The 56,693-nt window shown below is 60.5% G+C and carries 48 protein-coding genes (1 of these 48 running past the window's edge); 24 read left to right on the top strand and 24 right to left on the bottom strand.

What is annotated here, in order from left to right:
* From ACM6IN_RS08840 to ACM6IN_RS08830, 3 genes are all read right to left on the bottom strand, one after another.
* Window positions 1-3,011, bottom strand: partial view of a translocation/assembly module TamB domain-containing protein gene (locus ACM6IN_RS08840; protein ID WP_414915811.1) — the 5' portion only. It extends 664 nt beyond the left edge of the window; 3,011 of the gene's 3,675 nt are visible here — the first part of the coding sequence; the start codon lies at window positions 3,009-3,011; its stop codon lies off the left edge, out of view.
* The gene (locus ACM6IN_RS08835; RefSeq protein WP_414915810.1) at window positions 3,008-4,735 is read right to left on the bottom strand and encodes an autotransporter assembly complex protein TamA; all 1,728 of its coding nucleotides are present in this window, start codon (window positions 4,733-4,735) and stop codon (window positions 3,008-3,010) included. Before ACM6IN_RS08835 ends, ACM6IN_RS08840 begins: the two co-directional genes overlap by 4 nt.
* Before the next feature lie 66 nt (window positions 4,736-4,801).
* Window positions 4,802-5,452 (bottom strand): GNAT family N-acetyltransferase, encoded by a 651-nt coding sequence (locus ACM6IN_RS08830; protein ID WP_007912451.1) that lies wholly within the window; start codon window positions 5,450-5,452, stop codon window positions 4,802-4,804.
* Window positions 5,453-5,772: 320 nt separating this feature from the next.
* Between ACM6IN_RS08830 and xthA the strand changes: the two genes are divergently transcribed.
* Together xthA and ACM6IN_RS08820 are read left to right on the top strand one after the other, a co-directional pair.
* Window positions 5,773-6,585 carry an exodeoxyribonuclease III gene (xthA, locus tag ACM6IN_RS08825; RefSeq protein WP_007917227.1) on the top strand — a complete coding sequence of 271 codons (813 nt, stop codon included), beginning with the start codon at window positions 5,773-5,775 and terminating at the stop codon, window positions 6,583-6,585.
* A 188-nt stretch (window positions 6,586-6,773) separates the two neighbouring features.
* Window positions 6,774-8,108, top strand: a complete 1,335-nt coding sequence (locus tag ACM6IN_RS08820) for a substrate-binding domain-containing protein (protein WP_123376217.1) — start codon at window positions 6,774-6,776, stop codon at window positions 8,106-8,108.
* A 145-nt stretch (window positions 8,109-8,253) separates the two neighbouring features.
* On the opposite strand, the gene ACM6IN_RS08815 is transcribed toward ACM6IN_RS08820, so the two are convergent.
* Window positions 8,254-9,483 (bottom strand): acyl-CoA dehydrogenase, encoded by a 1,230-nt coding sequence (locus ACM6IN_RS08815; protein WP_007917231.1) that lies wholly within the window; start codon window positions 9,481-9,483, stop codon window positions 8,254-8,256.
* 157 nt (window positions 9,484-9,640) lie between these two features.
* On the opposite strand from ACM6IN_RS08815, the gene ACM6IN_RS08810 reads away from it, so the two are divergent.
* From ACM6IN_RS08810 to ACM6IN_RS08800, 3 genes are all read left to right on the top strand, one after another.
* On the top strand, window positions 9,641-10,576 hold the full coding sequence (locus ACM6IN_RS08810) for a LysR family transcriptional regulator (RefSeq protein WP_007917233.1): 936 nt from the start codon (window positions 9,641-9,643) through the stop codon (window positions 10,574-10,576).
* A gap of 152 nt (window positions 10,577-10,728) precedes the next feature.
* Complete coding sequence (locus tag ACM6IN_RS08805; RefSeq protein ID WP_007917234.1) at window positions 10,729-11,127, top strand: MerR family transcriptional regulator; 399 nt, start codon at window positions 10,729-10,731, stop codon at window positions 11,125-11,127.
* 144 nt (window positions 11,128-11,271) lie between these two features.
* Window positions 11,272-12,171 carry a hydroxymethylglutaryl-CoA lyase gene (locus ACM6IN_RS08800; protein ID WP_123376218.1) on the top strand — a complete coding sequence of 300 codons (900 nt, stop codon included), beginning with the start codon at window positions 11,272-11,274 and terminating at the stop codon, window positions 12,169-12,171.
* A 604-nt stretch (window positions 12,172-12,775) separates the two neighbouring features.
* Here the strand turns inward: ACM6IN_RS08800 and ACM6IN_RS08795 are convergent.
* On the bottom strand, window positions 12,776-14,473 hold the full coding sequence (locus ACM6IN_RS08795; protein WP_414915809.1) for an AMP-binding protein: 1,698 nt from the start codon (window positions 14,471-14,473) through the stop codon (window positions 12,776-12,778).
* Between the two features lie 294 nt (window positions 14,474-14,767).
* Between ACM6IN_RS08795 and ACM6IN_RS08790 the strand changes: the two genes are divergently transcribed.
* Genes ACM6IN_RS08790 through ACM6IN_RS08775 form a run of 4 tightly spaced genes read left to right on the top strand, consistent with a single transcriptional unit; the run spans window position 14,768 to window position 20,329 of the window.
* Complete coding sequence (locus tag ACM6IN_RS08790; RefSeq protein WP_007917237.1) at window positions 14,768-15,931, top strand: isovaleryl-CoA dehydrogenase; 1,164 nt, start codon at window positions 14,768-14,770, stop codon at window positions 15,929-15,931.
* Window positions 15,932-15,943: 12 nt separating this feature from the next.
* Complete coding sequence (locus tag ACM6IN_RS08785) at window positions 15,944-17,551, top strand: carboxyl transferase domain-containing protein (RefSeq protein ID WP_123376221.1); 1,608 nt, start codon at window positions 15,944-15,946, stop codon at window positions 17,549-17,551.
* A gap of 13 nt (window positions 17,552-17,564) precedes the next feature.
* Window positions 17,565-18,380, top strand: a complete 816-nt coding sequence (locus ACM6IN_RS08780) for a gamma-carboxygeranoyl-CoA hydratase (protein WP_414915808.1) — start codon at window positions 17,565-17,567, stop codon at window positions 18,378-18,380.
* Window positions 18,380-20,329 (top strand): acetyl/propionyl/methylcrotonyl-CoA carboxylase subunit alpha, encoded by a 1,950-nt coding sequence (locus ACM6IN_RS08775; protein ID WP_414915807.1) that lies wholly within the window; start codon window positions 18,380-18,382, stop codon window positions 20,327-20,329. Before ACM6IN_RS08780 ends, ACM6IN_RS08775 begins: the two co-directional genes overlap by 1 nt.
* A 40-nt stretch (window positions 20,330-20,369) precedes the next feature.
* Here ACM6IN_RS08775 and ACM6IN_RS08770 read toward each other — a convergent pair whose 3' ends face one another.
* Window positions 20,370-21,029, bottom strand: a complete 660-nt coding sequence (locus ACM6IN_RS08770; RefSeq protein WP_007917250.1) for a LexA family protein — start codon at window positions 21,027-21,029, stop codon at window positions 20,370-20,372.
* 130 nt (window positions 21,030-21,159) lie between these two features.
* On the opposite strand from ACM6IN_RS08770, the gene ACM6IN_RS08765 reads away from it, so the two are divergent.
* Window positions 21,160-21,498, top strand: coding sequence for a DUF6124 family protein (locus tag ACM6IN_RS08765; RefSeq protein WP_007917252.1), 339 nt, complete (start codon window positions 21,160-21,162; stop codon window positions 21,496-21,498).
* A gap of 220 nt (window positions 21,499-21,718) precedes the next feature.
* On the opposite strand, the gene ACM6IN_RS08760 is transcribed toward ACM6IN_RS08765, so the two are convergent.
* Entirely contained in the window at window positions 21,719-21,883 is a 165-nt protein-coding gene (locus tag ACM6IN_RS08760) for a hypothetical protein (RefSeq protein ID WP_157279732.1), read from the bottom strand.
* A gap of 96 nt (window positions 21,884-21,979) precedes the next feature.
* Here ACM6IN_RS08760 and ACM6IN_RS08755 point away from each other — a divergent pair, with 96 nt between their 5' ends.
* Both ACM6IN_RS08755 and ACM6IN_RS08750 read left to right on the top strand, forming a co-directional pair.
* Entirely contained in the window at window positions 21,980-23,131 is a 1,152-nt protein-coding gene (locus tag ACM6IN_RS08755; RefSeq protein ID WP_095113712.1) for a M14-type cytosolic carboxypeptidase, read from the top strand.
* Between the two features lie 148 nt (window positions 23,132-23,279).
* Window positions 23,280-24,473 (top strand): MFS transporter, encoded by a 1,194-nt coding sequence (locus ACM6IN_RS08750; RefSeq protein ID WP_414893846.1) that lies wholly within the window; start codon window positions 23,280-23,282, stop codon window positions 24,471-24,473.
* Here ACM6IN_RS08750 and ACM6IN_RS08745 read toward each other — a convergent pair.
* Both ACM6IN_RS08745 and ACM6IN_RS08740 read right to left on the bottom strand, forming a co-directional pair.
* Window positions 24,470-25,015, bottom strand: coding sequence for a cytochrome b (locus ACM6IN_RS08745; protein ID WP_123376225.1), 546 nt, complete (start codon window positions 25,013-25,015; stop codon window positions 24,470-24,472). The two genes, ACM6IN_RS08750 and ACM6IN_RS08745, sit on opposite strands and share 4 nt — an antisense overlap.
* Window positions 25,012-26,118, bottom strand: coding sequence for a catalase family peroxidase (locus ACM6IN_RS08740; RefSeq protein ID WP_414915806.1), 1,107 nt, complete (start codon window positions 26,116-26,118; stop codon window positions 25,012-25,014). Before ACM6IN_RS08740 ends, ACM6IN_RS08745 begins: the two co-directional genes overlap by 4 nt.
* Window positions 26,119-26,275: 157 nt before the next feature.
* Between ACM6IN_RS08740 and ACM6IN_RS08735 the strand changes: the two genes are divergently transcribed.
* Window positions 26,276-26,782, top strand: coding sequence for a sigma-70 family RNA polymerase sigma factor (locus ACM6IN_RS08735; RefSeq protein WP_007917263.1), 507 nt, complete (start codon window positions 26,276-26,278; stop codon window positions 26,780-26,782).
* Complete coding sequence (locus ACM6IN_RS08730; RefSeq protein ID WP_007917265.1) at window positions 26,779-27,534, top strand: anti-sigma factor family protein; 756 nt, start codon at window positions 26,779-26,781, stop codon at window positions 27,532-27,534. Before ACM6IN_RS08735 ends, ACM6IN_RS08730 begins: the two co-directional genes overlap by 4 nt.
* 123 nt (window positions 27,535-27,657) lie before the next feature.
* On the opposite strand, the gene ACM6IN_RS08725 is transcribed toward ACM6IN_RS08730, so the two are convergent.
* The 7 genes from ACM6IN_RS08725 to ACM6IN_RS08695 all read right to left on the bottom strand — a co-directional run bounded on the left by ACM6IN_RS08725 (window position 27,658) and on the right by ACM6IN_RS08695 (window position 34,083).
* Window positions 27,658-28,629 (bottom strand): spore coat U domain-containing protein, encoded by a 972-nt coding sequence (locus tag ACM6IN_RS08725; RefSeq protein ID WP_414915805.1) that lies wholly within the window; start codon window positions 28,627-28,629, stop codon window positions 27,658-27,660.
* A complete protein-coding gene (locus ACM6IN_RS08720) occupies window positions 28,626-30,983 on the bottom strand; it encodes a fimbria/pilus outer membrane usher protein (protein ID WP_414915804.1) in 2,358 nt (785 codons plus the stop codon). The genes ACM6IN_RS08725 and ACM6IN_RS08720 overlap by 4 nt, the downstream gene beginning before the upstream one ends.
* Before the next feature lie 79 nt (window positions 30,984-31,062).
* On the bottom strand, window positions 31,063-31,851 hold the full coding sequence (locus ACM6IN_RS08715) for a molecular chaperone (RefSeq protein ID WP_123376227.1): 789 nt from the start codon (window positions 31,849-31,851) through the stop codon (window positions 31,063-31,065).
* Window positions 31,852-31,884: 33 nt separating this feature from the next.
* Entirely contained in the window at window positions 31,885-32,385 is a 501-nt protein-coding gene (locus tag ACM6IN_RS08710) for a spore coat U domain-containing protein (protein WP_007917272.1), read from the bottom strand.
* A 4-nt stretch (window positions 32,386-32,389) separates the two neighbouring features.
* Window positions 32,390-32,926 (bottom strand): spore coat U domain-containing protein, encoded by a 537-nt coding sequence (locus ACM6IN_RS08705; RefSeq protein WP_007949687.1) that lies wholly within the window; start codon window positions 32,924-32,926, stop codon window positions 32,390-32,392.
* Between the two features lie 20 nt (window positions 32,927-32,946).
* A complete protein-coding gene (locus tag ACM6IN_RS08700; protein WP_007917274.1) occupies window positions 32,947-33,480 on the bottom strand; it encodes a spore coat U domain-containing protein in 534 nt (177 codons plus the stop codon).
* 99 nt (window positions 33,481-33,579) lie between these two features.
* The gene (locus ACM6IN_RS08695) at window positions 33,580-34,083 is read right to left on the bottom strand and encodes a spore coat U domain-containing protein (protein ID WP_414916084.1); all 504 of its coding nucleotides are present in this window, start codon (window positions 34,081-34,083) and stop codon (window positions 33,580-33,582) included.
* Window positions 34,084-34,388: 305 nt separating this feature from the next.
* Here ACM6IN_RS08695 and zapE point away from each other — a divergent pair, with 305 nt between their 5' ends.
* Both zapE and ACM6IN_RS08685 read left to right on the top strand, forming a co-directional pair.
* Window positions 34,389-35,519: a cell division protein ZapE gene (zapE, locus tag ACM6IN_RS08690; RefSeq protein WP_414915803.1), complete on the top strand. Its 1,131-nt coding sequence runs from the start codon at window positions 34,389-34,391 to the stop codon at window positions 35,517-35,519.
* A gap of 216 nt (window positions 35,520-35,735) precedes the next feature.
* Entirely contained in the window at window positions 35,736-37,049 is a 1,314-nt protein-coding gene (locus ACM6IN_RS08685; RefSeq protein ID WP_414915802.1) for a leucine-rich repeat-containing protein kinase family protein, read from the top strand.
* Between the two features lie 126 nt (window positions 37,050-37,175).
* On the opposite strand, the gene ACM6IN_RS08680 is transcribed toward ACM6IN_RS08685, so the two are convergent.
* Window positions 37,176-37,880 carry a YebC/PmpR family DNA-binding transcriptional regulator gene (locus ACM6IN_RS08680; protein WP_007917279.1) on the bottom strand — a complete coding sequence of 235 codons (705 nt, stop codon included), beginning with the start codon at window positions 37,878-37,880 and terminating at the stop codon, window positions 37,176-37,178.
* A 221-nt stretch (window positions 37,881-38,101) separates the two neighbouring features.
* On the opposite strand from ACM6IN_RS08680, the gene ACM6IN_RS08675 reads away from it, so the two are divergent.
* Entirely contained in the window at window positions 38,102-39,499 is a 1,398-nt protein-coding gene (locus ACM6IN_RS08675; RefSeq protein ID WP_414915801.1) for a type VI secretion system Vgr family protein, read from the top strand.
* Between the two features lie 25 nt (window positions 39,500-39,524).
* Here the strand turns inward: ACM6IN_RS08675 and ACM6IN_RS08670 are convergent, their stop codons facing one another.
* Both ACM6IN_RS08670 and ACM6IN_RS08665 read right to left on the bottom strand, forming a co-directional pair.
* Window positions 39,525-40,916 (bottom strand): FAD-dependent oxidoreductase, encoded by a 1,392-nt coding sequence (locus tag ACM6IN_RS08670; protein ID WP_414915800.1) that lies wholly within the window; start codon window positions 40,914-40,916, stop codon window positions 39,525-39,527.
* Between the two features lie 74 nt (window positions 40,917-40,990).
* On the bottom strand, window positions 40,991-42,316 hold the full coding sequence (locus tag ACM6IN_RS08665) for an MFS transporter (RefSeq protein ID WP_095118172.1): 1,326 nt from the start codon (window positions 42,314-42,316) through the stop codon (window positions 40,991-40,993).
* 281 nt (window positions 42,317-42,597) lie between these two features.
* Here ACM6IN_RS08665 and ACM6IN_RS08660 point away from each other — a divergent pair, with 281 nt between their 5' ends.
* Entirely contained in the window at window positions 42,598-43,470 is an 873-nt protein-coding gene (locus tag ACM6IN_RS08660) for a LysR family transcriptional regulator (protein WP_007917288.1), read from the top strand.
* 122 nt (window positions 43,471-43,592) lie between these two features.
* Here ACM6IN_RS08660 and ACM6IN_RS08655 read toward each other — a convergent pair whose 3' ends face one another.
* Window positions 43,593-44,453: a LysR substrate-binding domain-containing protein gene (locus ACM6IN_RS08655; RefSeq protein ID WP_414915799.1), complete on the bottom strand. Its 861-nt coding sequence runs from the start codon at window positions 44,451-44,453 to the stop codon at window positions 43,593-43,595.
* A gap of 112 nt (window positions 44,454-44,565) precedes the next feature.
* On the opposite strand from ACM6IN_RS08655, the gene ACM6IN_RS08650 reads away from it, so the two are divergent.
* From ACM6IN_RS08650 to ACM6IN_RS08640, 3 genes are all read left to right on the top strand, one after another.
* Entirely contained in the window at window positions 44,566-45,675 is a 1,110-nt protein-coding gene (locus tag ACM6IN_RS08650) for a 2-aminoethylphosphonate--pyruvate transaminase (protein WP_095113724.1), read from the top strand.
* A gap of 145 nt (window positions 45,676-45,820) precedes the next feature.
* Window positions 45,821-46,648, top strand: a complete 828-nt coding sequence (gene phnX, locus ACM6IN_RS08645; RefSeq protein ID WP_007917294.1) for a phosphonoacetaldehyde hydrolase — start codon at window positions 45,821-45,823, stop codon at window positions 46,646-46,648.
* A gap of 189 nt (window positions 46,649-46,837) precedes the next feature.
* On the top strand, window positions 46,838-47,386 hold the full coding sequence (locus ACM6IN_RS08640) for a cytochrome b (protein WP_007917296.1): 549 nt from the start codon (window positions 46,838-46,840) through the stop codon (window positions 47,384-47,386).
* 3 nt (window positions 47,387-47,389) lie between these two features.
* Here ACM6IN_RS08640 and ACM6IN_RS08635 read toward each other — a convergent pair whose 3' ends face one another.
* The gene (locus tag ACM6IN_RS08635; RefSeq protein WP_414915798.1) at window positions 47,390-48,316 is read right to left on the bottom strand and encodes a 1-aminocyclopropane-1-carboxylate deaminase/D-cysteine desulfhydrase; all 927 of its coding nucleotides are present in this window, start codon (window positions 48,314-48,316) and stop codon (window positions 47,390-47,392) included.
* A 225-nt stretch (window positions 48,317-48,541) separates the two neighbouring features.
* Entirely contained in the window at window positions 48,542-50,581 is a 2,040-nt protein-coding gene (locus ACM6IN_RS08630; RefSeq protein WP_123376237.1) for an NADPH-dependent 2,4-dienoyl-CoA reductase, read from the bottom strand.
* Between the two features lie 208 nt (window positions 50,582-50,789).
* Here ACM6IN_RS08630 and ACM6IN_RS08625 point away from each other — a divergent pair, with 208 nt between their 5' ends.
* Entirely contained in the window at window positions 50,790-51,920 is a 1,131-nt protein-coding gene (locus ACM6IN_RS08625) for a nitrilase-related carbon-nitrogen hydrolase (protein WP_414893854.1), read from the top strand.
* A 3-nt stretch (window positions 51,921-51,923) separates the two neighbouring features.
* Window positions 51,924-52,964, top strand: a complete 1,041-nt coding sequence (locus ACM6IN_RS08620; protein ID WP_414915797.1) for an AraC family transcriptional regulator — start codon at window positions 51,924-51,926, stop codon at window positions 52,962-52,964.
* A 419-nt stretch (window positions 52,965-53,383) separates the two neighbouring features.
* Here the strand turns inward: ACM6IN_RS08620 and ACM6IN_RS08615 are convergent, their stop codons facing one another.
* The gene (locus tag ACM6IN_RS08615) at window positions 53,384-54,244 is read right to left on the bottom strand and encodes a DUF2242 domain-containing protein (protein ID WP_414915796.1); all 861 of its coding nucleotides are present in this window, start codon (window positions 54,242-54,244) and stop codon (window positions 53,384-53,386) included.
* A gap of 92 nt (window positions 54,245-54,336) precedes the next feature.
* On the bottom strand, window positions 54,337-55,236 hold the full coding sequence (locus ACM6IN_RS08610; RefSeq protein ID WP_414915795.1) for a LysR family transcriptional regulator: 900 nt from the start codon (window positions 55,234-55,236) through the stop codon (window positions 54,337-54,339).
* Window positions 55,237-55,354: 118 nt separating this feature from the next.
* On the opposite strand from ACM6IN_RS08610, the gene ACM6IN_RS08605 reads away from it, so the two are divergent.
* Window positions 55,355-56,560 carry an MFS transporter gene (locus ACM6IN_RS08605; protein ID WP_414915794.1) on the top strand — a complete coding sequence of 402 codons (1,206 nt, stop codon included), beginning with the start codon at window positions 55,355-55,357 and terminating at the stop codon, window positions 56,558-56,560.
* Window positions 56,561-56,693: the final 133 nt, after the last annotated feature.

The raw sequence follows: 56,693 nt of genomic DNA, 5'->3' as shown, positions 1-56,693 counted from the left end.
ACCACGTCGATATCCATTTTCATCGCCATCGGTGGTTTGCCCTCTTCGGTCTGCGCACCGACGATGATCGTGTCATCGGAGACTTTCACCGTTGATGGCGGCAATTCGCGCACGGTGATTTCACCTTTGGGCACCTGCACTTTGCCGGCGATCTTCAGTTCGTCGCCAGCCATGGAAATCTTCAGGTCCGGCGCCACTTCCAGCTTGGCGTACGGCTCGACGGTGACCGGCAATTGCGTGCCCTTGAGCGCCAGATCGACCACCAGCGCCTGCCCCCAGGCCACATTGCCGTTCAGACTGCCCTGCCCGCTCTTGCCGCTTTTCCAGCCGCCGTCGAGGCGTACCGATTCGCCGGCAATCAGCGCGGTGAGTTGCAGGTTCTGCAGCTCCATCGGCAACTCGGCGCCGGACACTTCGCCGTCACTGAGCTGCACGGTGCCGTTAACCAGCGGCGCCAGCAATCCACCGGAAATCGTGCCGCTGCCATTCAGGCGCCCGGTGAGTTTCTCGACCATCGGCACAAACGGCCGCGCCACCGACAGATCCAGCCCGCTGAGGCGGAACGAGCCGCTCAGCGGTTTGTTTTTCGGCAGTGGATTGAGCTGCGCCTGCACCAGCAACTCGCCGAGTTTGCCGCCGACGAAATTGAGTTCGGTGTCGACGCGCTTGGGCGTGAGTTTGCTGGTGAGTTTCAGGGTCTGATACGGGAAATCCAGCCACTGGTCCTTTTCCCTCATGCGCAAGGTGCCGCCGCTGGCGTCAATGCTGACCACGCCATTCGGGCCGCTGGCCGGCAGATCCAGTTGCAGATCGGCGTTGAGCTTGCCCTTCCAGGCAAAGTCTTTCGGCAGCCATTGCGCGAGGCTTTCGATCGGGAACTGCTTGAGGTGGTAGCGCAGTTTCGGCTCCGGCATCAGGCGCTGATCTTCACCGCACAGGCTGGCGTCGCCGGACATCCAGCAATGAGCGCCGAAGTTGATCTTGCCGTCGGCCAGACGTTCTAGCTTGGCAGGGCTTTGCAGTTTCCAGTCCTGGCCACCGGCCTGAATGTCGCCGCTGGCTAAACGCCCGCGCCAGTTGCCCTTGTCCAGATTGCCATCCAGACCAAGGGCCAGTTTCAGTTTCGGCCCGATCAGGTCGAGGTTGAGTTTCTGGTTCTTGATGTCGCCTTGGGCGCTGGCGGTCAACACGCCCAGGTTGGTGTCACCTGCCTGAATCCCGCTGCCTTTCAGATCGATTTTCGCCCGTTGCGCGCTGTCGAGGGTGGCGTCGAGATTGAGGCTTTGCAGGCGATTGTCCTGGAACGCCAGTTGCGAACCTTGCAGGCCAAGTTTGCCCTGCGGCGCCTTCAGCGTGCCGGCCACATTGACCTGGCCGTTGACCTGCCCGCGCAGTTGCGGCCAGAGCTGAGCCAGGCGCGACAGCTTGATGTCGATCTGCCCGGTGAGCTTCTGTTGCAGACTGCCCTTGCCGCTGATGCTGTTATCGCCGAGGCGGATTTGCAGGGCGTTGAGATTCCACTGCTCGCCAGCGCCGTCGGCCTTGGCCTGGAGGATCGCCGGTTGACCGCGCAGCTTGCCTTTCAAGTCGAGATCGGCGGTGAGGCTCAGCCGTTCATTCTTCATTTCGCCTTGGCTTTTCAGTGGCCCGGCCAAAGTGCCCGGCAACTCGGCGACCCAGTACGCCGGGTTGAGTGCTGACAACTCCAGTGCGGTGTCCCAGGCGATGCCGTCGGCGAACTGCACATTCACATGGCCTTCAGCCTTGCCCTGCCCGGCTTGCATTTTCAGTTGCGGTAAAGCGATCTGTTTAAGACTGCCGCTGAACGGACTGCTCAGGGTAAACGCGCCCGCCGGGCCATCCAGTGCGGCGTCGAAGTTACCGAGGTATTGACCGTCGGTGTAGGAGACTTCGCCAGTGAAGGTACGCAAGGCGACTTGGGGCTCGTCGATTTCGTTATAGAGACGATGCCACGGGAAATCCTGCCAGTTGATATTGGCTTGCGCGCTGAGGCCTTTGCTCCAATCGACACTGCCAGTGAGTTTCAGGCTTTGCTTGTCGTTGGCCGTCAGATCAAGGCCGGCGATCTGCGCGCCGCTGGCGTCGACTTTACCTTTGAGCAACAACGCCACCGGACCTTTGTCGGCGGGCAGCGTGGCGTTGCCGTTGAGCTGGTAACCGTTTTTCAGGTCGCCTTCGCCGGTCAACACCAGTTGATTGAGTTGCAGAGTGTCCGGTAAATCAGCGCTCGGTTTGAACGCCTCGGAGGTGATGCGCACTTTCGCCGGCAGGTTTTCAACCAGCGGTTGCAGTTCGCCGCTCAACTGGCCGTCGAGGTAACCACGGCTGTCGGCGTGCAGGTTGAGGGTTTTCAACAGGTCGCCGTCGATCTTCAACGCCAGTGACCACGGCCCAGTGCCCGGGGATGGCAGGGTCAGGTCACCGGCGATGTTCAACGGCCAGTTGCCGCTCGGTTCAAGTGTGCCGGACAGGTTCAGGCTGAGGTCGTCGCGCTGCAATTTCACGCTGTCGATCTGCATGCCCTGGGCAGTCCAGTGCGCCGCCAGTTGCAGGCCCTTGAGCTGTTCGCTGCCGTTGAACAACAGGCTGCCAACCTGCACGTCGCCCAGCTCGATGGCCACCGGCAATTGCAGATCCGGCAGTTTGATCGGGCCGCTCTCGGTCGTCTCTTCGCTCGGCGGGAATTGCAGAATGACCTGGTCAGCCTGAAGCTGTTCGATGCACAGGGTCATACGGGTCAGGCACTGCGGTGACCAGGCGAAGATTGCCTTGTTCAGTTCGACGCGGCTGCTGTCCTGCTGCCACAGCAGATGATCGGCACTCCATTGTCCGCCGAGGCGTCCCTGGAAATTCTCCACTGTCAGACCCGGTACGAGGCCCAGCACCCAGCGGCTGCCGGCCGCCGTGCCGAGTACGGCGGTGACACTCAACACAATCAACAACACCAGCGCCAACAACGCCAGCGCCGTAATTTTCAAACCACGCTTCACAGCTCAGGCCCCATGGAAAAGTGCAGCCGGATGCCGCCATCGTCGTCGAGTGCGTGGGCCAGGTCGAGGCGGATCGGCCCCACCGGCGAGACCCAGCGCACACCAATACCGACCCCGGTCTTGAGATTCGGCAGTTCGAGTTTGTTGAAAGAGTTGCCCTGGTCGACGAAAGTCGCGACGCGCCATTTCTCGGCGATCGAGTATTGATACTCGACGCTGCCGGCGACCATGTAACGCCCGCCGATCCGGTCACCGTCGGAGTTTTTCGGCGACAGACTCTGGTAATCGTAACCGCGCACGCTCTGATCGCCACCGGCGAAGAAACGCAGCGACGGCGGAATCGAGTTGTAGCCGTTGGTGGCACTGCCGCCGACCTGCACGCGACCAAGGAAGCGGTGTTTGTCGAATACCGTGGTCAGGCCTTTGACCAGCGCGGTGCCATATAAAAGGTTGTTGTCCGAGCCGAGGCCTTCCTTCGCCACTTTGCTCTCGAAGCTCAGGCGATAGCCGTTGTGCGGGTCGATACGGTTGTCGCTTTTCAGGTACGAGTAGCTGATGCCGGGCATCAGCAAGGTACTCAGGCCCGAATCGTCGCCGAGTTCATATTCTTCGCGCTGCCATTTCAGCGAGATCACCCGCTGCCAGCCGCTCGGTAATTTGCTGTGCCATTCCGGGCCAAAGGTCAGCAGCTTGCTCAGCGTATCGGAGCCGTCGATGTCTTCGAATTGATAGCCACCGGCCCAGCGCAGTTTGTCGGTCAGTGGCGGGTCGAGCGGGATGTCGTAGAACAAGCCGACGTTTTGCCGTGGCGCCGAGAGTTCGGCTTCCCAACCATAACTGTCGCCTTGCGGGTTGACCCAGTGGCGCGTCCAGTTGGCTTTGATGCGCGGGCCGACGTCGGTCGAGTAACCGAGGCCCAGGCCCATGGTCCGTGGCTTGCGCGTGTCGAGTTTGACCTCCACCGGGATCACGTCATTTTTCGCCGTGGTCGGTGCGGCATCGACGCGCACGCCTTCGAAATAGCCGCTCGATTGCAGATCGCGGTTCAGCTCAGCGATCAGCTCGGAGTCGTACGGTTCGCCTTCCTTGAACGGCACCATGCGTTGCAGCAGGTCTTCGTCGAACGGCGTGTCACCTTCGAATTTGACTTTGCCCAGCGCATAACGCGGGCCGCTGTCGTAGATCAGTTCGATGTCGGCCACCCCGGCGCGCGGGTCGACCATGAGTTTTTGACTGGTGAAATGGCCACTGAAGAAACCGAAGCGCGAGGCCTGATTCTGAATAAGTCTTTTGGCGTCTTCGTAACGCCCATGGTTGAGCACCGCGCCGGACTTGAGCGCATCGCTTTTCGGTACACGAAAGGATTTGAGGGAGGCAGCCGGGCCGTCGACACGAATGGTGACGTTGCGCAGGTGAATAGGCTCGCCGGGATCGATGTTCAACACCAAGCGCGGCTTGTCGCCGCCCTTGACGTCACTTTCAATCTGCGGCTGGTAGTAGCCCAACGCCTGGGCCGCCTTGCGCGCCTGCTCTTCGGCACCGCGACTGAAGCGCTGCAGGGCTTCTTCGTCACGGTCGCCGAGACTGCCGATATAGCCTTCTATATTGGCCTTGAGTTCATCGTTGGACGGTTTGATCCGCACATCCAATTCACTTTGCGCCAGCGCCGCGCAGCTGGTTAACAGCATGAGCACGCCACTGGTAAATCTTCCTGGAAACTTCATAGGCGCGGATGCTATCACGGGCTTGGGAGCGTGATAGAACAGGAAATTTCCCAAGAAGTTCGATTGTTATGCTGTTGCAGTTTGTAACACCTGCGGGTTGGCGTGGAAAAATACGTGTTCGCGCACCGGTCCGACGGCAACCTCGCCGATCTCCTCGTAACCCTGCCTTTTATAGAATTCCAGATAACGCGGGTTGCCGGTGTCGAGCACCACACCTTGCGAGGTTTCGTCGACCGCGCACCAGTTGTGTACCGCCGTCAGCAATTGCTCGCCGAAATGTTTGCCCTGGAACTGCGGGTGAATCCCCAGCAGCGGCAGCATGTGCACGGAATCGCTGGGCACGCAGGCGGCAACGGCATCGTGGTATTCAAGGTAGCGGCGGGTGCAGCGGAAACCGGTGCTGAGCACCATGCGCAGGCGCCACGCCCAGCTTTCGGTGATGCCCAAACGGCGTTGCGGTGGCGCGATCAGGGCGATGCCGATCAGGCGGTCGTTGACCAGCAGGCCGATGGCCGGCAGATCCTGCAGAAAGTGTTGTTTGACCAGTTCGCGCACCGTTGCCCGCACGCGCTGTTCGTAGCCGGGGCGCTCAGCTTCGAACAGGTAGCCGAAGGTCGGTTCGTGGCGATAGGCCTGATAAAGCAGCGAGCGGGCTTCGCGCGAGTAGCCGCGGTCGAGCATATGAATGTCGGCGATGGCGGTCTGGGTTTCAGGCATGACGGTGATTCTCCCCGGGCGCGTTCAAATGGCGGCGCTCTTGTTGGTACGAACCTTTTGGCAGTGACACAGTTCCCCACAGGTATAGACCAACTCGGGATCTTCATCGACCGGGTTGGCCCCATCGCTGGCAAGCCAGCTACCACAGGTTTCTCTGGTGTACATGAATGTTATGAACGACGCGGACATTGTGGGAGCTGGCTTGCCAGCGATGGGGCCCTCCGAGGCAACACATGTCCCACAGGCCAAAATGATTTCTCCCACACTGGCCCATCTCCCCCATGTCAGCTAGCATCGCCCTTTTGCCAGGACTGCCGACCATGAAGATCGTTTCCTTCAACATCAACGGACTGCGCGCCCGTCCGCATCAGCTGGCAGCGCTGATCGAAAAACATCAGCCGGACGTCATCGGCCTGCAGGAAACCAAAGTCCACGACGACCAGTTCCCGCTCGAAGAAGTCCGCGCCCTCGGCTACCACGTGTACTTCCATGGCCAGAAAGGCCATTACGGCGTGGCGATGCTCTCGCGTCAGGAACCGATCGCCATCCACAAAGGTTTCGCCACCGACGAAGAAGACGCCCAGCGCCGCTTTATCTGGGGCACCTTCGCCGACGCCAATGGCGTGCCGGTGACCATCATGAACGGCTATTTTCCACAGGGCGAAAGCCGCGACCACCCGACCAAATTCCCGGCCAAGCAGCGTTTCTACAGCGATCTGCAAACGCTACTGGAAAGCCAGTTCCACAACGAGCAGCCGCTGGTGGTGATGGGCGATGTGAACATTTCCCCGGAAGACTGCGACATCGGCATCGGCCCGGACAACATGAAGCGCTGGCTGAAAACCGGCAAATGCAGCTTCCTGCCGGAAGAACGCGAGTGGATGGCGCGCTTGAAGAATTGGGGCCTGACGGATAGCTATCGCCACCTGAACCCGGACGTGACCGACATGTTCAGTTGGTTCGATTACCGCAGCCGTGGGTTTGAGGATGAGCCGAAGCGTGGCCTGCGCATTGACGTGATTCTGGCGTCGCATGGTTTGTTGCCGCGGGTGAAGGCCGCCGGGGTTGACTATGAATTGCGCGGGATGGAAAAACCGTCCGATCATGCGCCGATCTGGCTTGAGCTCAGCTGATCCCCAGCCTTACGCAATACCTGTAGGAGTGAGCCTGCTCGCGATAGCGGTGAATCAGACGACATAAATGTTGACCGGTACAACGCTATCGCGAACAGGCTCACTCCTACATTGAATCGGTGTCATCTTTCGGTCATGCGCCTGACTTAATCTCCCCGGCAATCCCCTTGGCTTGATTCGGTGCCGGCATGACCCTGCGTGTTCTGTGCGTTTTTCTCTTGAGTGCGTGGCTGACGGTTTCGGCCGCCGCCCTGCCCCTTCCTGAAAACGGCCCGGCGCTGCGCATTCAAGGTTCCAACACCATCGGCGCCGAACTCGGCCCGGCACTGGTCGAAGGCCTGCTGCAGGAACAGGGTTTGCTGAAGATCCACCGCGAAACCCCGGACAACGCTAATGAATTGCGCATCGTCGGCCAGACCCACGAAGGCAAACGCGTGGTCGTTGAAGTCGCCGCCCACGGTTCCAGCACCGGTTTCACCGCGTTGAAAAATGCCAGCGCCGACCTGGCGGCGTCCTCTCGCGAGATCAAGGACAGCGAGCTGCTCAGCCTGCAAACGCTCGGCGATCTGAAAAGCCCGGCCGCCGAGCAAGTCATCGCCATCGATGGCCTGGCGATCATCCTTCACCCCGACAATCCACTGCATCAACTCGACACAGAGCAACTGGCGCGGATCTTCAGTGGTGAGGTGAAAACCTGGGAAGACCTCGGCGGACGTGGCGGCGCCATTCATTTATACGCGCGCGATGATCAGTCCGGTACCTACGACACGTTTAAGGAATTGGTCCTGAGCCGGCGTGGGAAAAGTCTGAGCAGCAACGCGAAAAGGTTTGAGTCCAGCGAGCAATTGTCCGACGCAGTCAGCGCGGATCCACAAGGCATCGGCTTCATCGGTTTACCCTACGTGCGCCAGGCCAAAGCCGTGGCCATTGCCGATGGCGCGTCGCAATCGATGTTGCCGCTGAACAGCCTGATCGCCACCGAAGACTATCCACTGTCGCGGCGCTTGTTCTTCTATCTGCCGCCCGACAGCAAGAATCCGTGGGCAAAGGCATTGGTGACATTTGCGCAAAGTCGTCAGGGCCAGGCAATTGTCGCCGCCAACGGTTTCATCAGTCAGACCGTGCATGCGATGAGCGTCGCGCCGAATGCGCTGATGCCCGAGGGTTATCAATCCCTCAGCCGTCACGCCCAGCGTCTGACGGTGAATTTCCGGTTTGAAGAAGGCAGCGCGAGTCTGGATAACAAGGCGCGGCAGGATCTGGCACGGGTGTTCGACTATATAAAGCGCCATGACAAGACCGAGCGCGCGGTGACATTGGTCGGGTTTGGTGATGCCAAGGACGACCCGGCGCGGGCGGATCTGCTGTCGAAGCTGCGGGCGATGGCGGTGCGGCGGGAGTTAGTGAAAAACGGCGTGGTGTTGCGTGAGGTTCGTGGCTTTGGCGCGTTGATGCCGGTGGCGGCGAACAATGCGGATGAGGGCAGGATCAAGAATCGGCGGGTTGAGGTTTGGGTGTATTGAGTCTGATGTTGATGTGTTGCACCTGCTGATGCCATCGCTGGCAAGCCAGCTCCCACAGATTTCTCTGGTGTTCACAAAATTTGTGTTCACTGGAGATCCCTGTGGGAGCTGGCTTGCCAGCGATGAACGCTAACGCGGTGCTGAATCAGCGCTCGCTTCGCAGCATCTCCTTCGGCACATATTTGCCGATCTCGAACTTGCCAATCGCCGCGCGGTGCACTTCGTCCGGGCCGTCGGCCAGGCGCAAAGTACGTTGCATGGCGTACATGTAGGCCAGCGGGAAATCGTTCGAGACCCCTGCCCCTCCATGCATCTGGATCGCCCGGTCGATCACGCGCAGCGCGACGTTCGGCGCAACAACCTTGATCTGCGCGATTTCGCTCTTCGCCACTTTGTTACCGACGGTGTCCATCATGTACGCCGCTTTCAACGTCAGCAGACGTGCCATGTCGATTTCCATCCGCGAGTCGGCGATCTTGTCGACGTTACCGCCCAGACGTGCCAGTGGTTTACCGAATGCAGTGCGGCTCACCGCACGTTTGCACATCAATTCCAGTGCACGTTCGGCCATGCCGATCGAGCGCATGCAGTGGTGAATCCGGCCTGGGCCAAGACGACCTTGAGCGATTTCGAAGCCGCGCCCTTCGCCGAGCAGGACGTTTTCGTACGGCACGCGCACGTTGTCGAACAGCACTTCGGCGTGGCCGTGCGGAGCGTCGTCGTAACCAAACACCGGCAGCGGACGAACGATTTTTACCCCGGGAGTATCGACTGGCACGAGGATCATCGAGTGCTGGGCGTGGCGCGGCGCATCTGGATTGCTCAGGCCCATGAAAATCAGGATTTTGCAGCGTGGATCACAGGCGCCGGAGGTCCACCATTTTTTGCCGTTGATCACCCACTCATCGCCGTCACGCACGGCACGGGCGGCCATGTTGGTTGCATCTGAGGAGGCCACGTCCGGTTCGGTCATGGCGAATGCCGAGCGGATTTCGCCGCGCAGCAATGGTTCGAGCCAGCGCTGTTTCTGTTCTTCGTTGGCGTAACGCACCAGCACTTCCATGTTGCCGGTGTCCGGCGCCGAGCAGTTGAACGGCTCCGGGCCTAACAGCGAGCGGCCCATGATTTCTGCCAGTGGCGCGTATTCGAGGTTGCTCAGACCGGCACCGAGTTCCGACTCCGGCAGAAACAGATTCCACAAACCTTCGGCCTTGGCCTTGGCTTTGAGCTCTTCCATGATCGCGGTCGGCTGCCAGCGATCGCCTTCGGCAACCTGGCGTTCGAACACCGCCTCAGCCGGATAAACGTAAGTGTCCATGAACGCGGTCACGCGCTCACGCAGTTCTTGCACCTTGGGCGAATAAGCGAAATCCATGATCAATTACCTTCTTGGGCAGAGGTTGTTCAAGTCATGCAATCGATGCTAGAACAGCGCTGATAATTTACCTAGCCTATTCTCGGCGTGTATAAACATTCATCACCGATATATGATCCAGTGATCGTCAGCCCTTAAAAACAAGAGAAGCCGCGTTATGAATCTGAGCAAGGTCGACCTCAACCTTTTCATCGTCTTCGACGCGATTTACACCGAAGCCAACCTGACCCGCGCCGGGCAGATTGTCGGCATCACTCAGCCGGCGGTGTCCAACGCATTGGCGCGGTTGCGCGAGACCTTCAACGATCCGCTGTTCGTGCGCACGGCTCAGGGCATGGTGCCGACACCGATGGCACAGAACATCATCGGCCCGGTGCGTAACGCGCTGTCGTTGCTGCGTGTGTCGGTACAGGAAAGCCGCATTTTCAACCCGGCACAAGCGGTCAAGACTTACCGCATCAGCATGACCGACCTCACCGAGGCGGTGATTTTGCCGCCGCTGTTTCAGCGCCTGCGCCGCCTGGCGCCGACGGTGATCATCGAAAGTTTTCTGTCCAAACGCCGCGAAACCACCAAAGAGCTGGCCGCCGGGCGTCTGGATTTCGCCGTGGATGCGCCACTCAACACCGACCCGCAGGTGCGCCACGTCAAGCTGATGGAAGACCGCTACGTCTGCGCGATGCGCAAAGGGCATCCGATGGCGGGCAAGGAAAAGCTCTCGCTGGATGATTACCTGTCGCTGACCCATATCCATATTTCCAGCCGTCGCAGTGGCCTGGGTTATGTCGATCTGGCGCTGGGCAAAATGGGCATTCAACGCAAGATCGCCCTGCGTTCGCAGCACTATTTGATGGCATCGCAGGTGATGCAGCAGACCGACATGGTCATGACCGTGCCGGAGCGCTTTGCCCGTCGCCATGAACTGCAGGCGTTTAATCTGCCGGTGAATGATGTGCCGCCGGTGGAGACGCATCTGTATTGGCATGAAAGCACTGACCAGGATCCGGCGAATCGCTGGATGCGCGAGCAGATGATCGAGTTGTGCCAGCAGGTGACGGCGCAGGAGAAGAAGCTGGATAAGCAGGTGGTGTAAGGAAAGATCAAAAGATCGCAGCCTTCGGCAGCTTCTACATTTGGAATCTATCACCCCTGTAGGAGCTGCCGAAGGCTGCGATCTTTTTCTTGCTTGACGTAAACGTCAACCTGCCATTAGCTTAGCGCCAAGACCTTTTTCCGAGCGCTTCCATGAGCAGCCAGACTTACAGCATCTCCGACCTCGCCCGCGAGCTGGACATCACCACCCGGGCGATCCGCTTTTATGAAGAACAAGGCCTGCTCAGCCCTGAGCGCCGTGGCCAGGAACGCATCTATTCGCCGCGCGACAAGGTCAGCCTGAAGCTGATCCTGCGCGGCAAGCGCATCGGTTTTTCGCTGGCCGAATGCCGCGAATTGATCGAACTCTACGACCCGTCCAGCGGTAACACCAAACAGCTCAACAGCATGCTGGCGAAAATCACTGAGCGTCGCGAGCAGTTGGAACAGCAGTTGCTGGATATCGAACAGATGAAACTGGAACTCGATACCGCTGAAGAGCGCTGCGTCCAGGCGTTGGAGCAGACGCTGAAGAGCCAGCAGGCGATCTGACTAACAACATAAATCCCCCTGTAGGAGTGAGCCTGCTCGCGATCGCGGAGTGCCAGATGAAAATTGCTTGACTGATACACCGCTATCGCGAGCAGGCTCACTCCTACAGGGGTTCTCCACAAATTCAAAAGAGCAGGTCAGCCCATGTCCCTCCCCTCCCAAGTACGCCTGATCGAAGTCGGCCCGCGCGATGGCTTGCAGAACGAAGCCCAACCGATCAGCGTCGCTGACAAGGTGCAACTGGTCGATGCTTTGAGCGCCGCTGGCCTCGGCTATATAGAAGTCGGCAGTTTCGTCTCTCCGAAATGGGTGCCACAAATGGCCGGTTCCGCCGAAGTGTTCGCGCAGATTCAGCGCAAGCCCGGCGTAACCTACGGCGCACTGGCGCCGAACTTGCGCGGATTTGAAGACGCCATCGCTGCCGGGGTCAAGGAAGTCGCGGTGTTCGCCGCCGCCTCCGAAGCGTTCTCGCAACGCAACATCAACTGCTCGATCAGCGAAAGCCTGGCGCGCTTTGCGCCGATCATGGAAGCCGCGCAGCAGCACGGCGTTACCGTGCGCGGTTACGTGTCGTGTGTGCTCGGTTGCCCGTACGAAGGCACGGTCGCGCCGGAGCAAGTGGCGATGGTCGCGCGCGAGTTGTATGCGATGGGCTGCTACGAAGTTTCGCTGGGCGACACCATTGGCACTGGCACTGCGGGCGCGACGCGCCGCTTGTTTGAAGTGGTGTCGGCGCAAGTGCCACGGGAAAAACTCGCCGGGCATTTCCACGACACTTACGGCCAGGCCATGGCCAACATCTACGCCAGCCTGCTTGAAGGGATTTCGGTGTTCGACAGCTCTATCGCGGGCCTCGGCGGCTGCCCGTACGCCAAAGGCGCGAGCGGTAACGTTGCCACCGAAGACGTGGTGTACCTGCTCAACGGCCTGGGTATCGAGACCGGTATCGACCTGGACGCCTTGATTGCCGCGGGTCAGCAGATCAGCGCGGTGCTCGGTCGCCCGAGCGGTTCGCGCGTGGCCAAGGCTCGTAGCGCGCAGTAAGGGGGGAAGGTGTTACCGCTGTGTCCGGAATGTGGGTTTAAGCGAGTAACACGGAAACAAATTGTCTGGTTTCGCTGGAGCGAAAATCTGGCGAAATTTTCAAACCTTTGATTTATAAGGTTTTTTAAAAGTTGGCACGGCTTCTGCTATCTCTATGGCATAACAAGAATAAAAAGCAGCAAACCAATAAAAATAAGACGTACCGACTCTGACATAACAAAAACAACACGGCAGAGACGCAGCTAACAGATTTTTTTGGAGAAGGTGTGCTTTTCAGGGTGCTCTCAGGAGTGACCCGCAACCGGGCAGAGAACAATAAAACTACCTTCAGGTAGCTCCCGAATCGGTTGGATCGCTTAGCGAGAAAGCAGATCAGCGCTCAAAAAAATACGTTTGCTCTTGACCCCGGATGGGGGTCGCCAAAAACAGCGGTAAAGGGCCACGGTTGCCAAAAACAACAACAGACCGACCCTCAATAATAAAAAAGAGCACGCGACGACAAAATTAAAGGGGAGCTTCGGCTCCCCTTTGTGCTTTCTGTGATTTGTGTTTTCACCGCAAATCCCTGTGGAAGCTGGCTTGCCAGCTCCCACAGGGGTGGTGGTTAACGCTCGATTGTTTTCAGTTCTTCGATACTGATCTCACGCATCCTGAATTTCTGGATCTTGCCCGTCACCGTCATCGGAAACTCTTCAACGAACTTGAAGTGCCGTGGCGTCTTGAAGTGCGCGATACGTTCCTTGCACCAGGTTTGCAGCTCCAGCTCCGTGGCGCTGTGGCCGGGGTGGAGTTTGATCCAGGCGACAATCTCCTCACCGTAACGCGAGCACGGAATGCCGATCACCTGCACATCCGCCACCGCCGGATGGGTGAAGAAAAACTCCTCAAGCTCACGCGGGTAAATATTCTCGCCGCCACGAATGATCATGTCCTTGTTACGCCCGGCGATGTTGACGTAACCCTCCTCGTTCATGCTCGCCAGGTCGCCGGTGTGCATCCAGCCCGCGTCATCGATGGCTTCGGCGGTGGCTTGCGGATTGTTCCAGTAACCGAGCATCACACTGTAACCACGGGTACACAGTTCGCCGATGGTGCCGCGTGGCACGAGGTTGCCGGCCTCGTCGATGATCTTGCTTTCCAGCTGTGGCTGGGTGCGGCCGACGGTGGTCACGCGCAATTCCAGCTCATCGTTCGGCCCGGTCTGCAGTGACACCGGACTGGTTTCGGTCATGCCGTAAGCAATTTGCACTTCACTCATGTGCATTTCGCTGATCACCCGGCGCATCACTTCTATCGGACACGTCGCGCCGGCCATGATCCCGGTGCGCAGGCTCGACAGATCGAATTGGGCGCGTTGTGGCTGGTCGAGCATGGCGATGAACATGGTCGGTACGCCGTAAAGGCCGGTGGCTTTCTCTTCGGCGACGGTTTGCAGGGTCAGTAAAGGATCGAAGGCATCGTTGGGGTAAATCATCGTGCTGCCGTGGGTGATGCAGCCGAGGTTGCCCATGACCATGCCGAAGCAGTGATACAGAGGCACCGGGATCACCAGGCGATCGCGCGGGGTCAGGCCGATGCTTTCGCCAACCATGTAACCGTTATTGAGGATGTTGTAGTGGCTGAGGGTCGCGCCCTTGGGGAAACCGGTGGTGCCGGAGGTGTACTGGATGTTCACCGGCTGATCAAAGTGCAGGCTGTTGCTGCGTTCGTGTAGTTGTTCGGGGGAGAGACTGGCGGCGAGATCTGCCAGCTCCGACCACGGCAGGAAACCTGAGGGTGGCTGCGCATCGAGGCTGATCACGCCGCGCAGTTCGGGGAGGCGTTCGCTACGCAGTTGGCCGAGGGGTTGCTCGGCCAGTTCCGGCACCAGGCCTTGCAGCATGCCGTGGTAGTTGGAGGACTTGAACGCCCCGGCGCAGACCAGCCATTGGCAGCCGGATTGTTTGAGCACGTATTCCAGTTCGGAACTGCGGTAGGCCGGGTTGATGTTGACCAGGATCACGCCGATTTTTGCGGTGGCGACTTGCGTGATGCACCACTGCGCGCAGTTCGGCGCCCAGATACCGAGCCGATCCCCCGCCTGCAAACCCAGGGCAAGCAGCGCTCTGGCGTGCAGGTCCACCGCTTCGGCCAGTTGTCGCCAGGAATAACGCAACTGCTGATGGCGGACCACCAGCGCTTCACCGTCGGGGTATTGCGCGACAGTCTGATCGAACTTCTGCCCGATGGTCATCGCCAGCAAGGCTTTGTCCTGTGAACCACGGGTGTAGCTGCGCGGCGGGTTTGCACTGGGTTGATCCATGACGACCCCTATTGTCTTTATTTATGGGTTGCCGACGGTCACTTGTAGGAGTGAGCCTGCTCGCGATCTCGATCCATTAGTCAACACTTACGTCGACTGACACGACGCGATCGCGAGCAGGCTCACTCCTACAAAATCTAATCAGCTTTCAATCTTGAACTGCCCCTACTGTCGCTCAAGTTGACGTTAACGTAAAGGGTGATTGACAGCCCTTCATCGCAGGCTTACGTTAACGTAAAGGTGAGAGCTGAATGACCGCCCTCCCCACCCTACAAAAAAGCCAAAAGGTGACCCATGAGCTATCCATCCCTGAACTTCGCCCTCGGTGAAACCATCGACATGCTGCGCGATCAGGTTCAGTCCTTTGTCGCCAAGGAAATTGCTCCGCGCGCTGCGCAGATCGACAGCGACAACCTGTTCCCCGCCGACATGTGGCGCAAATTCGGCGACATGGGCCTGCTCGGCATCACCGTGCCGGAGGAGTACGGCGGCGCAGGCCTGGGTTACCTGGCGCACGTGGTGGCGATGGAAGAAATCAGTCGCGGTTCGGCCTCGGTGGCGCTGTCCTACGGCGCGCATTCCAACCTCTGCGTCAACCAGATCAACCGCAACGGCAACCACGAGCAGAAATCCAAATACCTGCCGAAGCTGATCAGCGGCGAGCACGTCGGCGCACTGGCGATGAGCGAGCCCAACGCCGGCTCCGACGTGGTCTCGATGAAACTGCGCGCCGATAAACGCGGTGACCGCTTCGTCCTCAACGGCAGCAAAACCTGGATCACCAACGGCCCTGACGCCAACACTTACGTAATCTACGCCAAGACCGACCTGGAAAAAGGCCCGCACGGCATCACCGCATTCATCGTCGAGCGCGACTGGAAAGGTTTCAGCCGCAGCAACAAATTCGACAAGCTCGGCATGCGCGGCTCCAACACCTGCGAGCTGTTCTTTGATGACGTCGAAGTGCCGGAAGAAAACATCCTCGGCGTGCTCAACGGCGGCGTAAAAGTGTTGATGAGCGGCCTCGATTACGAGCGCGTCGTGTTGTCCGGCGGCCCGACCGGGATCATGCAGTCGTGCATGGACCTGATCGTGCCGTACATCCACGACCGCAAGCAATTCGGCCAAAGCATCGGTGAATTCCAGCTGATTCAGGGCAAAGTCGCCGACATGTACACCCAACTCAACGCCAGCCGCGCTTATCTCTACGCAGTTGCGCAGGCTTGCGAGCGCGGCGAAACCACCCGCAAGGACGCCGCCGGGGTGATCCTCTACACCGCCGAACGCGCCACGCAAATGGCCCTCGACGCGATCCAGATTCTCGGCGGTAACGGTTACATCAATGAGTTCCCGGCCGGTCGTCTGCTGCGTGACGCCAAGCTGTACGAAATCGGCGCTGGCACCAGTGAGATCCGTCGCATGCTGATCGGTCGCGAACTGTTCAACGAAACCCGCTAAACGGAGCTGGCCATGGCTACCCTGCACACTCAGCTCAATCCCCGCTCAGCGGAGTTCGCCGCCAACAGCGCGGCGATGCTCAAACAGGTCGACGCCCTGCACACCCTGCTCGCCCAAGTGGCGCAGGGTGGCGGCGCGAAAGCCCAGGAACGCCACACCTCGCGCGGCAAACTGCTGCCGCGCGAACGCATCAACCGTTTGCTCGATCCGGGCTCACCGTTTCTGGAAATCAGCCAATTGGCCGCCCACGCCGTGTATGGCGAAGACGTGCCCGCCGCTGGCGTGATTGCCGGGATCGGTCGGGTCGAAGGCGTCGAGTGCATGATCGTCGCCAATGATGCGACGGTGAAGGGCGGTTCGTACTACCCGCTGACCGTGAAAAAACATCTTCGCGCACAGACCATCGCTCAACAGAATCGCTTGCCGTGCATCTATCTGGTGGATTCCGGCGGCGCCAACCTGCCGCGTCAGGACGAAGTGTTTCCGGACCGCGAGCACTTCGGGCGGATCTTCTTCAACCAGGCCAACATGAGCGCGATGGGCATTCCGCAGATCGCCGTGGTCATGGGCTCCTGCACCGCTGGCGGCGCTTATGTGCCGGCGATGGCCGACGAAGCGATCATGGTGCGCAATCAGGCCACCATTTTTCTCGCCGGCCCGCCATTGGTGAAAGCTGCGACCGGTGAAGTGGTCAGCGCCGAGGATCTGGGTGGCGCCGATGTGCACTGCAAGATTTCCGGGGTCGCCGACCATTACGCCGAGAGCGACGAACACGCCCTCGCCCTCGCCCGCCGCAGCGTCGCCAACCTTAACTGGCGCAAACTCGGTGAAGTGCAGCAACGCGCGCCGATTGCACCGCTGTACGCCAGCGATGAGTTGTACGGCGTGGTTTCGGCTGATGCCAAGCAGCCGTTCGACGTGCGCGAAGTGATTGCGCGACTGGTCGACGGTTCGGTGTTCGATGAATTCAAAGCGCTGTTCGGTACCACGCTGGTCTGCGGTTTCGCCCATTTGCACGGTTATCCGATCGCGATTCTGGCCAACAACGGGATCCTCTTCGCCGAAGCCGCGCAGAAAGGCGCGCACTTCATCGAGCTGGCCTGTCAGCGCGGCATTCCGCTGCTGTTTTTGCAGAACATCACCGGCTTCATGGTCGGCCAGAAATACGAGGCCGGCGGCATCGCCAAACATGGCGCGAAACTGGTAACGGCGGTGGCTTGCGCGAAAGTGCCGAAATTCACCGTAATCATTGGCGGCAGCTTCGGCGCCGGTAACTACGGCATGTGCGGGCGCGCTTACGATCCGCGCTTCCTGTGGATGTGGCCGAACGCGCGGATCGGCGTGATGGGCGCCGAGCAGGCGGCGGGCGTGTTGGTGCAGGTCAAACGCGAGCAGGCTGAGCGCAGCGGTCAGGGTTTCAGTGCCGAGCAGGAAACCGAGATCAAACAACCGATCCTCGACCAGTATGAAGAGCAGGGTCACCCCTACTATTCCAGCGCACGGCTATGGGACGACGGCGTCATCGACCCGGCGCAGACCCGCGATGTGCTGGCCCTGGCCCTGTCCGCGTCGCTGAACGCGCCAATCGAACCGAGCCGCTTCGGCGTGTTCCGGATGTGATCGGGAGAATCTCATGAGTGATTTCAACACCCTCGAACTGCAGAGCGACCCACGGGGTTTCGCCACGCTGTGGCTCAACCGCGCGGAAAAGAACAACGCCTTCAACGCCGAGATGATCCGCGAGCTGATCCTCGCGCTGGACAAAGTCGCCAGCGACGCCAGCCTGCGTTTCTTGCTGGTGCGTGGCCGTGGCAAGCACTTCAGTGCCGGCGCTGATCTGGCGTGGATGCAGCAATCGGCCGAACTCGATTACCACACCAACCTCGACGACGCCCGTGAACTGGCAGAGTTGATGTACAACCTCGCCAAGCTGAAGATCCCCACCGTGGCTGTGGTGCAAGGCGCGGCATTCGGGGGCGCGCTGGGGTTGATCAGTTGCTGTGACATGGCGATTGGCGCCGATGACGCGCAATTCTGCCTGTCGGAAGTACGCATTGGTCTGGCGCCGGCGGTAATAAGCCCGTTTGTGGTGCAGGCCATCGGCGAACGCGCTGCACGTCGATATGCCCTGACCGCCGAACGTTTCGGCGGGCAACGTGCGCGCGAAATCGGTTTGTTGTCCGAGAGCTATCCGACCGCTGAACTTGATCAGCAAGTCGAGCACTGGATCAACAACTTGCTGCTCAACAGCCCCGCCGCGATGCGCGCCAGCAAGGACCTGCTGCGTGAAGTCGGCAACGGCTCACTGACCCCGGCGCTGCGCCGCTACACCGAAAATGCCATCGCCCGTATCCGCGTCAGCCCGGAAGGTCAGGAAGGCTTGCGCGCCTTTCTGCAAAAACGTCCACCGAGCTGGCAAGCCGCAACCACCACCAAGGAGCCGCATTGATGAGCGCACCCGTTCTCACCACCCTGCTGGTGGCCAACCGTGGCGAAATCGCCTGCCGCGTGATGCGCACCGCCAAAGCGCTGGGCCTGACCACGGTCGCCGTGCACAGCGCCACCGACCGCGAGGCGCGGCACAGCCGGGAAGCGGATATTCGCGTCGACCTGGGCGGCAGCAAAGCCGCCGACAGTTATCTGCAAATCGACAAACTGATCGCAGCGGCCAAGGCCAGCGGCGCGCAGGCGATTCATCCGGGTTACGGTTTTCTCTCGGAAAACGCCGGCTTCGCTCGTGCCATCGAAGCGGCCGGGCTGATTTTCCTCGGCCCGCCCGCCTCGGCCATTGACGCCATGGGCAGCAAGTCCGCCGCCAAAGCGCTGATGGAAACCGCCGGTGTGCCTTTGGTGCCGGGTTATCACGGCGAAGCACAGGACCTCGACACCTTCCGCGATGCCTGCGAACGCATCGGTTATCCGGTGCTGCTCAAAGCCACGGCCGGCGGTGGTGGCAAAGGCATGAAAGTGGTCGAGGACGTCAGCCAGTTGGCCGAAGCCCTCGCCTCCGCTCAACGTGAAGCGCAGTCGTCGTTCGGCGATTCGCGGATGCTGGTGGAGAAATACCTGCTCAAACCGCGTCACGTGGAAATCCAGGTGTTCGCCGATCAACATGGCAACTGCCTGTACCTCAACGAGCGTGACTGCTCGATTCAACGACGCCATCAGAAAGTCGTCGAAGAAGCGCCGGCACCGGGCTTGTCCCCGGAACTGCGTCGGGCGATGGGCGAGGCGGCTGTGCGCTCGGCGCAGGCAATCGGTTATGTCGGCGCCGGTACTGTGGAATTTTTGCTGGATGCGCGCGGTGAGTTCTTCTTTATGGAGATGAATACGCGCCTGCAAGTGGAGCATCCAGTGACCGAGGCCATCACCGGTCTGGACCTGGTCGCGTGGCAGATCCGCGTGGCGCGTGGTGAGGCATTGCCGATCACTCAGGAGCAGGTGCCATTGAACGGCCATGCGATCGAAGTGCGCTTGTACGCCGAAGATCCTGCGAATGACTTCCTGCCGGCGACCGGACGCTTGGCGTTGTATCGCGAATCGGCTGAAGGGCCTGGACGCCGGGTCGATAGCGGGGTTGAAGAAGGTGACGAAATTTCGCCGTTCTACGACCCGATGCTGGGCAAGCTGATTGCCTGGGGCGAGGATCGTGAGCAGGCGCGCCTGCGTCTGTTGAGCATGCTCGACGAATTCGCGATTGGCGGATTGAAGACCAACATCAACTTTTTGCGGCGGATCATCGCACACCCGGCGTTTGCGGCGGCGGAGTTGGATACCGGATTTATTCCGCGTTATCAGGAGCAATTGCTGCCTGCGCCGGGCGCGTTGAGCGATGCGTTCTGGAACGCGGCGGCTCAGGCGGTGGCGCAGAGCCTGCCGCAGTTGGCGCGCCAGGATGACCCGGCTTCGCCATGGTCACTCAACAGCGGTTTGCGTGCGGGATTGCCTCGGGAAATCACCCTGCATTTGAGTTGCGAGGGACAGGATCGAGCACTGACGCTGAATGCCGATGATCACGCCAGACTGTCCGGCGAAGCCCTCATCGTCGAGCACGATGGCGTACGTCGTACGTTGCGGGCTATCCGCCAAGGTGATGCGCTTTATCTGCAATGGGAAGGTGAGTTGCGGCGCATCGAGACGCATGACCCGATCAGCGCCGTCGAAGCCAGTCACAGTCATCAGGGTGGCCTGACTGCGCCCATGAACGGCAGCATTGTCCGTGTGCTGGTCGAGGCCGGGCAATCGGTCGAGGCCGGTGCGCAACTGGTGGTGCTGGAAGCAATGAAGATGGAGCACAGCATCCGCGCGCCGCATGCGGGAGTGATCAAAGCGCTGTATTGCCAGGAAGGCGAAATGGTCGGCGAAGGCAGCGCTTTGGTTGAACTGGAAGCAGTGTGATGGGGAGGATCGATCCTACGCCGGGCGCGGATCGATCTGACTAGTAACGCGCCGTTGCCTGAACCACAACACCGATGATTCGACACTCATCGGTCAGCAGGGCTTTCGGCCAGGTCGGATTGAGCGGCACCAGGTAACGCTGGCCGCCCTCTTCGTCGAGTTTGCGGAAGATCGCTTCAGGGCTGTCGGGCCACTGGGCGATCACCAGTTTGCCGGGCACCGCTTCGGCCGCCGGGTCGACCAGAATCAGCATGCCTTCGGCGATGCTCTGGCCACTGGGGGCGGTCATTGAATCCCCCGTCACCGTCAGCCAGAACGCCGGGCCACGCGCATGGTAATCCGTCAGTTCGAAGCGCTGCTTGCCGGATGCCTTGGTGTAAGACGCCGGATCGTTCTCGCGCACCTCGCAGGTCGTCTGCCAATCGCTGACCGGGTAACGGAAGTACGGGTTGTACTTCTGCGCCAGCGGCATCTCGTCGTCCGCCATTGGTTGCGGTTCACGGATCACCAGCACCACTTCGAGGAAATCCATGCCCAGCGCCTGCAGCACGCGGTTCATTTCCGTGATGCCGGGTTCGCGACGCTTGTTCAGCCAATGGCCTATCCCGCCCTGGGACATGCCGACGCGCTCTCCGAGCTCTGTTTGAGTGATTTTGAGTTCACTCATCTTGGCCTTGACCAACTCAATCCATTTATCCATGTGCAGCACCTTACGTCGACGCCTTCGGCCAACAAAACACATATTGTAGTATTTAAATTCTGGTCACAACTACACAGAGTACTATTCTGAAAGCACGGATTTACAATCGACCAAGGAGTGCTTCTTCATCATGAATATCAGCAGCAAAGACTTGCCCGACCTGCAAATGGACACCAGCTTCACCTCCCCTCAGGGCAATGCGGCAGCGCAGCGAGCGCTGGACTATTACTTGAAACCAGCTGTTTCAGAACCAGAGGTCGACGAGCGTTTTTTCGATGTCAGGCGCCATCTCAGTGGCGAAGAAGCCCTGGTACACGCCTCGGACCTGCTGCGCTGTGCGGCAGCCACTGCGTTCAAGGCAGCCGAAAGCCTTCAAGGCGCGAGTCGCGATCTGGCATTTTCAGTGGTGCACATGGTGGATATGGCGCGGGCGATGGTCGACCATTCGCTCGATGGCGATGAAGCCTGAGAGGGACGCGAGTGTGGGCGGACGGGAAAGAATTTTCCAATCGCGCAGATAAAAACATTTGACTTGCAAATGATAATGATTATTATTGCATGCAGCTGGTCGCGAGATCAGTCGATGGACCAGAGACCTTAGGTCGGTCTTCTGGACTATCTCCTCATCAGGCTAATCACGGTTTTTGACCCGGCTTTTTGCCGGGTCTTTTTTTGCCCGTTTTTCGGGCTTATGGCTTCAGGCTAATGAAGTCTTTAAGTGCTGCAAATTCGATGGCGCGGATAATATCAAAAGAATATCGCTTGGCAAGCGAGGCCCGGCCAGATTGGGGCAAACTAATGACAATTAGCACTTGAGAATCAATCGCACAGTCTCTAAGCTGCTTGCGCGTCATGGAGGACGCCCCCCGCCACACCCCGCAATTCCCCTCGGTTTCAGCCCTGCCTGCGTGTAAAGTAACGGCCATAAAAATCATATTCAGGAATCGATTATGACCGTGGCCAAATCTTCGTTCGACATCAGCGCCAACTTCGACAGCGGCAACATCCAAGTCATCGACATCAGCAACCCGCTCAATCCGGTTCTGGCCATTCGCCCGGACACCCGCAGCGCTCACTTTCAGTGGTTCCACTTCAAGGCCAGCGGCCTGCATGTTCATCAGGAACATTGGTTCCGCCTGGTCAACGCCAGCCAATCTTCCTATAACAAAGCCTGGACCGGCTATCAGGCAGTCGCCTCCTACGACCACGTCAACTGGTTCCGCATTCCAACCAGTTTTGAAGGTGATAGCCTGCGCTTTTGCCTCGAAGCCGAGCAAACCCATGCATGGTTCGCCTACTTCGAACCCTACAGCCGTGGCCGTCACGACTGGTTGATCGATCAGGCACTGAGCAAGGCCGGCACCGAATTGCTGGCAACCGGCAAGAGCGTCGAAGGCCGCGACATTCAGCTGCTGCGCAAAGGCACCGGTGCCGAAGGCCAGCGCAAAGTCTGGATCATTGCTCAGCAGCATCCGGGCGAACACATGGCCGAATGGTTCATGGAAGGCGTGATCGAACGCCTGGAAAGACATGACGATCCGGTGCTGAACAAGCTGCTGGCGAGTGCCGATCTGTACCTGGTGCCGAACATGAATCCGGACGGTGCCTTCCACGGTCACCTGCGCACCAATGCCATGGGCCAGGACTTGAACCGCGCTTGGCAGAACGCCAGTCAGGACGTCAGCCCCGAAGTACTTTTCGTACAACAACAGATGGAAAAGTATGGCGTCGACCTGTTCCTCGACGTACACGGCGATGAAGAAATCCCCCATGTGTTCACCGCCGGTTGCGAAGGCAATCCGGGCTACACGCCACGAATCGAGAAGCTCGAAGAGCACTTTCGCAGCCACCTTAAACACACCACCAAAGATTTCCAGACCAAGCACGGCTACACCCGCGACGAACCGGGCCAGGCCAACATGACCCTGGCCTGCAACAGCGTCGGGCAGAAATACGACTGCTTGTCGCTGACCTTGGAAATGCCGTTCAAGGATCACGACGACCATCCCGACAAAGCAACCGGCTGGTCGGGCAAGCGCTCAAAACAGTTGGGCAAAGATGTGCTGACCACCATCGCTGACATGGTTGATACCCTGCGCTGATCCCCTCCTCCGTCCCTTAGAAGATCGCAGCTTGTCTGCGATCTTTTGCTTTTTGCCATTCACACACTCGCGCAAACAGGTTGCAAAATAAAACCCGTACTAATACCGTGATCAAGGTTTTATTTTGAAACCTAAAAGGATGCGGGATATGAAACCTCTCAAAAGCAGCGCCGTTTTGCTTTTCTCTGTGGCCTGCGGTCTGGCCGTGGGCAACGTGTATTACGCACAGCCATTGCTGGACGCCATGGCCGAGGCGTTTGCCCTGTCGCCGGCGACCATCGGCATCGTCATCACCCTGACGCAAATCGGCTACGGCATCGGTCTGGTACTACTGGTGCCCCTCGGTGATCTGCTCAACCGGCGCCGATTGATCGTCACTCAAACGCTGCTATCGGCAGCGGCATTGTTGATGATCGCGCTGGCGCCCAACAGTGCGTGGCTGCTGCTTGGCATGACCTTGACAGGGCTGCTCGCGGTAGTGACGCAGGTGCTGGTGGCTTACGCCGCCACGCTGGCGCTCCCGGCCCAGCGCGGGCGCGTGGTCGGGGTGGTCACCAGCGGTATCGTGGTAGGAATTCTGCTGGCACGCACGGTTGCCGGCGGCATGGCCGATCTGGCTGGGTGGCGAGCGATTTATTTCCTGTCAGCGGGGCTGACATTGTTGATGGCGCTGCTGCTGTTTCGCGTCCTGCCCAAGCATGAAGCCCCACAACCGGCGACTGGCTACACCGCACTGATTGCTTCGGTATTCGGTCTGTTCAAAGAGGAACCGGTACTGCGTCAACGCGCGATCCTCGCGCTGCTGACCTTTGCCAGCGCAATGGTGCTGTGGACGCCGATGGTGTTGCCGCTGGCCGCGCCGCCACTTTCCTTGTCGCACAGTGAAATCGGTCTGTTCGGACTGGCTGGCGCAGCGGGTGCGCTGGCCGCTGCACGCGCCGGGCATCTGGCGGATCGCGGTCTCGGGCAGTGGGTCAGCGGTCTTTCGCTGTTGCTGATGCTCGCTTCATGGCTACCAATCGCCCTCACCCAATCTTCGCTGTGGGCATTGCTACTCGGGGTGATCACTCTGGATCTGGGTCTGCAAGCGGTGCACGTCACCAGCCAGAGCATGATCTACAGCGTGCGCCCCGAAGCGCAAAGCCGTCTCACCGCCGGTTACATGCTGTTCTACTCGATCGGCAGCGCGCTCGGCTCCATCGGCTCGACCGCGATGTACGCGTGGGCCGGATGGATCGGCGTGTGCCTGCTCGGCGCGGGCATCAACGCCGTGGCGCTCGCGTACTGGTGGCTGACCCTGAAAAGCGGCGCACCGGCACGCTGCGCCACTCAAGCGAGTTAACCGCGGTCGCGACCGCGCAACATACTGTCGAGCACCTCGTCGCGGCGGATCCAGCCATGAAACAGCGCCGCCGCCAGGTGCAGCAGCACCGTCAGAAACAACAGATAGGCCAGATACCCGTGCGCCTTGCGCAATAACGCGAACAACTGCGCATCGGCCGGAACAATGGCTGGCAACTGCAACGTTGTGCTGAGCATGACCGGTTCGCCCGAAGCACTGATCATCGCCCAGCCCAGCAACGGCAACACCAGCATCAACGCGTACAGCAGCAGATGCGAAGCCTTCGCCGCCATCACTTGCCAACTTGGCAAATCCGCTGGCAGCGGCGGTTGGCGCGTAGTGAACCGCACCAGCAAACGGACAATCACCAGCGCCAGAATCGCAATGCCCAGCGGTTTGTGCAGATGGATCAACCATTCATGCCGCTCGGAAACCGAGGTGACCATGCCGGCACCAATAAACAGCATGGCGATGATCATGATTGCCATCAGCCAGTGCAGCAGGCGCGCCAACAGGGCGAAATGCGTCGGTTGAGTGCTCATGGACGAGCCTCCTGTTTGGCAGCGGGCAACTGGCTGACTTCGCTGGTGCGACGCAGATAGGAATTGGCGTAACCGGCGGAACGCGCCGCGAGCAACGGGTCGTCGGAGCCTTGAATCCCGGCCGGCAGCACCAGCGGGTCGTAGTTGATATCACGGCATTCGCCGCTCAGTTGTGGCTGGGTTTTCTCCAGCACCAGTGTGCCGGCGTTCAACACTTTGCGGCCGTCGGGCCAGGTCTTGCTGGCATCGTTCACCGGGTCCTCAGGATTGGCCAGGGTGATGTTCAACTGAAAACGCAACGGCGCAGACGCCAACCGCTGCACCAGATCCTTCTCGAGAAAATCGCCGCCCTCAGGCGCAGTGGCGCCCGCAGCGTCTCGCGCCAACGGCGTCATGCTCCAGCGCACGGCCTGTTTTTTACCGCTGGCGTCGACCAGATAAAACGCGTTGACGCTGTTGTAGGTTTCGGTGGCGTAACTGGCCGAGGGTTTGGCGGTCTTCACCCAGGTCAGAAACGGCACGGCTTCCGAATGCGATGCGAAGAACGCTGGCACCTTGCTCGGATCCGGTTTACCGGTGGCCGGATCTGGCGACTGCGCCTGCTGCAATTGATAAAACGCTTCAGGCGTACCGACCGGGAACACCGGCATGCTGTTCATCCCGGTGCGCCACTGCTGCCCGTTGGCCTGGGTGAATCGCAACGCCAGACTGCGAATCGGCACGCTGCTGTCCGGTGCATACGGATTGCCGGCTGGCAAGGCGAATCGCCCGACTACCGGGGTCTGCGGCTCGTTGAACACCTGCGCGGTAGAAAACGCCCGTGCCTCACCACTGCTCTCGAAATGCCCGATCACGCACACGCCTTTGGCGTGGTTACGGCGAAACCCGGGGTGCACGCCGTTGTTCTTCTCCAGCACATCGACCAACGCTTTTGGCGTCAGGCGTTGTGGGTCAAAGTTGCCGTGAACGTAGGCGAATGCTCCGGCCACTGCGGCGACTACCACGGCAATGCCGCCCAGACGCAGAACCAGGCTCGCCGCACTCAGTGGCGGACGCTGCGGCCCGCCGGGCGGTGCAGCATCGGGTGATGAACGATCAACCATGAAAAACTCCAGGGCCATCGGCCACAAGTAGGAAGAATCAGCAAGACGCGCCTCGTCCGGGTTTATTCCACGCGACGGTATTTATTTTTCCGAACGTGGAATAACCTCCAACGACGGGCGTCTCCCTAGTCCACAGCGTAGTGACTAGCAGAATTTCATGAGCGAATTCGACGAACAGTTGAGAGAAATCATTCCCAGATTGCGCCGCTTTGCCGTGTCACTGACACGCAACAGCAGCAGTGCCGACGATCTGGTACAGGCTTGCCTCGAGCGGGCACTGTCGAGTTGGGGCGATAAACGCGCCGACGGCGACTTGCGCGCCTGGCTGTTTGCGATCCTCTATCGGCAGTTTCTCGACGCCCATCGGCGCTCCCGACGCTATGCGCGCATGCTCGAATTCTTCACCGGCCGCGACGATGCCGAACCCTCGGTCGAGCGCACCGTCATCGCCCAGTCGACCCTGCAAGCCTTCGATCGCCTGCCCAGCGAACAGCGCGCCCTGTTGCTGATGGTCTCAGTGGAAGGCCTTTCCTATAAAGAGGTCGCCGAGATTCTCGGCGCCCCGATCGGCACCGTGATGTCGCGCCTGTCCCGCGCCCGCCAGGCCTTGCGCCAACTCAGCGACGGCGAAATCAGCAGCCCTTCTTTGCGGATACTCAAATGATCAGCCTGCCTCCCAACGAGCGTGACCTGCACGCCTATGTCGACCACCAGCTCAGCGACGCCGACCGGCGTGTGCTGGAGACCTGGCTGGCCAGTCACCCGGATGAAGCGGCGCAGGTTCGCGCCTGGCAACAGGATGCCCAGCAATTGCGCGCGGCACTCAGCGGCGCATTGCAGCAACCGGCCAACCCGGCGCTTGATCCGGCGATGATTCGCCAGCGCCGCCAGCGTCAATCGCGTCGCCATCTGGCCAGCGCGGCGGTGTTGCTGATCGCGGTCAGCGTCGGCGGATTCAGTGGTTGGCAGGCTCGGGAAATGACCCTGGTGCGCCCGTCCATGTTGCCGATGACCGACGCCTTGCAAGCCTATCGCCTGATTGCCCAGCAAGGCATGCTGCCGGCTGATTACAAGGTCGACAGTGATGGCGACATGCAGCGCTGGCTCGACCGTTATTTCAACCGGGCCAGTCGTTTACCGGATCTGAAGGCGGCCGGGTTTGAACCGGTCAGCGGACGCCTGCTCAGCACCGACGAAGGCCCGGCAGCGATGGTGATGTATGAGGATGGCAACGGCCACAAAGTGAGTTTCTACGTGCGCCCGCCGGGGCCGAAGAACACCTTTTTGCCCCGTGGAAGCCGCAGTGATGGCGACTTGCAGGCCGAATACTGGTCGGGTGGTGGCTACAACTATGCGATGGTCAGCCCGGTCGATACACCAGCGGCGCAACAGCTCAAGCAATCACTGCAATTCTGAAAACACCGCTGTTCTATGCAGGAGCTGCGGCACGCTGCGATCTTTTGATCTTGTTCTTAAGGGCAAGATCAACAGATCGCAGCCTCGTTTCACTCGACAGCTCCTACAAAGGATCGTGTCAGCTCAGAAACCCACGTCCAAAACCACATTGTCCAGATACGTGCCCGCCGGCGGCGTGGTCTGGTCGGTGTAGATCTTCGCGTTGTAGTTGAAGATCTGACTGCCCGTGCCCAAGCCGTTTCCCGGATTGACCTCGGCGTCGGTACTCGCCCGCCGTGCCGCGCCGACACTGCCCCAACGCGTGGTGCTGGCACTTTTGAAAATGTCGTAGGCCAGATAATTGCTTCCGGAAATCATCCGGCGCCGGCCACCGACACTCACCGCGTTCTGCCCGTCGCTCAGCCCCACGGTGTAGGCACTGCCCTTGGTGCAGGCCAGATTGATCGTCTGTCCGGTCACCGGGGTGAACGCGCTGACCACCGGCGCGCTGCCGAAGGCAATGTTCGGTGCGGTAATCGTACAGTCGTTGGACACCGTCAAGTTCACCGTCAACGACGTCGTGCCGTTGGCGATATCACGCCCGAGGCAAATAGCACCGATGCCGATGCCCGAACAGTAATTCCAGTTCCAGAAAATACTCAGGGTTTCGGTATACACCCCGGCGGCGACGTTGCTGCCAATGGTGGTACCGAGATACAGCGGCACCGTTTTCGGCGTCGTACCGTTGAGCAGGCCCAGAGCATCGATGATGCCGTTGCGGGCAAAGTCATAGGCAGTGCCGCGAGTCAGCGGATAGCTGGCGCTGTTGTTGGCGTAGATCGTGTAATTGATGACATCGCCGGTCGGCCCGACCAGACCACTTTGAGTCGATGAAACGGTGCCCCAGAAGTGGTCGTTGCTGGTCAGCAGGGACAGCAGCGAACCGGTGCAACTCAAACCCGCATTCAACGTGGAACTGGGTTGCGAAGTTGTGCGCACGGCAATCGAACTGAGCGTGCCAAACGCCGCTGGCGTGGTGCTGACCACCGAGCACGCGGCCTGCACCGCCCCGGGTATAAGCAGTGCCAGACATAACAGCCATCGCCGGAACATCATTGGCACACCAACGGGCCAATCAACGGCACCTGATCCTGATTCAGATCGACACTGAACTGCGCCTGACAGGTCTTGTCGTCGGCCAGCGTCACTTGCAACGAGTTCTGCGCCTGCAGGTTTTCCAGATACACCAGCCCATCCCAACCGACCACCGTCCGCGTCCCGCTCTGCTCATGCAGCACACCCGCGCCCAGCGGCAACTCGCGCTGCTGCGCGTCGACCAGCACGATGCTCGCGGCAATCACTCGGGTCAGCGGAAATTCCAGCAGATAACCGCTGCCACGCCGCACAGCGATACGCTGTTCGACGTTGGGGCTGCGCACGTTGGCCGGCAGATTCAGTGGATCGATTTCATACTTGCCGCGGTAATAGGCACTGCTCCACGGCACCAGCAGATGCCCATTCTTGTCAGTCTGGCCGACCTGCTGATTTTCGTAGCGCACCGGAATGTCGGCAAAACCCTCAGTACTGACCACCACAAATGCATCGTCGATGCGGTTGGCGGCGAACACCTGACGGTCCATCCACACCAGCGAACCACTGGCATCGGCCCAACGGGTTTCGGCGTCGGAAGTACCGTAGACGCCGGCCTGCAACTGCACCGATTGCAGACGCCAGGTGACGTCGGCCTGACGATAATCAGCACCATCACCCTTGGCGTAGCCCAGATTGAAACCCACGCCGCCCTCAGTCGGCACCGCGCGGCTATAGTTGACCCGCTGCTGGCTCTGCCCGGTTTTACTACGATCGCTGCTGATCGCCAGGCTGCCGCGCAGATCGAATGGAATCACCAGTTGCGCCTGCACCGCCCAGTTGCTGTCGCCGATCTCACGGTTGGCCGAGAGGTAGAAACTGCTGTTGCGCCACAGCGGCTTGCTCCAGCTGAGGTTGAGCAGCCGCGTGCGCGAATCGTCCGCCGCGCGCACATCGAAATAACCCGCGCCGAGACTGCCCCAGCGGTCTAGGTTGAGGCTCAGGGTCGCTTGCTCGCTACGCCGGCTAAGACTGATGTACGGGCTGTCGACCACGGTCAGATCGGCGTATTGAGCGTGACGTTGCAGCCGCTGATAAGAAAAGCTGAAACGCTGGTTGCTGTACTGATAGCCCAGGCTTAATTGCTGCCCGCCCTCGCCGTCGAAGCGGCTTTGACTCATCGCGCTGTTGAGTACGCCGAAATTGCCCAGACGCAGGTTGCCGCCGAGGCCGCCCAGTGTCAGCGAATCGGCCGCTTCGGCATGGCTTTCCAGAGTGAAACTGTCGCTGATGCCGTAACGCAGGCTGCCTGAGGTGACACCCGGCCCGTAACTGAAATCCTTCAAACCGTAGTCGCGACGCAACGTACCGGCGGCCACGGAAAAGTCGCTCAAGCCTTTTTGCAGCAAGGTGCTGGTGACATAGAACGGCACCGTGGTCGAGACCTGCCGACCGAGCGCATCAGTGGTCACAACGACAGCTTCGCCAGCGCCGTTGATGAACGGAATATTGGTCAGTGTGTACGGCCCGGGCTGCAAGTCTGCACTGCTGGACTTGTAGCCATTGATGAACAGATCCACCGAGGACGGCACCGCTGCTTCACCGGCAAATTGCGGCAACGGATAGGTCACCAGATCCGGGCGCACCGCGAAATCCCGCGAGAACTGCACGCCGCCCAGACGCACCGAACTGCTCCACGGCAAAGCGCCGCTGATCACGTCGCCGGCCTCATAGGTAAGCATTCGCTCGTCGTCGGAGTAACGCCAGGTGGTGTCGTATCGCAAGTAGCCGTTGTCCAGCGTGTTGAGCGAATCACCGGACAAGGTGCGCCGGTATTGCCCGGTATTGGACAACGTGCCCCAACTGTCGAACAGCCGCACTTCGTTCCACGCCGCCAGGTAAGTGCCGGCATCGTCAGTGTCGTTGAGGTACAGGTCATAGTTGAACAGCGCGCCGAAACTGCTCAGCGCCGGGGTGCGCGGATAGGCTTGTCGATTACCGATGAACTGTTCCGGCAGCCAGTCCGGCGGCACGTCCAGCAGCAGGCGTTGACCAACACTGTCGTAGTCAGAGTGCAGCCCCGCCAGACTGTCGAGATCGACCTCGGCGCCGAGACTGTCGGGCAGCTTCATGCCGGTTTCACGCAACGCCGTCGCCGGGACAAACAAGCGCCCGTCGCGCTGCTGCACCGCCACTACGCGCCCGGTACTCATCTGGTTGACCACCAGTTCCAGAAACAACTGTGCATCACTCACGGCCTCCATGCCGCTGGGTGGCGGCGGCAGATCGCCGGCCCCGGATGGTTGAATGAACATCAGGCAACACGCGCCGGTGATGAGCCACAACGGACGCTGAATACGGCGAACCCGTCCTGGGCTCATACGCGCTTTACGTCCGTCAATGGACTCAATCCTCCTGATACCGCTTGCGTCGACGCCAGATGCCTGCGCTACGACTCACTCACTTGGCTGGCGTGATGCTCTGCACCTGTGCCGCGCCATTTACTCGTACCTGCAACGCTGAATCACTGGTCAGCGGCGTCGGTGCCGGCCAGCGCATCACCGCACCGGGCAGCACATAACCCAACAACCCTTCGGCCAATGGCTTGCTCTGCCCGGCCTGTTTGATGGCCACGTCGGTCAGCCGAGCATGCACCGCGCCCTGATTGCGCACTTCGACGTAGGGCTTGCCGTCCACCGCCACCGTGCGCCAGCTCAACTGCGGCAGACCGACACCTTTGGGATCGCGCGCACGGGTGCTGTCTTCCTTGCTCCACAGCCCCGCGCCATAGGCAAACAGCGGTACCGAATAACGCATCTGGAAGCGGATCGCGGCGGCGGTTTTGCCGCCGTCGGTAGTCGCTGGTTGCGCAGTGGGAATTTCGTCGATGATGATTCGATAGGCCAGTTCCTGCCCCGGCGGCACTTCCTTGGTCCGGGTCAGACGCACCAATTGTTTCTGCCCCGGTTCGATTTTCGCCACCGGTGGGCTGCCGATCACGTCGCGCTGGTTCTGGTATTGCTCGGCGAACCCACTCTGGCTCCAGCCGAACACGCGGATCTGCAGATTGGCGGTTTCGCTGCCGCGGTTCTCCAGCCACAGCGCACTGGCCTGCTGATCAGCCTCCAGCACCGGATCGATCGGCCAGATCAGCACCGAACTGGCAGCGTGTGCGTTGCTTGCCCCGAACATGACCACCGCGCACATCGCGCAACACACGAGCGAATGCCGTGACGTAACTGCCCCCATAAACCTGCTCCTTGTCGGCCATTCAACTTCGCCTTACCACGACAGTTGCACCTGCAACACGTCGCTGTACGTCCCCCCAGGCTGATTGCCCGGCAATTGCACCTGACCGTAAATCGGCAGGCTGATGTTGTTCGCATCGCTGTAAGCCACCGCCACACTCTGGCCAATACCCAGGCTCTGGCTGTAAGCCGCATCACGAAACAGTGCATACGCCACCCGCGCGCTGCCGCTGTTGACCTGCATATGCCGGCCGCTGCTGTTGTACTGGCCGCCATCGACGCTCATGTTCAGCGTTACGCCCGGCGTGCATTGCAATTGCACCCCGCCGGTCAGCGCGACCTGTACGGTGCCGGTGGCCAGTGCCGAACGTGAACCGAAATTCAGCCCGCCATAATTCGATACCCCGCCCACCACCAGACACCCGGCAGTGACCGTGGCGCTGACCTGAAAGCTCTGGCTGGTCGCGGCGGTCAGCGGCAGCGGTGCACTGCCCGCACAAAGCAGGAGCAACGCGGCGCAGCCATGGCAGCGCATGGCATCAGAACGTCAGTTCAACAGCGACGGTGTCGGTGTAAGTCCCCGCCGGCAAACCGGCCTTGCCCACCGCCTGACCGTAGAGGTTCACCGTCTGCGCGACACCGGTGCTGGCCGCAAGGTTGATGGTCCCGTCGATCGCCAGCAGTTGCGAGTGCCCGGCATCGGTGTACAAGTCGTACGGCACGTAATTGGCCACCCCGTCATACAACGCTCGCGTGCCGCCCGGCGACATGCCGTCATGGGAACCCGCGCGCACCTTGACCGTCGGCGTGGTGCCACTGGAGCAGAGAATCGATAGCGCCCCGCCACCACCGCCCAACACCTGCCCGGTGGCGGTGGTGAACAGGCTGTTGGCGGTGCCGAAATTCAACGCACCGAAGTTCAGCCCGGTGGAACCGCCGGCGCCGTTGACCTGACAACTGCTGATCAGGATCAGGCTGGAGGTGATCTGGCCGGTGACCGTGGTGGCGGCGTTGGCACTGGAAACCAGCGCCAGGCCGAGTAACGACAAACCTATCCTTGATGCAAACGTACGCATGGTGTCCGTCCTCTACGGGTTTACCAGTCGAGCGTCACCGTCAGGGTGTCGGTATAGACCCCTGCCGGCACCGCGCGGGTATTCGCCACCACCGAGCCAAATACCGGAATGGGTATCTGCGCACCGCTGGTGACAGCGAAATTGTGTTGCTGGCCGATGCTGTAGCTCCGGGCGCCGGAGGGATCGACAAACAGCTGATAGGGAAGGGTCTGGCGGCCGTTGCTCAGGCGCCGGGTGTTGCCGTCACCGTGGGTACCGCCATCGATAGTGACGGTGAAGCCGGTGACCGAAGGATTGCAGGCAACGTTGAGTGTACCGCTGCTGTCACCGTCGAGACTGGCCTTGATCGGTGCGTTCCAGGTGGGCCCCTGAAGGCCGAAATCGAGGGTGCCGAGGGCACTGACCGGGCTCTCGGGCGTGCTGGTATTGGTGACTTCGCAGCCGGCAATCAGGATCAGCCGCGCATTGATCTGCCCGCTCATCGCCGCTTGCGCGTCATCTGCGAGCAATGCCAGCGTACCTGCCGCCACCACCATCCAGTGTTTGCCTGTCATTGCGCCCGTCCCTGCTCCTTCACGCTGAATCGATCACCGCGCTCATGATTGAACGCCTTCCTTGTGCACCCGCGTCCAGCGGTTGCCTTGATACCGCGATCACCAGGTGACCGTCACCTTGACCAGATCCGAATAACGGCTGACTCGCGGCACCTCAGCCAGACGCTCGATCCGCGCATACAGCGGCAGTTCTACCGTGCCACTGTCCGGCACCCGCCCGCTGACTGGCACATCCACCACCAGCGGTACCCGGCGCGCCGCGTCCTGATACAAGCGATACGGAATCGGTTTGCTGCCGAACGAACCGGCCATGTAGCGGACTTCACCGACACCGCCATGCAAGCCGCCATCGACGCGCATCTGGTACGGCGTGTCCGGGTTGCACTCCAGCCGTGGCAGGCGCTGATTGGTCAATGCGGCAGCCAACGGCCCGGCGGGGTCATCGAGGCGTGCGGTGCTGCCGAAGTCGAGCACACCCAATTGCTCGATGCCTGCCTCCCGCTGCTGGCCAACCAACTGGCAGCCGCGCTGCACATCGACGCGCACTTCGACCTGAAGATCTGCCGCATAAGCAGGCGTAGCGAGTACCCCCAGCAGGCCCATGACCACCCGTATATTCACTGCGCCGTTCCTTGTCAGTGATCGCTTGCGACGTCGTTTCTGTGATTGAGGTTAGCAACGGTCGACGATTCCGCCAGTCGATTGGATCCAGGGATCGCCCGAGATATGTTTCGAAAGGTTGGCAACACGTCGAGCCATGTCGCTAAAAATAGCTGTACGTGCCGCACAAATTTGTCCAATAACCGCCCACTCTCGGATCGTCGCGGTGGCTGGCCAAGTCGGCGTCTGGTTACACTACGTTGCCGCGCTCCCGGGAGCCGGTCTTGACGAACACGGAGACGCCCACAGTGCCTGCCCAACCGCCGAAACGATCACGACTGATCCAGCGCTGGCCGGCGTTGCGCCGCTGGTTCGGCAAAGGTTTTCCGGCCAGTGCCGGGCATGATGCCAGTGCCCAGTCGATCCGCGATTACTTTCGGCACAAGGCCAGTGGTCAGGGCTACACCCTCAGCCACAGCCAGCAGTGCGTCATCGATTGCATGGCGCAGCAGGCGAGTCTTTTGCTCGGCGCAAGCGCTCGCACACCCCAGAGCCTCTATTTGTTCGGCGCTGTCGGACGTGGCAAGAGCTGGCTGCTCGACGGTTTCTTTCAAGCCTTGCCGATCACCCAGAAACGGCGTCTGCATTTCCATCAGTTCTTCGCGCAATTGCATCAGGCCATGTTCAGTCATCGCGAGCACGACGATGCTCTCGAAGTCTGCCTCGACGAATTGCTGCAAGATTGCCGGGTGCTGTGTTTCGACGAGTTTCATGTGCATGACATCGGCGATGCCATGCTCATCACCCGGCTGTTCAAGGCACTGTTCAAGCGGCGGATCCTGCTGCTGGTCACCTCTAACTACGCGCCGGAAGGTCTGCTGCCCAACCCGCTCTATCACGCCCGCTTCAAACCGGTGATCGAACTGATCAATACGCGCATGCAGGTGATGGAGGTCGGCGGCCCGCACGATTACCGCAGCCAGACGCGCCATTCTGCACATCAGATCTTCACCCAAGGGCATTACGTGTGGCCGGCGACGCCAGCACAGCGCGCCGCCCTCGATTTGCCACCTGCCGACGCACCAACCGTCACGCTAACAGTCGGCACCCGGCAGTTTCAGGCGCGGTTTTGTCAGGAGCGGCGGGTCGGTTTCACCTTCAACGATCTGTGTGAACAGCCAACGGCGGTCATGGATTACCTGGAACTGTGTCGACGTTTCGACCGCTGGATCATTGATGATCTGCCAGAACTGGCGCAATGCTCGATCGCCGCGCAACAGCGCTTCATCAACCTGATCGACGTGCTGTACGACCAGGACAAGCACCTGACGCTACTCGGTCGACTGCCCTTGCGCGAAAGCATGGACGGCCATGTCATCGACCTGGCGCGCACGCGCAGCCGCTTGGGGCAGTTGCAAGAAGTGCACGGGACGATCTGAGCACGCCATTCCCCTGTGGAAGCGAGCCTGCTCGCGAAAGCGCCCTATCAGTCAAAACATCAGCTTCTGACACTCCGCCTTCGCGAGCAGGCGCGCTCCCACCAAGGGCTACTGAAGTTTCGCCATCTGTCCAATTCAAACCCGGGCTTTGCCGTTATCATGCTGCCCATTCCCAGCGCCCCAGCGTCGCTCCACTGAACAATAGCGAACACCAACATGCACACCCTTGCTCAATTGCGCGCCGGCGAGTTGTCGGGCATTACGCGTCTGGATCTGTCTTGTGGACTGACCGAGTTCCCGCGCGAGATTTTCGACCTGGCCGACACCCTGGAAATCCTCAACCTCAGCGGCAACCAATTGAGCAGCCTGCCGGATGACTTGCATCGTCTGACGCGCCTGCGCGTGCTGTTCTGCTCCGATAACCCGTTCACCGAACTGCCAGCCTGTCTCGGCCAGTGCGCGGCGCTGACGATGATCGGTTTCAGGGCCAATCGCATCGTCAACGTCCCCGCTCAAGCGCTGCCGCCTCAGTTGCGCTGGCTGATCCTGACCGACAACTGCATCGAAAGCCTGCCAAGCGAACTCGGTGAGCGCCCGGCCCTGCAAAAACTCATGCTGTCCGGCAATCGCCTGCAAGCGCTGCCGTCCTCGCTGAGCAACTGCCATCGACTGGAGCTGCTGCGCATTGCCGCCAACCGCCTGACCGAACTGCCGCAGTGGCTGCTCGCGCTGCCGAGCCTGACGTGGCTGGCCTACGCCGGTAATCCGCTGGAAACCGAGGCAGACGCCGCCGCGCTGGAAGCGACGCCGCACATCCCTTGGTCAGCGCTGCGCCTGGAGCAACGGCTGGGTGAAGGCGCTTCGGGGGTGATTTCCCGGGCGAGCTGGCAACGCGACGATGGCTCAGTGACGCCGGTCGCGGTGAAACTGTACAAAGGTGAAATGACCAGCGACGGTTCACCGCTGCACGAAATGAATGCCTGTATCACCGCCGGTCTGCATTCCAATCTGATCCGCATCGAGGGGCGCATCAATGGCCATCCCGACGGCCAGCAAGGCTTGGTGATGCAGTTGATCGATCCGTCTTTCCGCAACCTCGCCGACCTGCCAAGCCTGGCATCCTGCTCGCGAGATGTTTACGCCGATGATTGCCGGTTCAGCGCCGAGGTTGCGCTGAACGTTGCCAAAGGCATTGCCTCGGCGGCAGAACACTTGCATCGGCAAGGCATCACCCACGGCGATCTCTACGGGCACAACATTCTGTTGAATGGACACGGCGATTGCCTGCTCGGGGATTTTGGTGGGGCGTCGTTCCACGCGGTTGCCGACACAGCAGAAACACGGGCGTTGCAACGTATTGAAGTGCGCGCGTTCGGGATTTTGCTGGGGGAATTGCTGGCACGCATCGACTCGGGGTTGAGTGATGAATTGCGTGCGGTGCTCGAAGAGCTGGAGCGGCGTTGCTGTCAGGCGGAGGTGCTGGCGCGGCCGGGGTTTGCTGAAGTTAATGCGGTTCTGCGGCAAAGCTGACTGCTGCGCAGTCAATCGCGGGCAAGCCCGCTCCCACAGTGTCCGAGTCGCTCACAAAATGTGTGGACACCTCTGAACCTGTGGGAGCGGGCTTGCCCGCGATGAGGCCATCACTGATGAAGCCGATCAGCCCGCCAGGCCAACAAACATGTCCTGCACGTCATCATGGTTGTCGAGGCCTTCGAGGAACGCTTCAACCTCAGCCATCTGCTCGTCGCTCAAACCGCTCACCGGGTTCTTCGGCTGGTAACCGAGTTTGGCCGACAACACGGTGAAACCTTGCTCTGGCAGTGCTTTCTGCACCGCATCCAGATCGGTAGGGTCGGTCAGGAACAGCGTCGCGCCCTCTTCGCCCGGCTCGAAATCCTGCGCGCCGGCTTCGATGGCGGCCATTTCCGGATCGGCGTCCGGGGTGTCCGGCGAGGCTTCGATCATACCGACGTGGTTGAAGTCCCAGGCCACGGAGCCGGAAGCCCCCAGTTGGCCCTTGCGGAACGCCACGCGGATTTCCGCGACGGTACGGTTGATGTTGTCGGTCACGCACTCGACGATCAGCGGCACCTGGTGCGGGGCGAACCCTTCGTAGGTCACGCGATGGTATTGCACGGTTTCACCCAGCAGACCGGCGCCTTTCTTGATCGCGCGGTCCAGGGTTTCTTTTGGCATCGAGGCTTTCTTGGCCTGTTCGACCACCAGACGCAGGTGTGCGTTGGTGGTGGTATCGGCACCGTTGCGGGCAGCGATGGTGATTTCCTTCACCAATTTGCCGAAGATCTTGCCTTTGGCGTTGGCTGCCGCTTCTTTGTGTTTAACCTTCCACTGTGCGCCCATTACTCACTCTCTTGATCTGTGGCGCCGAGACATCTATTGGCCGACGCGTGGCGCCAAGTTTATACGGCCTAAAGTCGGCAATCGACCAAAAAAACGCAATGTGGAATCGACATCTTCACCAAAGCGTGTAGGGCGATTCTGAAAAACGGATTTGACATGACCATTCAACGCTGCGGTTTCGTACCCTCTCAGGCCCGTATTGCCTGACAGAGCCCGTTCGAATGCTCAATGACAAGGAAAGTCCTTTTACCCTGACCCTGACCGACAGCGGTCTGTGCCTGCCAGTGGTGCGCTTTCACGGCGAGGAAGCGCTCAACCAGCCCTACCGTTTCGACATCGAACTGATCGGCCTGGCCCCCGCCATGGCGCCGGGTACATTTCTGCATCAACCGGCATTTCTGCGCCTGGACGACCATCATGGGATTCACGGCGTGATCGACAGTGCCAGTTGCGAACATCGAGGCACACACCGGATCGGCTATCGACTGACGGTTGTGCCGCGCCTGCAGAGGCTGGCCCAGCCGAGCAAACGGCGCGTGTTCGTGCAACTGAGCGTGCCGCAGATCCTTGAGCAATTGCTCACGGAAAATGCCTTGCCCGCTGACGGCTACCGGATTGAAATGAGCGTCGGGCAATACCCGATCCGGCCGTTTTGCATCCAGTACGAAGAAAGCGATCTGGCGCTGCTGCACAGGCTTTGCGAAGAGGAAGGCATTCACTATCACTTCGAACACCGGGTGGACGGGCACATTGTCGTGTTTGCCGATGACAGCTTGAGCTTGCCGCAAATGCCGGTGCTGGTTGCATTCAAGGCTTGCGAGCAAACGCCCTCCCCCTGCGTCAGTGCGCTGTACCAGCATCATCACGCTGCCCCCATCGCCACACTGCATGCGGTGCGTAATCGAGGGCAGCAAGCGCTCAGCAACGATGCCGCCAACCACATCACAGCCAACCCCCTGCCGCCGATACCCTCTCTCGAACAACGTCACCACGAACAACGCAGCCGTCGACATCTGGAACGGCAACGCTGCCAGCATCGTACGATCAACGGCCGCTCTGACCGGGTGGGCTTGCTCAGTGGGCATCTGCTGCAAGTGTCGGCGCATCCGATCAGCCACTTCAACGAACAATGGCGACTCACTTCAATACGCCATCATGGGCAACATCCGTCGATTCTGGATCCGACACCGCCGCGGCACCGCTACCACAACGATTTCACCGCCCAGCCCTGGTCGACCGACTACCGTCCAGCGCTCAAACAAACCCGCCCGGCCATCGCTGGGTATCACCTGGCACAGGTGGTCGGACCCATCGGGCAACCGGCGCAGCTCGATGAGCAAGGTCGAGTCGCCGTCAGGCTGTGGCCCTCGGAACAATCGCAAACACTTGATAGCGACGCGGTCTGGCTGCCCATTGCCATGACGCGAACCAATGGTCGAGTCGCACGGGACGAACTGCCCTGCGCCGGCAACGAAGTGTGGGTGAGCTTCCTCGACAGCGACCCGGACCGGCCAATTCTCTGTCTGGGCAACGCACCCAACCCGACGCCTCGCGAACCACCGCCCGCACGCGACGACGACTTGTTGCTCGACTGGTTGCTCAACAGCAACGCCCGCTGATCCCGCTACATCAACACGCCGTGCTTCAACCTTTGTCAGCCTTGCCCGCCGCTGCGGCGAACCTGGCCAGACGCACATCCAGATGCCGAGGCCGCCGGCCGTGATCCTCGGCGCGCTCCTTGCGGCGGATGGCGTTGCGCACCATCAGCGAGCCGAGGTAACGGATCGGCTCCGGCGGGAAGTAGCCCAGCGGCCCGTTGACCAGCGGCGAACGCGTCCATGGATTGTCCAGGCCTTGCACCAGCGAAGCGAGAATCTGCCCGCCCATGTGACATGGGCCGACACCGCTGCCCGAATAGCCGAAACCGTAAAACACATTGCCGGCGCTGCTCATCTGGCCGAAGAACGGCAAACCGGTGACCGAGCGATCCGACGGGCCGTTCCAAGTGGCCTCGACGTTGACATCGGCAAATGCCGGGAAGAAGTCGGCGAGGCTGTTTTTCAGCAGGCCGGCATAGGGCGATGGCTGATCGAATACTGGCAGCATGCGCCCGCCGAACGCGAAGGTATTGCCGCCCTTGCCGAGCATGATCCGGCCGTCCGGGGTGTTGTGGTAGTAGTGCACGAAAATCCGCGAATCAAGCACGGTGACGCCACTGGTCAAACCGATCTCCTGTAACAGATCCGGGCGCGGTTCGGTGATCAGCATGTCGCTGGAAACAATCGCCACGCTACGTTCGAACTGCGGGAAGGCACGGGCCATCCACGCGTTCATCGCCAGCACCACGCGATCGGCGATCACCGTGCCATTCGGCGTCTGCAAGCGCGCCGGGCGTCCCTCCTCCAGCCCGGTCATTGCCGTGTTTTCGTGAATCTTCACACCCAACTGCAATGCCACCCGACGCAAGCCACGCACCAATTTGCCCGGCTGCACACTGGCCGCTGCCGGCGAGAACCAGCCCTCCAAATGTTTGCTCGAACCGGCCATGCGCTGCACATCGGCCAGCGGACGCTGGGTGAACGAGTTGATGCCGTTGCGCTCCAGTGCGGCGATCACCGCGTCGGTCGAACCGACTTGCGCGCGGTTGGTCGCGGTGTACAGCGTGCCGTCCAGACGGTAATCGGCGTCGACACCGTACTGCTCACAGAACTCGCCGATCGCGTGGATACTGCGTTCCGATTCCTTGACCAGACGTACCGCTTCCTCGACGCCAAACAAGCGCTCAAGGGTGAAATACTTCGCCGACCACGACAGCGCACACCCGCCATTACGCCCACTGGCGCCAGCGCCGCAGATGTCCGCTTCGATCAGCAACACATCGAGTTCGGGGTTCTGTTGCTTGAGCATGATCGCCGTCCACAACCCGGTGTAGCCACCGCCGACGATGCACACATCGGCGCGGACTTCGCCGTGCAACGGCGGGCAGGTTTCAGAGCTGTCGGCCTGCAAGGCCTGCTCCAGCCAAAACGGTCTCATGTGGGGTTCTCCAAGTCAGATGGCCACGACCCAGCCTGCCGCGAGCGCCGCAGCAGGCCGCGAGGCAAAGGGTTTCAGGAACGCAGGGGTTTGATCGTCAGCGGGCAATTGGGGATTGAGGCACGCGGCTCCATCACGCCGACCGGACGGCTGTTCCAGTGCGGAATCAGCACCAGCGCCGAGAACAGCGCACAACCGGCGAAGACGATGAACACCGTCACCGAGTCGAAGTAGCCTGGCAGCAAACCGCCGAGTACCGCGCCGACCGAGCCGCAGCCGTTGACGAAACCGGCCGCCGTGGCGCCGGCCTTGGCTTTGCCGAAGTCGATCGCGGCGGCACCGCTGATCATTGAATCCGGGCCGTAGAGGGTCAGGCCCATGACAAACAACAATGCGACCACCAGCAACACACTGCCGCTCTGCAACGCAGCCATGAACAGCGCCAGCGTCACGGTCAGCGCCAACAAGCTCAATACGCAGGCCGGCATACGCCGGGCACCAAAGAGTTTGTCCGAGGCCAGCCCGATCAGGATCGGCCCGAGCAACCCGGCCAGTTCGAACGAGGTGGGAATGATCGCCGCGCCGACCTTGCCGACACTCGGCATCTGTTCAAAGACAATCACCGGCCCCCACAACAGAATCGCGTATCGTGCCGGTTTCAACATGAAATACGCCAGACCCAGTACCAGCACCGTGCGGTTACGCAGGATTTCCTTCAACGGCTCCCAGACGCTGAGTTTGCTGTTGGCTTCGGTTTCTTCCGCCGTCAGTTCAGGCTCCGGCTCGACCGCCGGCAAGCCGACGTCTTCGGGTTTATTGCGCTGGAAGATAAAGAACAACACCGCCACCACGGCAACCACCACCGCACTGGAAATGAATGCCGCGTGCCAGGTGCCCATCAAGGTATACGCCCACCAACCGGCGAACGGCGACGCTACCAGACCACCAAACGCGTAGCAGGAACTCCATAACCCGAGCACTCGCCCGCGTTGTTGGGAAGGGAAAAAACTGCCGAGGTTTTTGCACAATCCCGACCATCCGGTGGACTGCGCCAACCCCTGAATCAACATGCAGGTGGCGAAGATTGGCAACGTCGCGTAACTGCCCATCACCAGCGCCGCGGCGGCGGAAATCAGCAAACCACCGAGCACCACGACCCGTGGGCCAAAGCGGTCAGCGAGCATGCCCCAAGTGAACTGGCCGAGGGCATAAGCCGCCAGATAAATCGCATCGAGGTTGGCCATGGCCATCTTGTCGAGCATGAAGGTGGGGTCTTCGGCGATGCCGAGTTTGGCCACCGAAAACGCTTTGCGGGTGAAGTAGAAAGCGGCGTACGCCAGCCAGGTAATCGCGAAAATCTGCACGCGCCAACGCGCAATGGTGCCGATGTGCTTGTTCATGGTGGTTCTGACCTCAGGGTGTGAGTGTGCCGGCAGAATCGTTAAGCAAAACGCCTGTGTTTTTATTGTTGAGCACTGCGATATCACCCCGTCCCTAAGGCGATATCGGTCAGATGAGTCCTGCTGTTGCACGCACAGGCTCATGGCCACCGTGCGGCCCGAGCGGGCAGTCAGCGATGGCGTGAGCCGATCAAAGCAATTACTGTTTAATAAATAAAATCGATTTATCGTATTTCACACATAAGCTCAGCTTGTTACTGACTTATCGATCAGGTGACTGCATGTCGGTGTCCCACGCCCAACTCAAAGCCTTCCACGCCGTGGCCGTGCATGGAAGCTTCACCAAAGCCGCCGAGCGCCTTTTTCTCACGCAACCGGCGATATCCGACCAAGTGCGCAAACTCGAAGAGCGTTTCGGCGTTTTGCTGTTTCACCGCAATAAACGTTCCGTGCGCCTGACCGACCTGGGCGAGCGCTTACTGGCGATCACCCAGCGCCTGTTTGTAATTGAAGCCGAAGCGCAGGAACTGCTGCAGGAATCCCAGGCCCTGCAGACCGGCAGCCTGATTCTGGCGGTGGATGCACCGGTGCACGTGTTGCCGCAGATCGCGCGGTTCTGTGAGCGCTATCCGGGCATCAGCGTGAAGATCGAGACCGGCAATACCGATGAATCGCTGTTTCGCCTGTTCAACTATCAGGCCGATCTGGCGTTGCTTGGGCGTGATGTCAGTGATGAACGCTTGCTGTGTGTGCCGCTGCGCAATGATCCGATGGTGGCGTTCGTATCACGCAATCATCCGTGGGCCGAACGTGAATCGATTTGCCTGGCAGACCTGGATGACACGCCGCTAGTGTTGCGTGAACACGGTTCGGTGACGCGGCAAACGCTGGAAGAGGAAATGGCGCGGGCGGGGTTTCGTATTCGTCCGGCGATTCAGGTTGAGGGGCGGGAAGCGGCGCGCGAGGCGGTGGTGGTCGGGATTGGTGTCGGCGTTGTTTCGGCGGCGGAGTTTGGTGCGGATTCGCGGGTGTGTGCGTTGCCGATAATAGATTGCACACGACGACTGACGGAGACGCTGGTGTGTTTGCGCGAGCAAAGCAATCGACGGGTGGTGGCGACCTTCCTCGATATGGTTCGCGACAGTCTTGTGTAAGGAATACCGGCCCCATCGCTGGCAAGCCAGCTCCCACAGGTTTCTTGGCTGTACCCAGCACCTTTGAACGACCGAGATCACTGTGGGAGCTGGCTTGCCAGCGATTGGGGCGACTCGGTGTATCAGGCCGGCGCCAAGCCAAAGAACGCCTGAATCAAGCGCAACTCCCGGCGCCGCTCCATGCAACCAATCATGTGCCGATTAACCAGCCCTTCGCCGACAATCGGAATCGCCACCACCCTCGGGTCATGACTGACCTCCACCGAGGACACCACGCCAACGCCCAACTCAGCGGCAACGGCCTCGGTCACCGCCTCACGGCTGTCCAGTTCCAGCAACACCCGCGGATGGATCGATGCCTGCGTGCAAGCCTCATCAAACGTGCGCCGGGTGATCGAACTCGGCTCGCGCAACACCATGATCACTTGATCCAGCTCCTTGAGCTTCACTTCCCCGGTGCGCATCGCCCACGCATGCCCTGCCGGTACCAAGGCGCAGATCCGTGATTCGCTCAACGCTTGCAGATGCAAGCCTTTGCGCGGCTCCACTTCGGTCAACACCGCCACATCGGCGTGTTCCGACAACAACGCCGCGAGGGTTTCCTGAGCATTGCCCAAACGAAGATTCACGGTGATCCCCGGATACCGCGCACGCAGGCTGGCGAGCATCGGCATGACCATGTGCGGCCCGTCCGCCGCCACTTCCAGCCGTCCGGTGAGTAATTGCCGGTTGGCCTCGAGCATTGTCTGCGCCTCTTCCGCGAGGCCAAACATTGCGCGGGTAATCGCCGCGAGTTTGGTGCCCTCCTCGGTCAGTTCCACCCGTCGCGCGGTGCGCCGCAACAGGGTGATCTGATAGTGCTCTTCCAACGCCTTGATGTGCCCGGTAACCGCCGGCTGACTGATGAACAAGCGCGCGGCGGCGCGGGTGAAGCTGCCTTCACGGGCCACGGCGTCGAACGCGCGGAGCTGGAACAGGTTCATGAATAACTCTCGCTGATGGCTGGCATAACAACAAACAATTTGATTGATGCAACGGCGAATTGCAACGTATGCCCCGTAGCTTCATCCCACAGCGCAATCCGAGGACATACGAATGAGTATCGCCGAACCCATCCTGCTCACTCCCGGCCCGTTGACCACTTCGGCCCGCACCCGCCAGGCGATGATGGTCGACTGGGGGTCATGGGATGACCGCTTCAATCAACTGACCGCCAGCCTGTGCGAACAACTGCTGGCGATCCTCAACGGCGCCGCCACTCACCACTGCGTGCCATTGCAGGGCAGCGGCACCTTCGCTGTTGAAGCGGCCATCGGCACCCTGGTGCCGCGTGACGGCAAAGTGCTGGTGCTGATCAACGGTGCCTACGGCAAGCGTCTGGCGAAGATCTGCGAAGTGCTCGGCCGCTCGTTCAGCACCTTCGAAACCGCTGAAGATGAGCCGACCACCGCCGCTGACGTCGATCGCCTGTTGCGCGCCGATAGCAACATTACCCACGTTGCGCTGATCCACTGCGAAACCAGCACCGGCATTCTCAACCCGCTGGCGGAGATTGCCCAGGTCGTCGCGCAACACGGCAAACGCCTGATCATCGACGCCATGAGCTCCTTCGGCGCACTGCCGGTGGATGCGCAGCAAGTGCCGTTCGACGCACTGATCGCCGCGTCCGGCAAATGCCTGGAAGGCGTGCCGGGGATGGGCTTCGTGTTTGCTCGCAAAGAGTCACTGGCCGCTGCCGCCGGTAACTCGCATTCGCTGGCAATGGACCTGTACGACCAGCACGCTTACATGATGAAAACCGGGCAATGGCGCTTCACCCCGCCGACCCACGTGGTCGCGGCGCTGCACGAAGCGCTGCTGCAATACAACGAAGAAGGTGGCCTGCCGGCGCGGCATGCGCGCTATGCCGCCAACTGTCAGGCATTGATGGATGAGATGGGCAAACTCGGTTTGCGCAGCTTCCTGCCGGCGGCGATTCAGGCGCCGATCATTGCCACGTTCCATGCGCCGCAAGATCCGCGTTATCAGTTCAAGGATTTCTACGAGCGGGTCAAGGCCAAGGGTTACATCCTCTATCCGGGCAAATTGACCCAGGTCGAGACCTTCCGCGTCGGTTGCATCGGCCATGTCAGCCCGGACGAAATGCGCCAGGCCGTGGCGGCGGTCGGCGAAGTGCTGCGCGAGATGGAAGTCCTCGAAATCTAAGCCACACCACCAATCCCTTGTAGGAGTGAGCCTGCTCGCGATGAGGCCGTGTCAGTCGACGAAGATGTTGAATAATCAACCGCTATCGCGAGCAGGCTCATTCCTACAGTTTGAATTGCATTGCCAACTCAGGAATTTGATCAACATGAACTACGTCAATCCAAACAAGCTGCAAGCCGCGATCCTCGACTGGGCCGGCACCGTGGTCGATTTCGGCTCGTTCGCACCCACGCAGATCTTCGTCGAAGCCTTCGCCGAGTTCGACGTGCAGGTCTCCATCGAAGAAGCCCGTGGCCCGATGGGCATGGGCAAGTGGGATCACATCCGCACCCTCTGCGATCAGCCGCAAGTGGCCGAGCGTTATCGCAAGGCATTCGGCCGCACGCCGACCGATGACGACGTCACCGCGATCTACAAGCGCTTCATGCCGCTGCAGATCGAGAAGATCGCCGAGCACTCGGCGCTGATTCCCGGCGCACTGGAAACCATCGCCAATCTGCGTCAGCAAGGGATCAAGATCGGTTCCTGCTCAGGCTACCCGAAGCAAGTGATGGACAAGGTCGTCGAACTGGCTGCCACCAACGGCTACGTCGCCGACCACGTGGTTGCCACAGACGAAGTGCCGAATGGTCGCCCATGGCCGGCACAGGCCCTGGCCAACGTCATCGCGCTGGGCATCGACGATGTCGCGGCGTGCGTGAAGATCGATGACACCGTGCCGGGCATTCTCGAAGGCCGCCGCGCCGGGATGTGGACCGTGGCACTGATCTGCTCGGGCAACGCGCTGGGTCTGGATTACGCCGGTTTCCGCGCCTTGGGCAGCGATGAACTGGCCAGCGAACGCAAGCGCATTCACGCGCTGTTCGAAGGCTCGCGCCCGCATTACATGATCGACACCATCACCGATTTGCCGGAAGTGATTGCTGACATCAACAAGCGCCTGGCCAACGGCGAGATGCCGCAATCGAGCTGATTCCTGGCGCTGGCTGCAAACAAAAACGCCAGCGTCTGCAAGACGCTGGCGTTTTTTATTGGCAAAGCCCCCATTCAGAGCATTGAAAGTCCGATCAGCCTCAGGCAAATCCGCCAAAGCGGATTACAGTTAAAGCATGCCGTCGCCCAAGAACGGCCGTTTTGACCCTGATCTGTGAGGACACACCGTATGCCGTGGACAAGTTCCGAATCGCGCTACAGCACCGTCTCGGTCCTGTTGCACTGGCTGATGCTGGTCCTGTTGGTGCTGGTGTACGCCAGCATGGAGTTGCGCGGCCTGTTTCCCAAAGGCAGTGGCGGGCGCACGCTGATCCGCGAAGTGCACTACATGCTCGGCCTGACCGTGTTTGTGCTGGTGTGGTTTCGCCTGCTCGCGCGCAGCATTGGCCCGGCGCCGAAAATCTTCCCCGCCTCGCCGCAATGGCAAACCGTGCTGGCGCGGCTGATGCACTGGGCGTTGTACCTGTTCATGATCAGCATGCCCATTCTCGGCTGGCTGATCACCAGCGCCGAAGGGCATCAGGTGATGTTCTACGGTTTTGATCTGCCGCTGCTGGTCGCGGAGAACAAGGATTTCGCCAAACAGGTCGAGTACTGGCATGTGCTCATTGCCACGATCGGCTACTGGCTGATCGGGCTACATGCCCTGGCGGGGATCTATCACCATTATGTGGTGCGCGATAACACCCTGCTGCGGATGATGCCCAAGCGCGGTTGAGCGTCAGGGGCTGGCGATAAACCCGCGCCGCCCCTGCAAACCTCCGGTATGAATGAAGATCAGCCGTGTGCCGGCTGCGAACCTGCCCGCCTCGACTTGCAGTTTGAGCGCCAGCAACGCCTTGCCGGTGTACAGCGGCTCCAGAGGAACGCCGCTGGCCTGCTCGGTTTGTTCGATGAACTCAAGCAACGCCGGATCAACCTTGGCGAAACCGCCGCGGCTGGCGTCGATCAGTTCATAGCGCCCGTTGCCCTGCCCTGCGGCTTGCAGGATCGACTCGACTTGCGGCGCCACGCCGTGATCATCTGGCACAGCCAGCGCGCCATAGACCGGGTGGGCCCCTGCTTCGGCCAGCAGCAATCCCGCCAATGTCGTGCCGGTGCCGCAGGCCAGCCACCAAGCGTGATAATCACTCCAGCCCAGCGTGTGCAATTGCGCTTGCACCTGCTGTTTGATGGCCGCACAACCGAGCGCCCCCGTTAAGCTGCCACCGCCCTCGGGCACCGCATACAACTGCGGATACTGCGCGCGCCAAGGCGCCCAGAATCCCGGTTCATTGCGTGCGCGATAGCCGCCATAACCCAACCAATGCAGTTGCATGCCGAAGGCTTGCAGATCCTGCACGGTCGGCGTTTCCTGCGCATGCCCGCGCAACAGCCCCACGGTTTTGAACCCCAGCCGTTTTCCCGCCGCCGCCAACGCATGCAGATGATTGGAGTGAGCCCCACCGAGACTGATGATGCCTTCGGCACCCACGCGATCAGCGGCCTTGAGGTGTTCGACGAGTTTGAACCATTTGTTGCCGCTGATCAGCGGGTCGATCTGGTCGAGGCGCAGGATGGCGACTTCAATGCCGGCGGTTGCGAGCCAGTCGAGTTGAAGCGGTTGTAGCGGGGCTTGGGGGAGCCAGTTGGAGGGAGGCAAAAGCATGGGCGGCGATTCGATCTGGACAGAGCCGGCATTCTAGTCGCTCACAAGCCGCCATCGCGAGCAGGCTCACTCCTACATTGGTTTGGTGGTGCTCACTGCATCTGTGAACAACACAAACCCTGTGGGAGCGAGCCTGCTCGCGAAAGCGGAGTGTCAGCCAATACATATGTCGACTGACACCACGCCTTCGCGAGCAGGCTCGCTCCCACAGGTTCAGCGCAGGGCTTAAAGTTCAGCGGCGAGGCGCGAACCCTGGTTGATCGCACGCTTGGCATCCAGCTCCGCCGCGACATCGGCGCCGCCGATCAGGTGCACGTTCTGCCCCGCCTCAACCAGACCGTCGTGCAGTTCACGCAGCGGATCCTGCCCCGCGCAAATCACAATGTTGTCCACCGCCAGCAGTTGTGGCTCGCCAGTTTCACCGATTCGAATGTGCAGGCCTTGGTCATCGATGCTCAGGTATTCAACGCTGTTGAGCATCTGCACCTGTTTGTTCTTCAAACCGGTACGGTGAATCCAGCCGGTGGTTTTACCCAGACCATCACCGACCTTGGTTTTCTTGCGCTGCAACAGAAACACTTCACGGGCCGGGGCATGCGGTGCGGCTTTGATCCCGGCGACGCCACCGCGAGCCTCCAGTTTGGTATCGATGCCCCACTCTTTCCAGAACGCGGCGCGATCCTGACTGGTGGCCACGCCTTCGTGGACAAGGAATTCCGACACATCGAAACCGATACCGCCGGCGCCGATCACAGCGACACGCTTGCCGACCGGTTTACGCTCAAGGATCACATCCAGGTAGCTCAGCACCTTGGCGTTGTCGACGCCCGGAATCGCCGGCACACGCGGCGCAATGCCGGTGGCAAGGATGATTTCGTCGTACCCGCCTTCAACCAGTTTCGCCACGTCGACGCGGGTGTTCAGGCACACCTCAACGTTAGTGGTCTGCAGCTTGCGCTTGAAGTAACGCAGGGTTTCGAAAAACTCTTCCTTGCCCGGCACGCGCTTGGCGATGTTGAACTGGCCGCCGATTTCACTGGCCGAATCGAACAACGTCACCTGATGGCCGCGCTCGGCAGCTACAGTGGCGGCGGACAAACCGGCAGGGCCAGCGCCGACCACGGCGATTTTCTTGCTCTGCTGCACCGGCAGGTAGTTGAGTTCGGTTTCGTGGCACGCACGCGGGTTGACCAGACAGCTGGTCAGCTTGCCGCCGAAGGTGTGGTCGAGGCACGCCTGGTTGCAACCGATGCAGGTGTTGATTTCATCCGCACGACCTTCAGCGGCCTTGTTGACGAAGTCCGGGTCGGCGAGGAACGGCCGCGCCATCGAGACCATGTCGGCATCGCCCTCGGCAAGAATCTGCTCGGCGATTTCCGGGGTGTTGATGCGGTTGGTGGTGATCAGCGGGATCTTCACCGAGCCGCGCAGTTTGGCCGTGACCTTGCTGAACGCCGCACGCGGCACTTTGGTGGCGATGGTCGGGATCCGCGCTTCGTGCCAGCCGATGCCGGTGTTGATGATGGTCGCGCCGGCTTGCTCGATGGCTTTGGCCAGGGTGACGATCTCGTCCCAGGTGCTGCCGCCCTCGACCAGATCGAGCATCGACAGACGGAAAATGATGATGAAGTTCGGGCCGACGGCTTCGCGTACACGGCGAACGATTTCCACCGGCAGGCGCATACGGTTTTCGTAGCTGCCACCCCAACGGTCGGTGCGGTGATTGGTGTGCGCGGCGAGGAACTGGTTAATGAAATACCCTTCCGAGCCCATGATCTCGACGCCGTCATACTCGGCGGTCTGCGCCAGTACCGAGCAGGTGACGAAATCGTTGATCTGCTTCTCGATGCCTTCCTCGTCCAGCTCTTTGGGCTTGAACGGGTTGATCGGGGCCTGGATCGCACTCGGCGCGACCTGCTTCGGGCTGTAGGCATAACGCCCAGCGTGAAGGATCTGCATGCAAATCTTCCCGCCCGCGTCGTGCACCGCGCGGGTGACGATGCGGTGCTTGAGCGCTTCTTCCTCGGTGGTCAGCTTGGCCGCACCAGAATAGACGCCGCCCTCGTCGTTCGGACCGATACCGCCAGTGACCATCAGGCCAACGCCGCCTCGGGCACGCTCAGCGAAGTACGCCGCCATGCGCTCGAAACCACCCGGTTTTTCTTCAAGGCCCGTGTGCATCGAGCCCATCAGGGTGCGGTTGCGCAGCGTGGTGAATCCCAGGTCCAGCGGGGCCAACAGGTGCGGGTAATGAGCGGCGGTCATCGGTAACTCCACAACGAGCAATCACGGAAAAGTTGCGGGAGCTCTGCGGCCCCCATCAGTCATGTTCGACAGACTAAGAGTCGCATCGCTGTCACTCAATGACCGTAACTGACAACTTATTGATCCAAATGCGCAGCGCCCCTTGGCAACCGGAGCCATGGGCCCTACCCTAGTCGCCATACCCTGCACCCGGTAGTTGTTGGTTTTCATGCGCAAACTTTTGTACCTGTTTTTTTCCATGGCCCTCGTTGCCGCCCTGACCACCTACGCCATGTGGGCGGCGGACCGGCCGGCGGGGCATTACCTGTCGGACTTACGCATTAAAGTCGCGGTCGATCAGGGCACCCCCGCCGATCGCGGCAATCTGCTGGGCATCCAGCCCGAACTGTTTCCCACCGATTATCAAAGCGCCGAACGCTTGCACCGCAAACTCGCGGCTTATCTGCAGCAAGCCCAGGATCAAGGCCTGCTGAATGACAAAACCGTCGTGGTATTGCCGGAAAACGTCGGCACCTGGTTGCTGCTCAGCGGTGAAAAAGACGAGCTGTATCAGGCCCCGACCCTCGCCGAGGCGATGAACTGGCTGGCGGCGAGCAATCCGTTGTTGTTCGCCCGCGCCTGGTTCAGTGCCAACGGCAGTGACCGCCTCAATGACGCGTACCTGCGCATGAAATCCAAGGCGATGGCCAAGGATTACCAGGCACTGTTCGGTGGTCTGGCCAAAGAGTTTCATGTGACGCTGGTGGCGGGTTCGATCGTGCTGCCGGAACCGAGCATCCGTGATGGCCAGCTCAAACCCGGCAGCGGTGCGCTGTTCAACAGCAGCGTGGTGTTCGGCCGTGACGGCGTGCCGCTGGGTCAGCCGCAACGGCAGATGCACCCGGTGTTCGATCAACGTGAAGTGATCGAAGGTGCAGACAAACATGCGCTCAACGTGGTCGACACCCCGGCCGGACGCCTCGGTGTGCTGATTGGCAGCGACAGTTGGTATCCGGACAATTACCGCAAACTCGATGAGCAAAACGCACAATTGGTTGCGGTGCCGGCGCAGGTGTTCGGCCAAGGTGCGTGGAATCAGCCATGGCGCGGTTACAAAGGTTCAAGTACCCCGGGCTCGGTCAGTCTCAAACCCGGTGAGCTTACAGAAGGACAGGCTTGGCATCGGTTGACGCTGACCGCGCAGCCACCGAGCAGCCGAGCGATCGCCGGCATCAGTGTGTTCCTGCGCGGGCAGTTCTGGGACAAGGCCAGTGCCGGTCAGAGTTTCCTCAGCAGCAACGGTCAGCAGTTCGCCGATGGCGAGGCCCGTGGCGCGCGTTTGTTGAACATCTGGTTGTAAGCCATGAAACCGCTGCCGATGCGTTTGGGGGATCTGTCGGTGGGCTTCGTGCACAGCCTCGCCGATGCCGTGCGCAGTCATGCGCTCGATCCGCAGCCGCTCCTCGAGCAATATGGCCTCGACGCCGCACGGCTGGCCGAGGCCGGGGCGCGTTTGTCGATTCCGCGCTATATGCGCCTGGGCCACGCGGCGATTCAACTGACCGGCAATTCGGCGTTGGGATTGCGCATGGGCCAGCTCAGTCGCCTGAGCCAGGCCGGGCTGGCCGGTGTCACCGCCGCACAAGCGCCGACCGTGCGTGAGGCCGCGCGCTGCCTGATCCGTTTCGAAGCGTTGTACGGTTCCAACTATCGCGGCCAGTCGAGTTTTCACGAAGACGCCCATGGCGCGTGGCTGCGTTTCTATTCGATCAGCCCGTACAACGCCTATAACCGTTTTGTCGTGGACTCAATCATCGCCGGGTGGTTGCACCAGCTCTCCAGTGTCAGCGGTGAACCGCTGCGCGCCGAACGCATTGAAATCGAATTCGATGAGCCCGATTACCGCGAGGCTTACAGCGTGCTGGGGGATTGCCCGATCCAGTTCGGTGCCGAGCGTAATCAACTGCGCCTGAACCTCAACAGCCTCGCACAGCGCAATCCCGAGCATTGCCCGAGTACCTGGCGGCATCTGCTGCAGTTGTGTGAGCGGGAACTTGAGCAATTGACCCGAACCCGCAGCCTGCGCGAACGCATCACTCAGCTATTGGGGCCGTTGCTCAATGGCGGCCGGGAACCCGACCTGGAAGAAGTGGCGGCACGCCTGAAGCTGCCGACCTGGACGTTACGGCGCAAACTGGCCGAAGAAGGCACGCAGTTTCGCGCGATCCTCAACGACACGCGTCGGGATCTGGCGATGACCTACATCCGCGACACCGAACTGGCTTTTGGCGAAATCGCCTACCTGCTGGGTTTCGCTTCAGCCGAAGCGTTCCAGCGAGCCTTTAAACGCTGGAGCGGTCAGACGCCCGGCGAATTCCGCCGCAGTCACCGCAAAACGGCATAAAAGCGGCTGCGCGTTACCAGCTTCAAGCTGCAAGTCAAAGCTCGGTGGCGTCTTCGGCGGGCTCGGGTTGATCCAGTTCAAAGGCCTGATACTCGAGCAGCTCTTCTTGATATTCATCCATCGTGTAATCCCCCTGCTGCTCTCTTGAATGGGCCTGAGCAAATGCCCAGTGCCTCGAGCTTAACGTGCTCGTGTGAAGGAAAAGTGAAACCCGGCCTTCATGATTAAAACGTAGCAGGTGGTCAGGAATTTATCGCGGGAATTTTGTCAGGGGAATGTAACTAGATTTTAAGCCACCGCAAAAACCACTGTGGGAGCGAGCCTGCTCGCGAAGGCGGCCAGTCAGTCACATGCGTGCTGAATGTTCCGACGCTTTCGCGAGCAGGCTCGCTCCCACAGGGATTTGCGGTGAGGCTGGTTTATTGGCCGGACGCTGGCATCGCCGGAATCGGCTCGGATGGCGGCGGGATGTCCGGGTTGGCCGGTGGCGTGATGGTTTCGGTCGTCGGCGCCGGTGCAGGTTCTGCGCTCGGCGCCGGAGTGATCGGCGCGGCCTCTGCCGGTGGCGCAACCGGTTCAGACGTCACTGGCGCGGCCTCGGTGGGTGCGGGAGCGGGCTCCGCTGCAGGCGCAGGGGTTGCGGCGGGCGCAGGCGTTGGAGTCGGCGTTGGCGCCAGCGCTGCCGGAGCCGCCTTCGCCTCAGGCACACCGAGGTCAGCCTTCGGCTTCTCTTCAATGTGCGCAGCTTTCTTTGCTTCCGCCGGCAGGAACAACTCCACCAGCGTGAAGAAGCGCTCATAGAACTTCTGCGACGTCACCGTCTCACTGGCCACCTTGACCATCGAATCGTCGGACGAGCCGATCGGCATCGACACCGAACCCAACACACCCACGCCGAGGCTGGCGGAGTTGTTGGTCTTCTTCAGCGCATAACGATCCTGCAAGGCGTTGGCAAACATCGTCGCATGGTGCCCGACACTGCCGTCATCGGCGCAGACCACGTTGAAGCTGATCTCCATGTGGGTGTCGCCGGTTTGCTGGAAACTCTTGTGGCCACTGACCAGTTTCGGGTCACTGCTGGTGATGATGTAGCCCTGGCTGAGCAACGCACGACGGGCCGCTTCGCAACTGACCGAATCGGTCACCGGGTAATTGCGCGAAAACGTACCAGAGTCATCGAAGTTCTCATGCTCATACATCGGCTTGTCTTTCGAACAGCCGGCAACAGCGGTCAACAACAGCGCCAACCCGACAACACGCATGGGAGTGGAAATCAACATTGAACATCCTGAGAGAAAACAGTCCGGGGCGTATTGTGCAACAGATCACGACCCTGCGGCGCATGGATTAGTGTCTTAAAGCAGTTACAACTCTATCGACCGCGCGTTGCGGGAAAAAGTCGCAACGCCAGATGATCGATGAACACGCGCAGTTTCGCCGTGGCGTGGCGACTCGATGGCCATAGGACCCAGAACTGCCCGGTGTGTTCCAGATGCGCATCCAGCACCCGCTGCAAGCGCCCTTGGGCCTCGGCCTCACGGGTCATGAAATCAGGCAGACAGGCAATGCCCATACCGGCCAGCACCGTGTGGCTCACGGCCTCGATGGACGTACTGACCAGCCGCGTCGGCAACGTCGGCTCGGCGGCACCTTGCGCGCGGATCAGCGGCCATGTTTCCAGTTTGCCGGTCGCATGAAACGTATGCCGCAGGCACGCGTGCGCTGCCAGATCGCCCGGCGTTTGTGGCACACCGCGTTGCGCCAGATAGGCCGGGCTGGCCACCAGCACCATGTGAAAATCGCCCAACGGTCGCGCCATCAGTCGCGAATCTCGCGGTTTGCCGGTACGGATCACCGCGTCGAAACCTTCCTCAACCACATCGACCATGCGATCGGTCAAATCCAGATCCAGTTCAATCTGCGGGTACAACCCCATGAACTCGGTCATGACCGGCATCACCAGGCCATGCACCTGCGGCAGGCTGATGCGTAACTTGCCATGGGGTTTGGCGGCGGCATCACACAACTCGAATTCCGCCGCCTCGACTTCAGCGAGGATCTTGCGACAGCGCTCCAGAAACAGCGCGCCCTCACTGGTCAGCGTGACGCTGCGCGTGGTGCGTTGGAACAGGCGCACGCCGAGTCGCGCCTCCAGCCGCGCGATACTTTTGCCCACCGCCGACGATGACACCCCTTGCAAGCGGCCAGCCTCAGTGAAACTGCGCGTTTCGGCGACCTGAACAAACACCGAAATACTGCCCAGGCTATCCATACCACTCTCCCATTGCTGACATCCGTGTCCGATATGTTCGGAACCTTAACCCGTTTTTCACCGATGTGCAGCGCTCTACCCTGTGCTCCTCGTCAACTCTGCACACGGATGCCGGCTCATGAACGACGCACAACTCGATTGCCCCGCACTTGAACAACCTGCCGAACGCCGCGAGCGATTACCCCTTGCTGCGCTGCTGGCACTGGCCACCGCCGGATTCATTACGGTCATGACCGAAGCCATGCCCGCCGGCCTGTTGCCGCAGATGAGCAGCGGCCTGAATGTCTCCCAGGCGCTGATCGGGCAATTGGTCACGCTGTACGCAATCGGCTCGATTCTGGCAGCGATTCCACTGACGATCGCCACCCGCGGCTGGCGGCGCAGACCGCTGCTGCTGTCCGCCATCGGCGGCTTTGCCATCGCCAACAGCATCACCGCGCTGTCGGAGCTGTACTGGCTAACGTTGATTGCACGTTTCATTGCCGGCGTATTTGCCGGATTACTTTGGGCACTGCTGGCCGGATATGCGAGCCGTATGGTCGCCCCGCACCTGCAAGGCCGCGCCATCACCGTGGCCATGCTCGGCGCGCCGCTCGCGCTATCGCTGGGAATACCCGTCGGCACCCTGCTCGGCAGCCTGATCGGTTGGCGTCTGAGCTTCGCGATCATGACCGCGCTGACCGTAGTGTTGGTGGTCTGGGTACGCTGGCAAGTACCGGACTTCGCCGGCGAACGCGTGGGAAAGCGCATGCCGCTGCGTCAGGTGTTTAACTTGCCGGGCGTGCGAGCCGTATTGTTTGTCACCCTCACCTACGTCGTCGCGCACAACTTGCTCTACACCTACATCGCGCCCTTTCTGCAGCTTTCCGGGCTGGATACCAATGTCGACCGCGTGTTGCTGGTATTCGGCCTCGCCTCGGTGCTGAGCCTGTGGATCGTCGGCAGCCTGATCGACCGTTGGCTACGCGAACTGGTATTGATCAGCGCCGGATTGTTCATGCTCTCGGCGATAGCACTGGGTCTGTGGCGCGACTCGCCGAATGTGGTGTACATCGCCACCGCTGTGTGGGGACTGGCGTTTGGCGCAATGCCATCGCTGCTGCAGACCGCCTCAGCGAAAACCGCGAAAGAGGCTGCTGACACAGCGCAATCGATGCTGGTGACGTTGTGGAATGTCGGGATTGCTGGTGGGGGGTTGGTGGGTGGTGTGTTGCTGGGCAACCTCGGTGTGGGGGCGTTTCCGTGGATCGTTGCAGGGTTGTTGGTGTTGACCCTGTCAGTAACTATCAAAGCTCGGAAACATGGTTTTCCAAGAGCCGAATGAGACCGAATGAGCTGTTGGATTAAGACCTGACCGCTGGAAATCGGCCGATTGACAGGCCGCCATCGCGAGCAGGCTCACTCCTACAATGGAACTGAGTACATCAGACAGAAGATGGGTCGGCTGTCAGGCCGCC

Source organism: Pseudomonas sp. IT-P395 (genome assembly GCF_949767675.1).
GTDB lineage: Bacteria > Pseudomonadota > Gammaproteobacteria > Pseudomonadales > Pseudomonadaceae > Aquipseudomonas.
The sequence above is the reverse complement of the archived record's forward strand: the minus strand, read 5'-3'. Positions and strand labels throughout refer to the sequence as shown.

What these genes read in the sequence shown, in the direction of transcription:
- ACM6IN_RS08715 (WP_123376227.1), bottom strand. Translation starts at nt 31,851, where the DNA reads ATGGGGGCAGTTACGTCACGGCATTCGCTCGTGTGTTGCGCGATGTGC.
- ACM6IN_RS08650 (WP_095113724.1), top strand. Translation starts at nt 44,566, where the DNA reads ATGAGTATCGCCGAACCCATCCTGCTCACTCCCGGCCCGTTGACCACT.
- ACM6IN_RS08635 (WP_414915798.1), bottom strand. Translation starts at nt 48,316, where the DNA reads ATGCTTTTGCCTCCCTCCAACTGGCTCCCCCAAGCCCCGCTACAACCG.
- ACM6IN_RS08795 (WP_414915809.1), bottom strand. Translation starts at nt 14,473, where the DNA reads ATGGATCAACCCAGTGCAAACCCGCCGCGCAGCTACACCCGTGGTTCA.
- ACM6IN_RS08790 (WP_007917237.1), top strand. Translation starts at nt 14,768, where the DNA reads ATGAGCTATCCATCCCTGAACTTCGCCCTCGGTGAAACCATCGACATG.
- ACM6IN_RS08680 (WP_007917279.1), bottom strand. Translation starts at nt 37,880, where the DNA reads ATGGGCGCACAGTGGAAGGTTAAACACAAAGAAGCGGCAGCCAACGCC.
- ACM6IN_RS08625 (WP_414893854.1), top strand. Translation starts at nt 50,790, where the DNA reads ATGCGCAAACTTTTGTACCTGTTTTTTTCCATGGCCCTCGTTGCCGCC.
- ACM6IN_RS08705 (WP_007949687.1), bottom strand. Translation starts at nt 32,926, where the DNA reads ATGCGTACGTTTGCATCAAGGATAGGTTTGTCGTTACTCGGCCTGGCG.
- ACM6IN_RS08830 (WP_007912451.1), bottom strand. Translation starts at nt 5,452, where the DNA reads ATGCCTGAAACCCAGACCGCCATCGCCGACATTCATATGCTCGACCGC.
- ACM6IN_RS08725 (WP_414915805.1), bottom strand. Translation starts at nt 28,629, where the DNA reads ATGATGTTCCGGCGATGGCTGTTATGTCTGGCACTGCTTATACCCGGG.
- ACM6IN_RS08620 (WP_414915797.1), top strand. Translation starts at nt 51,924, where the DNA reads ATGAAACCGCTGCCGATGCGTTTGGGGGATCTGTCGGTGGGCTTCGTG.
- ACM6IN_RS08605 (WP_414915794.1), top strand. Translation starts at nt 55,355, where the DNA reads ATGAACGACGCACAACTCGATTGCCCCGCACTTGAACAACCTGCCGAA.
- ACM6IN_RS08730 (WP_007917265.1), top strand. Translation starts at nt 26,779, where the DNA reads ATGATCAGCCTGCCTCCCAACGAGCGTGACCTGCACGCCTATGTCGAC.
- ACM6IN_RS08835 (WP_414915810.1), bottom strand. Translation starts at nt 4,735, where the DNA reads ATGAAGTTTCCAGGAAGATTTACCAGTGGCGTGCTCATGCTGTTAACC.
- ACM6IN_RS08685 (WP_414915802.1), top strand. Translation starts at nt 35,736, where the DNA reads ATGCACACCCTTGCTCAATTGCGCGCCGGCGAGTTGTCGGGCATTACG.
- ACM6IN_RS08655 (WP_414915799.1), bottom strand. Translation starts at nt 44,453, where the DNA reads ATGAACCTGTTCCAGCTCCGCGCGTTCGACGCCGTGGCCCGTGAAGGC.
- ACM6IN_RS08695 (WP_414916084.1), bottom strand. Translation starts at nt 34,083, where the DNA reads ATGGGCCTGCTGGGGGTACTCGCTACGCCTGCTTATGCGGCAGATCTT.
- ACM6IN_RS08775 (WP_414915807.1), top strand. Translation starts at nt 18,380, where the DNA reads ATGAGCGCACCCGTTCTCACCACCCTGCTGGTGGCCAACCGTGGCGAA.
- ACM6IN_RS08820 (WP_123376217.1), top strand. Translation starts at nt 6,774, where the DNA reads ATGACCCTGCGTGTTCTGTGCGTTTTTCTCTTGAGTGCGTGGCTGACG.
- ACM6IN_RS08640 (WP_007917296.1), top strand. Translation starts at nt 46,838, where the DNA reads ATGCCGTGGACAAGTTCCGAATCGCGCTACAGCACCGTCTCGGTCCTG.
- ACM6IN_RS08675 (WP_414915801.1), top strand. Translation starts at nt 38,102, where the DNA reads ATGCTCAATGACAAGGAAAGTCCTTTTACCCTGACCCTGACCGACAGC.
- ACM6IN_RS08800 (WP_123376218.1), top strand. Translation starts at nt 11,272, where the DNA reads ATGTCCCTCCCCTCCCAAGTACGCCTGATCGAAGTCGGCCCGCGCGAT.
- ACM6IN_RS08660 (WP_007917288.1), top strand. Translation starts at nt 42,598, where the DNA reads ATGTCGGTGTCCCACGCCCAACTCAAAGCCTTCCACGCCGTGGCCGTG.
- ACM6IN_RS08785 (WP_123376221.1), top strand. Translation starts at nt 15,944, where the DNA reads ATGGCTACCCTGCACACTCAGCTCAATCCCCGCTCAGCGGAGTTCGCC.
- ACM6IN_RS08665 (WP_095118172.1), bottom strand. Translation starts at nt 42,316, where the DNA reads ATGAACAAGCACATCGGCACCATTGCGCGTTGGCGCGTGCAGATTTTC.
- ACM6IN_RS08815 (WP_007917231.1), bottom strand. Translation starts at nt 9,483, where the DNA reads ATGGATTTCGCTTATTCGCCCAAGGTGCAAGAACTGCGTGAGCGCGTG.
- ACM6IN_RS08720 (WP_414915804.1), bottom strand. Translation starts at nt 30,983, where the DNA reads ATGAGCCCAGGACGGGTTCGCCGTATTCAGCGTCCGTTGTGGCTCATC.
- ACM6IN_RS08740 (WP_414915806.1), bottom strand. Translation starts at nt 26,118, where the DNA reads ATGGTTGATCGTTCATCACCCGATGCTGCACCGCCCGGCGGGCCGCAG.
- ACM6IN_RS08670 (WP_414915800.1), bottom strand. Translation starts at nt 40,916, where the DNA reads ATGAGACCGTTTTGGCTGGAGCAGGCCTTGCAGGCCGACAGCTCTGAA.
- phnX (WP_007917294.1), top strand. Translation starts at nt 45,821, where the DNA reads ATGAACTACGTCAATCCAAACAAGCTGCAAGCCGCGATCCTCGACTGG.
- ACM6IN_RS08770 (WP_007917250.1), bottom strand. Translation starts at nt 21,029, where the DNA reads ATGGATAAATGGATTGAGTTGGTCAAGGCCAAGATGAGTGAACTCAAA.
- ACM6IN_RS08760 (WP_157279732.1), bottom strand. Translation starts at nt 21,883, where the DNA reads ATGACGCGCAAGCAGCTTAGAGACTGTGCGATTGATTCTCAAGTGCTA.
- ACM6IN_RS08615 (WP_414915796.1), bottom strand. Translation starts at nt 54,244, where the DNA reads ATGTTGATTTCCACTCCCATGCGTGTTGTCGGGTTGGCGCTGTTGTTG.
- ACM6IN_RS08810 (WP_007917233.1), top strand. Translation starts at nt 9,641, where the DNA reads ATGAATCTGAGCAAGGTCGACCTCAACCTTTTCATCGTCTTCGACGCG.
- ACM6IN_RS08765 (WP_007917252.1), top strand. Translation starts at nt 21,160, where the DNA reads ATGAATATCAGCAGCAAAGACTTGCCCGACCTGCAAATGGACACCAGC.
- ACM6IN_RS08780 (WP_414915808.1), top strand. Translation starts at nt 17,565, where the DNA reads ATGAGTGATTTCAACACCCTCGAACTGCAGAGCGACCCACGGGGTTTC.
- ACM6IN_RS08755 (WP_095113712.1), top strand. Translation starts at nt 21,980, where the DNA reads ATGACCGTGGCCAAATCTTCGTTCGACATCAGCGCCAACTTCGACAGC.
- xthA (WP_007917227.1), top strand. Translation starts at nt 5,773, where the DNA reads ATGAAGATCGTTTCCTTCAACATCAACGGACTGCGCGCCCGTCCGCAT.
- ACM6IN_RS08805 (WP_007917234.1), top strand. Translation starts at nt 10,729, where the DNA reads ATGAGCAGCCAGACTTACAGCATCTCCGACCTCGCCCGCGAGCTGGAC.
- ACM6IN_RS08630 (WP_123376237.1), bottom strand. Translation starts at nt 50,581, where the DNA reads ATGACCGCCGCTCATTACCCGCACCTGTTGGCCCCGCTGGACCTGGGA.
- ACM6IN_RS08745 (WP_123376225.1), bottom strand. Translation starts at nt 25,015, where the DNA reads ATGAGCACTCAACCGACGCATTTCGCCCTGTTGGCGCGCCTGCTGCAC.
- ACM6IN_RS08700 (WP_007917274.1), bottom strand. Translation starts at nt 33,480, where the DNA reads ATGACAGGCAAACACTGGATGGTGGTGGCGGCAGGTACGCTGGCATTG.
- ACM6IN_RS08750 (WP_414893846.1), top strand. Translation starts at nt 23,280, where the DNA reads ATGAAACCTCTCAAAAGCAGCGCCGTTTTGCTTTTCTCTGTGGCCTGC.
- ACM6IN_RS08735 (WP_007917263.1), top strand. Translation starts at nt 26,276, where the DNA reads ATGAGCGAATTCGACGAACAGTTGAGAGAAATCATTCCCAGATTGCGC.
- ACM6IN_RS08610 (WP_414915795.1), bottom strand. Translation starts at nt 55,236, where the DNA reads ATGGATAGCCTGGGCAGTATTTCGGTGTTTGTTCAGGTCGCCGAAACG.
- ACM6IN_RS08710 (WP_007917272.1), bottom strand. Translation starts at nt 32,385, where the DNA reads ATGCGCTGCCATGGCTGCGCCGCGTTGCTCCTGCTTTGTGCGGGCAGT.